The sequence below is a fragment of the Streptomyces sp. NBC_00996 genome, from assembly GCF_045162675.1.
GTDB lineage: Bacteria > Actinomycetota > Actinomycetes > Streptomycetales > Streptomycetaceae > Streptomyces.
In genome coordinates this window covers 8940173-8995761 of the sequence record NZ_CP108723.1, presented here as the reverse complement: position 1 = coordinate 8995761, position 55589 = coordinate 8940173, and the positions used below count along the sequence as shown (strand labels likewise).

Below are 55589 nucleotides of genomic sequence, written 5' to 3'. Positions count from 1 at the left end.
CGCGAGGAACAGCACGCTGGTGACCACGGTGCCGAAGCCCAGGCCACCGTCGCCGGTCGGCTGCGAGAGGTAGTCGCCGATCGAGGCGCCCAGCGGACGGGTGAGGATGTACGCGATCCAGAAGCTCAGTACGGCGTTCAGACCGAGTGCGAAGTGCGCGACGGCGACCGCGGCGATGGCGAGGCCGAACAGGACGGCGGAGACCCAGTAGCCGAGGGCCATGCGCTCGGCGACCAGGTCACCGGCGGCGGTGCCCAGCGCGAAGGTGAACAGCACGGCCAGCCAGTAGTAGGCCTCGCGGGACAGGGCGTCGATGCTGTGGATGGACAGGGTCCGCTCGCGGCGGTACCAGACGAAGAAGACGACGGCGAGGGCGACGGCGAACACGGCGGTGCTGGTCTCCAGCGGTACGCCCAGGTTGTCTGTAAGGTTGTCGCTGATCAGGGTGCCGACGACGCTGATCAGGGCCACGGCGAGCCAGTAGACGCCTGCCTTGTAGGCCTTCGTGTGGAACTGGACGACAAGGACCACCGCCAGCAGCGCGCTCATCAGCAGCGACACACCGGTCAGGCCCATGCCCAGCTTCTCGTTCAGGAGGTCCGCGGCGGTCTCGCCGACCGTCGTGCACAGCACCTTGATGATCCAGAAGTACGCGGTGACTTCGGGAACCTTGTTCCAGCGCAGGTGGCGGCCGGGGGCGGCCTCGGTCCGGCCGTACGCAACGGACGTCTCGGAAGTCTCAGATGTCATGGGACCGGACCCTGCCAGCGGATATCTGAATACATCCTGACTACCCGACCGGCCCTGGCCCCGGCCCTGGCCCTGGCCCTGGCCCTGGCCCCCGATCTTGGCTACCTGACCGGCTCCTCCTGGCAGCCGGCTCCTCCTGGCAGACAGAGACGAGGAGGGTGAACGTCGTTGGGTCGCCCGTTCGCCAGGAACGGCCTGCCCCCGGCGAGCCGGCCAGATCACGAAAAGGGCGGGACCGCTGCCCATGACACCGCCGACCGGGTGCAGCCCAGCAACGCGGCGGCCGCAGCAAAGGTTCCCAGTTCGGCCACGGCACGGAAGACGCGCAGCGCGGTCGGCGACGCATCCGTGAAGTCCATGACATTCACGCATACCAACCGTGCCGAACTTTCGTTGGACTCATGGACGCGGCGTTTCTAGCGTGGCAGGCATGAACGCTTCACGCATCGCGCTCGTCACGGGCGCCAACCAAGGACTCGGCCGAGCCCTCGTCGAGGGACTGGCGGCCCGCATGAACCCGGACGACCTGGTCCTGCTCACCGGCCGCAGCCACCAGCGCGTGACGGACGCCGCCCGCGAGGTCACCCAACTGCCCGGTACTCGCGCCCGCGTCGAGGGCCGGGTCCTGGACGTCACAGACACTGATGCCATCGCTCACCTCGCCGAGGACCTCCGAGCCCGCTACGGAGGGGTTGACGTCGTCATCTCCAACGCGATCGCCCGCCTGCTGCCCGAGGAGTCACAGGCAGAGCGGGCCGACGAGTTCATCGACGTCTCGAACACCGCCGCTCACGCGGTTCTGCGCTCCTTCGGTCCTGCGCTACGCCCGGGCGGCCGACTGCTCGTCGTGGCCAGCAGCCTGGGCACCCTCGGCCACCTCAACCCACGGCTGCACCACTTGTTCGACGGCGCGAGCCTCGACCAGGTCGAGTGCGCCATCGAGTCCTGGCGCAGCGCCATCCACAACAAGACCGCGGAAGAGGCGGGCTGGCCTCGCTGGCTGAATGTGCCCTCGAAGGTCGCTCAGGTCGCCGCCGTCCGCGCGGTCGCCGCCGAACGCCGCGAACACGACCTCGCCACCGGCACTCTGGTCGCGGCCGTGTGCCCCGGCATGGTCGACACCGCCACATCGCGCCCCTGGTTCAGCGACTTCAGCCAGGCGCAGTCGCCGGCCCAGGCCGCCGGAGCCGTGCTCGACCTGATCTCCGCTGAGCACGTCGATCCCGCCTTCTACGGCGAGCTTGTCCGCCTCGGCAAGGCCCTGCCCTGGCACGACGGCACGCCTCCGGTGGAACAGGACCGGATACTCCGGCCCTGAACGCCGTCACGCACGCTTGAGCACACAGTAAAGAGGTCACTCATGAGTGCCGTCACCACCCCGTTCAGTTTCGCCCGCACGGCCGCCGAGGTCGCGGAAGGGATCGACCTCACCGGCCGCCGCGTGACGGTCACGGGCGCCTCCTCCGGCCTCGGGCAGGGACGGCCCGCGCCCTGGCAGACACGGGCGCCGAGGTCCCCCTGGCCGTCCGGGACCTGGCGGCGGGCGGATCACCACGCGCGGGGACACGGCTACCGCCTCGAACTCAGGTGAGCCGTACGGCGGTTCACAGCACCCGGCGGCGCACCAGCACCCCCAGCGCGACCAGCCCCGGAAGCAGCGGCAGCCATACCGTCAGCAGCCGGTAGCCGAGGACCGTTGATGCCGCCGCGCTGCCCGGTGCTCCGGCGAGGGTGAGGGCAAGGGCGAGTGCGGCGTCCAGGGAGCCGAGGCCGCCCGGGGTGGGCAGCAGGACGGCGGCACTGCTCGCGGCGAGGTACGCCAGTGCCACCTGAGCCGGAGGGAGCGGCAGGTCGATGGCCTGCGTGACGGCGATGACCACGGCGGCGTGCATCGTGGCGAAGGCGACCGAGCCGCACCACAACGCGGCCGCCCGCGCGGGGACTTCGTGCACGGCGCGGACCTCCGCCAGCACGGCTCGGAGAGCGCGCCGCAGCGGCCCCGACAGCAGGACCACGGCGGCGGCGACCACCGCGACGGCCACCGCCCATGCCGCCGCGGAGACGTGCGGGAAGCGGAGGGCGCCGGGGCAGGCCGGCGCGAGCGCGGCGATCAGGCAGCCTCTGACCACGGTCCCCGCGGTGGCCTTGACCGCGAGCGCGGTGGCCGACCGGGTGACGGGCAGCCCGCACCGGGTCAGGAAGCGCAGGTTGACGGCGCCCGCCCCCAGACCGGCGGGCAGGACGTGGTTGGCGGCGGAGGCCGCGAACTGCACCGCTACCAGGCGCCGGGCGGGCAGCGACCGGGCCACCGCCCCCTGCTGGGCGAGGGCCGAACACACCCAGGTCGCCGGGGTGGCGACGGTCGCCACGAGCAGCCAGCCGCGGTCGGCGGCGCGGAGCCGGCCGGCTCCGGTCTCGATCACCGGCCAGTGGCTCCGGGCGAGATACCCCGCGCACACCACCACGACGAGGGTGACTCCGGCATGCCAGGAGACGCGTCTGCCGACGGACATCGGCCTCCTGGTGGACGCCGGCCCCTCGACGGTTGTCGACGGGGCACCGGGCGGAACGGTCATACCGCTCCGCCCCCCGCCCCTGGTGCGATATAGACACGCAGGTCACCGACAGGGTGCAGGGCCCAGTCGCGGGCGTACGCGGGCGGCCGTCCTCCCGGGGTGGTGAGCACGCCGACCGGCTCGTGCCGTCCGGACCGCACGATGTCCGTCTCGGTGGTGTTGGCGTTGTGGCCACTGGTCGCGACGGAGGCGCAGCCGGCGTAGTAGGCGATGGGGACCGCCTCGTGCCCGGTCAGCTTGCAGGGCGGCCGTACGCCGAGCCGGTGCAGTTCGGCCGCCGTGGCCTCCCAGGCCCGGTGGGAGGCGGTGGTGCGCTGCACGGTGGCTTGCAGGACCGCGAACTGGACCGCCAGGTGCCCGGCGAGGCCGAGCGCCACCAAGGTCACGGCCACCGGGCGCCAGGCTCGGCTCGGGGCGGTGACCAGGTGGACGAGTGCGTCGGCGACGGGGATCGCGAGGAGCGCGTAGGCGGGGAGCAGAAAGCGCGGGGCGGCGTATCCGATCATGAACAGATACGGGATGCCCGCCGTCGTGGCACAGGCCAGGAGCAGCAGCGTGCGTGCGGTGCGTCGGGCCTTGACGGCGACGACCAGCCCGAGGACGGCGAGCAGCGGCAGCACGAACCACCAGACCATCACCGCCGGGTTCGGCATCGACCCGGTGCACGGGCGGCACAGGGCGCGTCCGCCCAGGCTGCGCAGCTGGTCGCCGACGGCGAAGTGCCAGCCCAGGCCGCCCTGGATGCGGGAGGCGTCCGCGAGCCGTTGGTCCAGGCCGCCGTAACCGGCGTAGGCCTCGACGACCCACTCGCCCGCTCCGGCTACCAGACCCGCGACGAGCGTGACCAGCAGCCGGGGGCGGCGCCATCGCCGGACGGCCACGCCGAGGACGATGAGCGGCAGGGTCACCCAGACCGCGTCTGTGGGCCGCATCCACGCCATCAGCGCGGCGCTCAGGCCCACCCCCCACAGCGCCGCCCGGTCGGAGCGATCCGCCCGGGCGCGCAGGAAGCATCCGACGCAGGCCAAAGCGCCGATCGCGACCCAGTAATTGGGCATGGCCTGCGGACCGTAGAACAGGGTCACCCAGAGCGTCGCGAACAGGGCGCCCGCCGAAGCCAGCACCCGAACCGGGAACAGCCCTCGCCAGACGCGCAGCGCCAGGTACAGACCGAGTCCGGACAGCAGGGCGAGGTAGATGCGCAGCAGCGTCGTGGACGACGACCAGGAGGCGATCGGCGCCACGAGCAGCGGGACTCCGCGGGCGCGCGGTGCGCTGAAGAACGCGGCGGGAACGTGCGGGCTGACCTGGCTGACATACACGGCCTCGTCCCAGCCGAGGCCCATTCCGGGGCGTACAAGGATGAGTTGGGCCAGGGTGAAGGCGGCGGCCACCAGCGCCGGCCACCGCGCGTCGCCGGTGCGTCTCGATGCGCGGGCAGTCGAGGACGGGCCGTGACGCCTGGCGCCGACGAGCGGGACGTTCGAGGTCTTGGCCATCATCCACCCTTCACCCCTACAAGCTGTAAGGTTGCTTCACCCTACAAGACGTAGGGTGAAGAGCGGAGTCTCGGGAAACAATAGAGAGTCGGGAAAACATGGACAAGTTACCGTGCACCGGACATGGTTGCAGTCCAACAGCGGCATCCGGAGTCCGGCCCCCGTGGCCGCGCCCCTACGCGCTGTAAGGTGGCGGGCATGGCTGGCACAGGCGCCCACGGCAGAGCGGAACGGCGCAGCGCCGGCGAGTTGGAGAGCGAAGTCCTCGCCGCCCTGTGGGCCACCGACGACGCCCTGACGCCCGCCGAGATCCACGCCGAGATCGGCGGCGGTCTCGCCTACAACACCGTGCACACCATTCTCAAGCGCCTGTACGACAAGGGCCTGGTACTCCGTGACGTGGACGGCCGGCGCGGCGCGTACCGGCCCGCCAAGAACGCGGCCGAGCTGACCGCCGAGGCCATGCACGAGGCCCTCGACCGCGGTCCCGACCCGATCGCGGCCCTCCAGCAGTTCGTCACCGGGCTGAGCCCGCGGGAGGAAGAGGCCCTGCGCGACCTCCTCGGGGGGAACCCGTCATGAGGATCGACGTCTACGTTCCGCTCGTTCTGTCGCTGCTGCTCCCAGCGGTCGCGCCGCAGGTGGGCAGGCGGGTGTCGCCGGCGCTGGCGGCCCGCGTCCTCACCGTCGCCGCCACGCTGACCGCGGCCGCCTCCACCTGGGCACTGTTCCTGCTCGCCGCCACGCTGATCGACAGGGCACCGTCAGTGGCCGCGGAGGCCAGCGAGGACGGTCGGTCGCTGCCCGAGCCGGTCCCGGAGGCCATTGCCGTCGTGGCGGTCGCCGTGCTCGGCGTGATCGCCTTCCGGCTCTGCCATGCCGTACGAGCGCACTACACGACCCGCCGGGTCCTGCTCCGGCTGTGCGAAGGGCACCCGCCCGACAGTGAACTCATCGTCGCCGCATCCTCGACCCCGCACGCCTTCGCGATCCCCGGTACGCCGGGCCGGATCCTGGTCACGGCCGCCATGCTCGGCGCGCTGGAGCCCGCGGAGCGGCGGGTCCTGCTGGCCCACGAACGCGCTCACCTCGCCCACCGGCACTCTGCGCTGGCAACCGCCGTCGCGCTGGCGGCCGCGGCCAACCCGCTGCTCGTGCCCGTGCGCACCACCGTCACGTTCTTGCTGGAGCGCTGGGCCGACGAGGTGGCCGCGGGCAGCGTCGGCGACCGTCGTACCACCGCGCTCGCCCTGGCACGCGCCGCCCTCGTCTCCCAGCGCGCCCGCACGGGATGCGCCCTGCACTTCTCCGAGCACGCCGTCACCCGCCGGATCGCGGCGCTGCAGACGGCTCCGCCGCCCGACCTGTGGCCCATCGGGGCGGCCGTCCTCGCACTGGGCGCGCTGCCCGCGTTCGGTGCGGTCGACGCGACCGGTGACCTGCTGCGACTGCTGGCCGAGACAGTGCCCGGCTGGTAGGCACGGGCCGCGGTCTTCGCGGGCTCGGTCAACGGGCAATCCGTGTGCGGTAAGGCTTCGGTCGGCAGTTCACCAGCCTCGACAGCCACGCGGCCGGCTACGACCGCCGCTCCTTGAGGTGGGCGTAGCCCATGAGGCCGACGAGGATCGCGAGGAGCACGCCGGAGGAGCCCACGGTCCCGAGGTCGAGGCCGCCCTTGGCGACCGGCTTGGTCAGGAAGTCGCCCGCGGTGGCGCCGAGCGGGCGGGTGAGCACGAAGGCGAACCAGAACAGCAGGACATTCGGCACGACCGGCACGCGCGTCAGCGCGAGGAGTCCCGCGAGCACCCCGCCCACGAGCAGCGCGCCGCCCGCATAGCCGAGTCCGGAGCTGTCGGACAGGAAGTCACCCATGGACGTGCCGAGCGTGTTCGACACGAGGATCGCCGACCAGAAGAGGGCCTCACCCCGGAAGGTCACGATGTCGCGGATGACGAACGTCTGCCCGGTCAGCTTCCAGACCGCGAAGATGGCGATGAGCAGCGAGATCAGGATCGCGGCACCCACGGGGTAGCCGAGCCCGAAGCCCTGCGGACCCCAGCCGAGCGAGGTGGCACCGCCGGAGAGGTATTTGGCGCCGGCGTCCCGGTTCATGAAGTCGGACATGGTGGTGCCGGCCATGCTGGTCGACAGGATCACGGTCCAGTAGAAGAACGGGTTGTACCGCCGCGACCTGAGCTGCACGACCAGAGTGATCGCGAAAATCAGGAACAGCAGGATGGTGGTGAGGAAGTAGCCGAGCTTGAGGGTCTGGGCGAAGAGGTCACCCGCCGTCTCGCCGAGGGTCGTCGCGGCGATTTTCATGACCCAGAAGGCCAGGGTCACCTCGGGCAGCTTCTTCATCCCATACGTGCCGGGATCGGCAACGCGCGGATCGGTGACACTCGGATCCGTCACGAGTTCCGACTTGTCCATTGTTCAGTTCTCCCGTGGGGGGTACGGTGCGCACGCCTGAGAGGCGTGATCATCAACGTGGCAGCCGCTTCCTGAACGCATCCTGAACGCGTGGATCAGCCGTCGGCCAACACCCGACCGGTCTGGTATGCGGGTAATAGTCGACCGGTCGTACACTCGCTTCATGGGACGGACCAGCGACGCCAGGGAGAAGATCCTCAGCGCCGCGCAATCGCTCATCGAGCTGCGCGGCTACTCGGCCTTGGGCGTGGCCGAGATCTGCAAGACGGCCGGTGTACCCAAGGGCAGCTTCTACTACTTCTTCGAGTCCAAGGAATCGCTCGCCCTTGCCGTGCTCGACGAGCACTGGGCCGACCAGAAGCGCACCTGGACACGCATCCTGAGCAGCGACGAGGAACCACTGCGCCGCCTATTCAGGCTGTTCCAGGAGACGGAGGCCGACCAGCACGCAGGCCAGCAGAGCTGCGGCACCGTCTCGGGTTGCCTGTTCGGGAACCTCACCCTGGAGATGAGCAACCAGACCGAGGCGATCCGCACACGGCTGCAGGAGATCTTCGACGCGCAGGTCGAGATGGTCGAGGCGGTCATAGCCGAGGCTCTCGAGCGCGATGAGGTGACCACGCCCGACACCCGGCAGGCCGCACAGGCGGTGGTCGCCCAACTGGAGGGCCAGGTGCTGTTCGCCAAGCTCTACAACAACACCCAGCAGCTCAGCCCCCTGTGGGTGAACTGCCTGGCCCTGCTCGGTGCTCGCGCACCACGCGCGGCCGCGGCCGACGCCTGACCGATCGCCCCCTCCTCAAGGGTCGGCCTCCCCCAGGCAACTGCGCCGCTCCTCCCGTCCTTGCAGCAGGCCCCCGGCCCGGTACAGCCGCGCCGACATGGACTGGGAGGCTGCGCCTACCAGGTGGGAGGAAGCCGGTCCCGTCCCGGTCCCGATGAGCTTTGACTTTTGTCGGGAGAGCAGCCTACATTCAAATAGTCGACCGGTCGCCTAGTAGCCCGCAGGCCGATCGAGAATCCCCCCGCCTCATCTCGAAGAAGGTCATCATGAGCTCTCAGGACCAGAAGGTCGCAGTCATCACCGGCGCTTCGCAGGGCATCGGCGCCGCCCTCGTCGACGCCTATCGCAAGCTCGGCTACGCAGTCGTCGCCACCTCGCGCGGGATCGCCCCCTCCAACGGCGAGGGCATCCTGACCGTCCAGGGAGACATCGCCGACCCCGCCACCGCCGAACGCGTCATCGCCGCCGGCGTCGAGCGGTTCGGCCGTATCGACACCCTGGTCAACAACGCGGGCATCTTCGTCGCCAAGCCCTTCACCGACTACACCCAGGACGACTACGCCACGGTGACCGGTGTGAACCTCGCGGGCTTCTTCCGCATCACCCAGCTGGCCATCGAGCACATGCTCGCCCAGGGGGGCGGCCATATCGTCAACGTCACCACCAGCCTGGTCGACAACGCCGACTCCAACGTCCCCTCCGTGCTCGCGTCGTTGACCAAGGGCGGCCTGCAGTCCGCCACCAAGTCCCTCGCCATCGAGTACGCGAAGCGCGGCATCCGCACCAACGCGGTCTCACCGGGCACCATCAAGACCCCCATGCACTCCGAGGACACGCATGAGGCTCTCGCCGCCCTGCATCCGGTCGGCCGGATGGGTGAGCCGAGCGACATCGTCGACGCGGTGATCTACCTCGAGAACGCCCCGTTCGTCACCGGCGAGATCCTCCACGTCGACGGCGGCATGAGCGCCGGTCACTGACCCGCACGGCCAGCGCTCGTGAGGCGCGGCCACAAGGCCGCGCCTCCGTTCCACCGACAGGAGAACCCTGATGAACAGCACGACAGACAGCGAAGCGATCCTGCGCGGCGTCCTCGACCAGTGGAAGGCCGGCGTCGACCGGCACGAGCCGCAGCAGGTCGCCTCCCGGTTCACCGAGGACGCGATCTTCCAGGGACTGCACCCCTACAGCGTCGGAAGGCCCGGCATCGCCGCCTACTACGACTCCCAGCCCCTCGGGATGACGGCCGAGTACCGGATTCTCGAGACCCGACGCCCCGCCGACGACCTCGCGCTGGGCTACCTGGGCGTCGAGTTCTCGTTCACCGACCGGCCCACCCTCAGCGTCAAGCTCGGCGTACTGGTGAAACGCCTGCCGGAAGGCTGGTACATCAGCCACTACCAGGTCTCCAAGCTCGACTGACTCTCCCCGTTCAGCCGACCTGTGCGGCAAACGCCTCGTACGCCGGCTCGTCGAAGAGGACGAATCTGACCTCCTCGACCGCCGTCCCGGCGGCCCGCACCGTCTCCACCGCGATACGAGCGGCGTCGTCCATCGGCCACCCGTAGATACCGGCGGAGACGGCGGGAAACGCGACCGTACGAGCGCCGAGCTCGTCGGCCACCCTCAGCGATTCCCGGTAGCAGGAGGCCAGCAGCTCCGACCGGTCCTCTCCCTGGGCATATCGGGGGCCGACGGTGTGGATGACCCAGCGCGCGTCCAGCTCGCCCGCGGTGGTGGCGACCGCCTGTCCGGTGGGCAGGCCCTTGCCGTAGTGGCCGGCACGGAGTTTGCGGCACTCGGCGAGGATGGCGGGGCCGCCACGACGGTGGATGGCTCCGTCGACGCCTCCGCCGCCGAGCAGCGAGGAGTTCGCCGCGTTGACGATGGCGTCCGCGGACTGCCGGGTGATGTCGCCCTGGACCAGCGTGATCGTGGTCATGGCTGCCTCAGCCTCCTCCAGACGGCCTTCGCCGCGTTGTGCCCCGACATGCCGTGCACGCCGGGCCCCGGCGGGGTGGCCGCCGAGCAGAGGAAGACGGCCGGATGCGGGGTGCTGTACGGGAACAGGGACAGTTTGGGGCGCAGCAGGAGCTGGAGCCCGGAGGCGGCGCCGCAGGCGATGTCTCCGCCCACGTAGTTGGCGTTGCGGGAGGCGAGCTCGGGCGGGCCGGCGGTCGCGCGCGCCAGTACGCGGTCGCGGAAGCCCGGCGCGAACCGCTCCAGCTGCCGCTCTATGGCGTCCGTGAGGTCCCCGGTCCAGCCGTTCGGAACATGCCCGTACGCCCAGAAGACCTGCTTGCCGTCGGGTGCTCTGGAGGGGTCCACGACGCTGGGCTGCACGGTGATCAGGAAGGGCGCGTCGGGAGCCCGGCCCTCGCGGGAGGCCGCCCGCAGCGCGGTACTGATCTCCGCCCTGCTCGCCCCGATCTGCACGGTCCCGGCGGTGCGCGCCTCCTTGGCCGTCCAGGGCACGGGCCCGTCCAGCGCGTAGTCGATCTTGAAGACGCTCGCCCCGTACCGGTAGCGCTCGTAGTACCGCCCGAAGCCCGCGATCCGGGCCAGGGCGGTGGGCGAGGTGTCGAAGACATACGCGCGCGCGGGGGGCAGGTCGTCCAGGCGCTTGACCTCGTAGTCGGTGTGGACGGTGCCGCCGAGGTCCTTGAGATACGCGGTGAGCGCGTCGGAGATGGACTGGGAGCCGCCGCGCGCGACGGGCCAGCCACGCGCATGCGCGGCCAGCGCGAAGACCAGGCCGACGGCGCTGGTGGCGATGCCGTCGAGCGGGGCGATCACGTGCGCCACGAGCCCGGCGAACAGGGCCTTGGCGCGCTCGTCACGGAAGCGGCGGGTCAGCCATGTCGACGGCGGCAGTCCGGCCAGGCCGAAGCGGGCCAGGGTGACCGGGTCCCGGGGCAGCGCGGTCAGCGGCAGCGACATGAAGTCGTGCACCAGCGTGTCCCACCTCGGCAGGAACGGCGCGACGAGCCTGCGGTACGTGCCGGCGTCACGCGGTCCGAACGAAGCTGCCGTCTCGGCCACCGACCGCGAGAGCACCGCAGCCGTACCGTCGGGGAACGGGTGCGCCATGGGCAGCTCGGCGTGCAGCCACTGCAGCCCGTACCGCTCCAGGGGCATCGCCTTGAACGCGGGCGAATTTATGCCCAGCGGGTGTGCCGCCGAACACGGATCGTGCCGGAATCCGGGCAGTGTCAGCTCTTCGGTGCGCGCTCCCCCGCCCACGGTGTCCCGCGCCTCGAACACGGCCACGGAGAAGCCCCGGCGGGCCAGCTCCACGGCAGCCGTCAGTCCGTTCGGCCCCGCACCCACTACGACCGCATCGAGCATCGACGGCACCTTCGGACTCCTTTGTCAGCCGACGGCCACTGAGGATCAGGATATGCCGGAGGACTGACAGCCTTGGCGGCGCGGGTGGTTGAGGGCGAAGGCCTCGCCGGGGCAGGATCCCTCCCCCGCCTCGGAACGGGCGCGTGATCTCTTGATCAGGCCCGGCCCGCCATTCGATCAGGCGCCGGCCGCCAGCAGTGCCGCCACCCGGCGAGCCGTGGCCTCGTCCCGGGCCGCCGTGAACGGCAGTGTGTTGCCCCCTGTCACGCGGAACGGCTCGCCCGTGAGGGTCAGGTGGGCGCCGCCCGCCTCCTCGACCAGCAGCAGGCCCGCAGCGTGGTCCCAGGCGGCTTCCCAGGAGAAGGCCGTGGCATCCAACTCGCCGCGGGCGATGGCCAGATACTCCAGCCCTGCCGAGCCGCACGGGCGCGGGACGACTCCCTCGACGTACAGCCCGAGGAGCGCGCGCTTCTGCTCGTCCGTGGTGTAGTCGGGGTGGGACGTGGCGATGTCCAGGTCGCGGCCCGGCTCGGGCGAGCCGGAGCGCAGCGGTACACCGTCGAGTACGGCGCCCCGGCCCCGTATCGCCGTGGCGAACTCGCCCCGCGCGGGAGCGTACGTCCAGGAGGCGAGCACGACGCCGTCCAGCGCCAGCGCGACCAGCGTGCAGAAGCCGGAATCGCCGTGCACGAACTGGCGCGTCCCGTCGACGGGGTCGACGATCCAGACCGGCGCCGTGCCGCGTACGGCGTCATATGTCGCCGGGTTGGCGTGCACCGCTTCCTCGCCGACCACGACCGAGCCGGGCAGCAGCTTGGTGAGGGCCTCGGTGAGGTACTGCTCGGCCTTGCGGTCGGCGTCCGTCACCAGGTCGTGCGGGCCGGACTTCTGGTCTATCTCGTGCGCGGCGAGCTGCCTGAAACGGGGCATGATCTCGGCGGCGGCCGCCTCGCGGACTGCTTCTTCGACGTCGGACGTGCGGTGGGCGAGAAACTCGTCGATGGTTTCGATGTCTTCGATCATGGCTCCATGACAACACGCGCCACTGACAATCCCCGCCCGCCCGGTGCACTCCGGGTGGAATCGCCATGAATACCGGGGATCGAAGATCGGCACTGCCGGTTCCTGGGATCAGTGATGCCAGGGGGTCATCAGCGACGCCTGCGAGCCGGAGATCAGCGTCCGACCGCGTACCCCTGCATCCCGCGAGGATTCGCCGCCGCCGACAACACGCCCGTCCGCGGGTCCCGGGCGACCGCGCACAGCCGCCCCTCGGACCAGGCGTCGGCGACCACGACGTCGTGGCCGCGGCGGCGCAGCTCCTCGACGACCCCCGCGTCCATGCGGGACTCGACGGTGAGGCTGCCGGGGCGCATACCGCGGGGGTAGAAGGAACCGGGGAAGCTGTCGTTGTGCCAGTTCGGGGCGTCGATCGCGCCCTGGAGGTCGAGGCCGCCGCGCACCTCGGAGCGCAGTGCCACGGACAGGAAGAAGTGCGTCTGCCACTGGTCCTGCTGGTCGCCGCCCGGGGTGCCGAACGCCATGACCGGCACGCCGTCGCGCAGCGCCAGCGAGGGGGTCAGCGTGGTGCGCGGGCGGCGGCCCGGCGTCAGAGAGTTGGGCAGTCCCTCCTCCGGCCAGGCCATCTGGAGTCGGGTGCCGAGCGGGAAGCCCAGCTCGGGCACGACCGGGTTGGACTGCAGCCAGCCGCCGCTCGGGGTGGCGGCGACCATGTTGCCCCAGCGGTCGACGACGTCGAGGTGGCAGGTGTCACCCCGGGTGCCGCCGTCCGGCGCCACGTCGGGTTCCGGAGTCGTCCGGGCCACGGTCGGTTCACCGGCGCCCGGTACCGCCAGTGCGTCGAAGCCCGGCTCCCCGGCGGCCACCACGCGCGCGTGCCCGCTCAGCCGCGGAGTGCGCCCTCCGGGGCTGCCGGGGCACAGCTCGTACGACGCCTTGTCGCCGACGAGCGCACGGCGGGCGGCGTTGTACGGCTCCGACAGCAGCTCGTCGAGCGGCACCTCGGAGGCGTCCCCGTACCAGGCTTCCCGATCGGCCATGGCGAGCTTGCAGCCCTCGACGAGGAGGTGGACGTAGTCGGCGGAGTCGTAACGCGGCAGCTCGGGCGGGAGCAGCGCCAGTTGCTGCAGGAGGACCAGGCCCTGGCTCCAGGGGCCCGCCTTGCACAGGGTCCAGCCCCGCCAGTCGTACGTCGCCGGGGCCTCGTAGGTGGCGGACCAGGCCGCCAGGTCGGCGGCCGTCAGGGTGCCGGTGTGGCGCTCGCCGCTGGTGTCCATGGTGGGCCGCCCGGACTGCCGCACCAGGGCCTCGGCGATGAAGCCCGAGCGCCAGACCCTCCGGGCGGCCTCGATCTGCGCCACGCGGTCCGTCTCTTCGCAGACCTCGGCGAGAAGCCGTCGCCAGGTCGCGGCGAGGGCGGGATTGCGGAAGAGCTCGCCGGGGCGCGGTGCCTCGCCGCCCGGCAGATACACCTCCGCCGACGAGGTCCACTCCGTCTCGAACAGCTCGCGCACCGTCTCGACCGTCTCGCCGAGGCGCTCCACGGGCGCGTGTCCGTCCTCGGCGTACCCGATGGCGTACCTGAGGACGTCGGCGAGCGACTTTGTTCCGTGGTCGCGCAGCAGGAGCATCCAGGCGTCGAACGCACCCGGCACGGCCGCTGCGAGCGGCCCTGTGCCGGGTACGAGATCCAAACCGAGTCCCCTGTAGTGGTCGATCGTCGCTCCCGCGGGCGCGACCCCCTGTCCGCACAGGACCCGCACCTCGCCGCCCGCCGGGGCGAGGATGATCGGGACCTCGCCCGCGGGTCCGTTGAGGTGGGGCTCGACGACGTGCAGAACGAATCCCGCGGCGACGGCGGCGTCATACGCGTTGCCGCCGTCCTCCAGGACTGCCATCGCCGACTGGGAGGCGAGCCAGTGCGTGGAGGACACCATGCCGAAGGTGCCCTGGAGCGTCGGTCGGGTCGTGAACATGCCTGCCACCTCGCTGTGCGGAGCGATCAGCCTCGGGCCCGACTATGGCACTTGCCCTCACGGGAGGGCAGAGCGGCAGCCCCGCACCACACGGACCCGGCCCGGAAGGACCGGAATGATCGGAATCATTCACCAGGGATGGGCGTTGCTCCTCGTGGAACGGAACGGAGGCGGATCGGTGCACGGTGAGTACAAGATCCCCGGCGGCAAGCTCGTCGTGGTGGATCTGGAGGTGGAGCGCGGAGTGCTGTGCCACGCGCGCGTGGCGGGCGATTTCTTCCTCGAACCGGACGAGGCGCTGGACGCCGTCAACCACGCGCTGAACGGCGCCCCGGCCGACACCGACGCGACGGGCCTGGCCGCCCGCATCGACGCCGCCCTGCCCGAGGCCACGGTCATGTACGGGCTGACCTCGGAGGGCATCGGGATCGCGGTGCGCCGGGCGCTCGCGCACGCCACCGACTGGACGGACTACGACTGGCAGCTGATCCACGAAGGCCCGCAGTCCCCGGCGTTGCACATGGCCCTGGACGAGGTGCTGACCGCCGAGGTCGCCGCGGGCCGGCGCCCGCCGACGCTGCGCGTGTGGGAGTGGGCCGCCCCGTCCGTGATCATCGGCAGCTTCCAGTCGCTGCGCAACGAGGTCGACCCGGAGGGCGCCGCGCACCACGGCATCGAGGTCGTGCGCCGGATCTCCGGCGGCGGCGCGATGTTCGTGGAGCCGGGCAACACCATCACATACTCGCTCTCCGTGCCCGAGGCGCTCGTCCAGGGACTGTCCTTCCAGGACAGCTACGCGTATCTCGACGACTGGGTGCTGGGCGCCCTCGGTGACATGGGGATCAAGGCCTGGTACCAGCCGCTGAACGACATCGCCACGGACCAGGGCAAGATCGCGGGCGCCGCCCAGAAGCGTGTGGTGCAGCACGGCGCCGGCCCCGGCGCCGTGCTGCACCACGTGACCATGTCGTACGACATCGACGCCGACAAGATGCTCGAAGTGCTGCGCATCGGCCGGGAGAAGCTCTCCGACAAGGGCACGAAGAGCGCGAAGAAGCGGGTGGATCCGCTGCGTCGGCAGACGGGGCTCGCACGTGAGGCGGTCATCGAGCGGATGATCGACTCCTTCCGCGGGCGGTACGGGCTGACGGACGGCAAGGTGACACCGGAAGAGCTGGGCCGGGCGGAGGAGTTGGCGCGGTCGAAGTTCGGCGCTCCGGAGTGGACGGCGCGGGTGCCGTAACTCGCAGCCGACGGGTGTGCCCTGAGGGGCTCATGACGGAAGTGTCCAGGCCGTCGTCCCGAGCGTGTTCTCCGGACCGATGTCGAGGGGCTCCTGAGGACGTATGTTCACAGTGCCGCGCCCCTTGTCCGGGGCGACGCGCAGGTACGTGCCGTCCTCGGCTGCCATCCGCCAGTACAGGACCGCGTGCGCGGCCTCGCCCGGGGCAAGCTTGAACGGTTCGGGTCGGGGGCTGTCCGGCGCCATGGACACCTGGTCCGTCCCCTCGACGGTGTGTACGCCGGTGAGCGGGGCGCCCGTCTCGTCGAGGACACGGACAGAGGGATAGCCGTTCACGATGCGGCTCGTCTTGCCGCAGTTGGTCAGGGTGAGCGTCATGCCGCGCAGTCCCATGGCCGCGTCGACGCGTCCGGCGTCGACGCGCACACCGGACGACGGGCAGCCGCGCGCCTGTTGGACGGGAACGGTCGGTGACGGCTCGGGGGTAGCGGAGGCGGACGCGGGCGGCGGGGCGGCCCGGGTCTGCGTCGGGGTGGGCTTGCGTTCGGGGTTGCCTTCGCGGTCCAGTTCGGCGGAGAGTCCGCAACCGCTCGTGGCCAGCGCCAACAGGCAGGCGAGAGCAGCGGGGCGGGTCCACTTGAGCCGTATCGCGATCATGTGCCGATGATGGCACGGGTCCCGGAGGAAGCCGTCACTTTGTGTGCCCGCGGGCCGTCACCAGACCCGACTCGTAGGCGAACACCACCAGTTGGGCCCGGTCGCGGGCGCCCAGCTTCGTCATCGCCCTGCTGATGTGGGTCTTGGCCGTGAAGGGGCTGATGACCATGTGCACGGCGATCTCCTCATTGGTGAGGCCACGCGCGGCGAGTGCCGTGACCTCGCGTTCGCGGCGCGTGAGGTGCTCCAGGCCCCGCGCGGTGGCCCGGTCCGGCGGCCGCGCGACGAACTCGCCGATCAGGGTGCGCGTCACGGACGGAGACAGCAGCGCCTCGCCTTGGGCGACGACCTCGATGGCCTGCAGCAGGTCGGCGGGCTCGGTGTCCTTGAGCAGAAAGCCGCTGGCACCGGCGCGCAGCGCCTCGAAGACGTACTCGTCCAGGCCGTAGTTGGTGAGGATGACGACGCGCACGCCGGACAGTTCGGGGTCGGCGGCGATACGGCGGGTCGCCTCGATGCCCGTCATCACGGGCATCTGTACGTCCACGAGGGCGACGTCGGGCACCTCGGCCCGCACGAGGGCCAGCCCCTGTTCACCGTCGGCGGCCTCGCCCACCACCTCGATGCCTTCCTCGGCGTCGAGCAGGGCGCGGAAACCGGCCCGCATGAGGGCCTGGTCGTCGACGAGCGCGACCCTGATCACGACACGTCCTCCGGTATGCCCAACGGCAGTTCGGCCCTTACCGAGAAGCCGCCCTCCGCGCGCGGTCCCGCCTGCAGAGTGCCACCGAGGGCCGTGACCCGTTCGCGCATACCGGTGAGACCGATGCCGGGTCTGAGCCGCCGGGCCGGCCTGGCGACACCGTCGTCGTCCACCCGGATCGTCAACTCGCAGGGTGCGTAGGAGAGTTCGACGGTGACCTTGGCGGGACCCGCGTGCCGGGCGGCGTTCGTCAGGGCCTCCTGGACGATGCGGTACGCGGCACGGTCCACGGTCGCCGTGAGCGCGCGTTCCTCGCCGGTCACTCTCAGATCCACGGCGAGGCCGGCGGCGCGGGCACGTTCCACGAGCAGCGCGGGGGTGCCGGTCGGCTCGTCGGTGCGCAGCACGTCCAGTGTGGCGCGCAGTTCGCGCATCGCCTCGCCACCCGCCTCCTGGATGGCGAGCAGCGCGGGCGGCACCTCCTCCCCACGCTTGCGGGCGAGGTGGACGGCGACGCCCGCCTGGAGCTTGACGATCGAGATGCTGTGCGTGAGCGAGTCGTGCAACTCCCTTGCGATCCGGAGCCGTTCCTCGCCCGCACGCCTCAGTGCCGCTTCCTCGCGCGTGCGTTCCGCCTCCAGCGCGCGCTGTTCCGTCTGGCGCAGGTACGCCTGCCAGTTGCGGTCGGCGAGGCCTGTCACCAGGGCGCACAGGAACCAGCCTGCGAGCAGCGTGGTCCGCTCCACGATCTCTTGCGTCGCGGGTCCGGTAGCCGCGAATCCGGCCAGGAACACGGCACTTGCGAGCGCCGCCACGGCTCGGTGGCCCGCTCGCGCCGCCGTGTGCACGGCGGCCAGCACGGGGAGGGCGGACAGCGAGCCGGGGTGGGCGTGGACGACGTATGCCGTCGTGGTGGCCGTGGTGATCGCGAGTACGACGCGGGGCGCTCCGCGGTAGGCCGCGAGGGTGAGGGAACCGAGGGTGATCAGGGCGTAGTCGACGAGGGTCGTGCCGTCATGGAAGGCGGCTGCGGTCACGACAAGGCCACCGATCACCACCGCGAGGGTCGCGTCGGTCAGGCGCCTGCGGGTGGCCTGGTCCAGCTGCATGTTCGGCACCATATGCGGCTGGGCCGACAGCCGCGTCAGACCTGTGGATGGCTGCCGGGGTACTCCCGGCGCAGTAGGTCGGGCTGCGCGCGGGCCCAGTGAGGGTAGCCGGTATTGCCTTCGGGTTTACGACGTGTCGGGTGCCTCTCCTGGGTCAGGGTTGCCATGGCACCCAGCGGTGCCGGCGGTGCCCCACCTCCCCCAAGCTCTCGGCTCTGCTCGAGCAAAGGGGTACCCCCATCGACCTGCGGAACGACCGCCCACAGCGGTGAGCGATCACGGTCGGCGGCCAACCGCCGCGGCCGGCGCTCAGCCACCAACCACCCACCTCCCACCGCCGCCGCCTCGATCGCCGGCCGACAGCCTGCAACCCGCACCCCACTGCCCTCAACAACCACCGACAGCCTCCCGGAGGCACCTCATGCCCAACCCCTTCCGCCACACCACCCCTCCCCCACCCAAATCCGCCACCGGCGTCACCGCAGCCGTCTACGCCCAACTCGCCGAAGACTTCGGGATCGAGCGGGCGGTCACCTTCGTCGTGCTCTCCTCCGCGCCCGAAATCATGGCCGCCGCCTGGGCGTTGATGCGCGAGTCCCTCATCGCGGGCGACGGGGACAGGACCGGCAAGGAGCTCGCGGCGCTGGGGGCGTCCCAAGCCAATCGGTGTCCGTTCTGTGTGGACGCGCACACGATGTTGCTGCACGCCACCGGGGACCACTCCCTCGCCGAAGCCATGGTGCGCGGTGAGACCCCCGCCGACGAGCGGCACGCGCGCGTGCTGGCGTGGGGCAGGGCGAGCCGGATTCCTGGGGCGGTCGAGTTGACGCCGTACCCCTTCCCCGGTGCCCACGCTCCCGCCTACATCGGCACCGTCCTCTCCTTCCACTTCATCAACCGGATCGCGTCGGCCCTGCTGACCGAGAACCTGCTGCCGGGCAACGTCCAGCGGTTCCGGGCCGTCCGGAGTCTCGGGGGACGGTCCCTCGCCAGGACGGTGCGCCGACGTCCCCCCACCGGGGCGGGCTTGGCACTCCTCGACGACCCGGGTCCCGGGCCGGACTGGGCACACGGAACCACCGTCGGCCCGGCCTACGCCGCACTGCGCGACGCCGCCAGGGCCGGGGCGGAACTCCTGGACGAGGACGACCGGAACCTCGTACGGGAAGCACTCCAGGCGTGGGACGGCACGCATCCGCCGCTCGCTTGGGACGAGCTCCCGGACCGTTCCCGCCCCGGCGCGCGTCTCGCGCTGCTGGCCGCCCTCGCCCCGTACCGCATCACGGGCGAAGATGTGACGGCCTGGCGTAAACCCATCCATACCGACCACCGCCTTGTGCACCTCGTGGCGTACGGCGCGTTCGCCGCCGTCGACCGCATCGAGAGCGCGCTTCCCGTCCGCACCGCGAAGGAGACCTCATGACCCGCATCGCCAACTCCGTTCAGGCACAGGCCTGGAACGGCCCCGTCGGCACCCACTGGGCCGCCCACCGCGAGCGCTACGACACGATGCTGTCGGGCGTGAACGACGCGCTGTTCGCGGGCGCGGCCATCGCGGCGGGCGATCGCGTCCTCGATGTCGGCTGCGGCGCCGGGGCGACCACCCGGATCGCCGCCCGGCTGGCCGCGAGCGGACATGCCGTGGGGGTCGACATCTCGGAGCCCCTGCTCGACAGGGCACGGGCGATCAGTGCCACCGAGGGCGTCGCGAACGTCGCGTACGAGCTTGCCGACGCGCAGATCCACCCCTTCCCGCCCGTCGGCTACGACGTGGTCATCAGCCGCGGCGGCGTGATGTTCTTCGCGGACCACGCGGCCGCCTTCCGGAATCTGGCAGGGGCGTTGCGGCCGGGAGGGCGGCTCGCGTTCGTGTGTCCGCGGCCCGCCGGGCCGGATGTCGAGGAGTCGCGGGCCCTCAGCCTGTTCGGCGAACTGCTGGAGGGGCCGGACGCCGACACCGTCGCCGCGCAGGTCGCGATGGCGTCGCTGTCCGACCCGGCGCGGATCCGCGAGGTCCTGCGCGGGTACGACGACGTGACCGTGACCCCCGTCGAGACGGAGACCGTGTGGGGGCGCGACGCCTCGGACGCCGTCGACTTCATCCTCTCCCGCACACCGGGGCGTACGGTCGCCGCAGACACGCGTGCGGCTCTGGAGGGCACCCTGCGCCCGTACGAGACGGATCGCGGCGTCCGCCTCCGGGCAGCGGTATGGCTGGTGACGGCGAGGGCGACCACTCGGGATGCCGCGCGGCGACCCACGCCCCGTCAACAGTGAGCCACTGTCACCACACAGGCACGGAGCGAGTTTGCACTTCCGCCCCACACGGACTCATGTGACACTGGCGTCCCGTCCGCAGTGCGGACTCCCTCCGCACCGTCCCCCACGAGAAGTGCGCCTTGCGTTCTCTTCCTCTGCCGCTCGCTCTCACCGCGCGCCTGCTGCCGGTCGCCGTGCTCGCCTCGGCCGGCTGGGCTCTGACGTCCGGTCCGCTCGCCGCGACCCCCACCGCCGAGCACAAACCGACGCCGAAGACGACCGATACGGCATCCGCACCCTCGACGTCCGCGGCCACCAAGACGTACACCGCATCGCCCGCGCCTTGCGAAGGCGTCACGGAGACGACGGTCAAGTCCCTTGTCCCTGGTGCCAAGACGGCCGGGCAGGAGATCGCCTCGACCGACAAGTCGGTGCGCCGCACCTGCTCCTGGAACGCGTTGAAGGGGTTCGACTACCGCTGGCTCGACGTCTCGTACGAGATCAAGGAGACGGACGAAGCAGCACAGAAGTCCTACGAGGGGCGCATGGCGGACAAGAACGGCGGCGGGGCGGTCCCCGGGCTCGGCGACACCGCCTACTCCGTCGTGAACCTCACCACCGAGGACAAGCAGCAGACGCGCGAGGGAGTGGTGCTGGCCCGCGTGTCCAACGCGCTGGTCGTCATCACGTACAACGGCAGTGACTTCGAGACGAAGAAGGCGCCGAGTACGGACGAGATCAACAAGGGCGCCATCAAAGCCGCCAAGGACGCGGTGGCAGTACTGGAGAAGAGCGGGCAATAGCCCGGAGGAACCGGAACAGGACCTGAAGACCGGGACAGGCCTCGAAGAACCGGCACAAGCCCGGCAGAACGCGGTAGAGCCGACCCGGAAAATGCGGTCGGCTCTACCCAGGGACACCTAAGTCGGGCACGTCAGACAGTGGCCTTCTCCTTGCCTCGCAGCAGCATCAGCACCACGTACAGAACCATCGACGTACCGAGTCCGACCGCCCACCCGTAGTCGGCCAGCGACTCCAGCGCCGGGATGGGCCGGCCGTCGATCAGCGGATGGAAGTCGGCGCCGCCGATGGCCAGGACGCCGCCGGTGACGAAGGCGACGACGGCCCGCCAGTTCCAGCCTCCGTCGTACCAGTAGCGGCCGCCCGTGCGGTACAGGTCGGCGAGGTCGAGCTTGGTGCGGCGCAGGATCCAGTAGTCGGCGATGAGGATGCCCGCGACCGTGCCGAGCAGACCGCCGACCAGACCGAGCCAGGTGAAGATGTAGCCCTGCGGGTCGGAATACAGCTTCCAGGGGAAGATCAGCACGCCGAGGACGCAGGTGGCGAGGGCACCGGTGCGGAAATTGATCTTCCGCGGCGCGATGTTGGAGAAGTCGAAGGCCGGCGAGACCAGGTTGGCCGCGATGTTCACGGACAGGGTCGCGACGAGCACGGTGACCAGGGCGAACAGGATGCCGGCGACGTTGTCCGTCTTGGCCGCCAGCTGGACCGGGTCCCAGACCGCCTTGCCGTACACGGCCTGCGAACCCGAGGTGACCATGACCGACAGGAAGGCGAAGAGCGTCATCGTGGTCGGCAGACCGAGCGCCTGACCCCAGGTCTGCGCCTTCTGGCTCTTGCCGTACCGAGTGAAGTCCGGGATGTTCAGCGACAGCGTGGACCAGAAGCCGATCATGCCCATGAGCGAGGGCCAGAACAGCTTCCAGAAGTCGCCGCCCCAGCCCAGCTTGGAGGGCTGGTCGAGCAGCGGGCCGAAGCCGCCCGCCTTGCTGCTCATCCACCACAGCATCACGCCGGCGCCGATGAGCACGAAGGGCGCCGCCCAGTTCTCGAAGCGGCGGATCGTCTCCATGCCCCGGTAGATGATGGCGACCTGGAGCACCCAGAAGATCGCGAACGACAGCCACATGGTCCAGGCGTAGCCCCCGACCTCGGCGGCGTTCTTCCAGCCGTCGCCGAAGAGCTTCCCGGCGAGGAAGTAGATCGCCTCGCCGCCGATCCAGGTCTGGATGCCGAACCAGCCGCAGGCCACCAACGCCCGTACGACGGCCGGCAGGTTCGCGCCACGGACGCCGAAGGAGGCGCGCGCGAAGACCGGGAAGGGTATGCCGTACTTGGGCCCGGCGTGCCCGGTGAGCAGCATCGGGACGAGCACGATCAGGTTGGCCAGTGCGATGGTGAGGACGGCCTGCTTCCAGTCCATGCCGACGGCTATCAGACCGGAGGCCAGCGTCCAGGAAGCGGTGTTGTGGGCCATGCCGACCCACAGCGCCGAGAAGTTGTACGTGGTCCAGGTGCGCTTCTCGACCGGGACCGGCAGCAGGTCCTCATTGGCGTAGGGGCCGGTCGGCGCCGGGGCGTCGGGCGCGATTTCCACCCGGCCGTCGGGGAGCGTGACTTGAGCGGCGGGCGGGCTGTCCGGAGGGACGGTCTCGGTCATGGGCAGGCCAATCAGACGAGGAGTGGGACGGGAAAGGCCGTGCGGGTGACGCCGTGGGGGGGTGTGTGGGTGCGGCCGATCCCCTTCCCGGGACGGCGGGAAGGGGACGATTCGGGGAGGGAGCGGTTGCCGCGGTAGGGCTGTCGTACGCGGTCAGCCGTTGATCGCCGGGATGACCTTCGCCCCGTACGCGTCGATGGTGGCCTCCTGCGCGTCGTGCATGTCGTAGACCGCGAACTGATCGACGCCGAGCTCGCGCAGTGCGTTGAGCTTCTCGATGTGCTTCTCGGCCGGGCCGATGAGGCAGAACCGGTCGACGATCTCGTCGGGCACGAAGGCGGTGTCGGGGTTGTCGGCGCGCCCGTGGTGGGAGTAGTCGTAGCCCTCGCGGGCCTTGATGTAGTCGGTGAGTTCGTCGGGTACGGCGGCCGAGTGCTCGCCGTACTTGGCGACGAGGTCGGCGACGTGGTTGCCGACCATGCCGCCGAACCAGCGGCACTGCTCGCGCGCGTGGGCGAGCGCCTCCGACGAGTCGTCCGCGGTGATGTACGCGGGCGCGGCGACGCAGATCTTGACGTCGGAGGGGTCACGCCCGGCCTCGGCGGCAGCGTTCTTCACTGCCTTGACCATGTACTCGGTCAGGTACAGATCCGCGAGCTGCAGGATGAAGCCGTCGGCCTCCTCACCGGTCATTTTCAACGCCTTCGGACCGTACGCGGCCATCCAGACCGGGAGTTCGGCGCCGGGCCCGACCCAGGGGAACTTGACGACGGTGCCGCCGAGGTCGGCCTCGTCGCCCCGACCCAGCGCCCGGATCACCTTCATCGCCTCGCTGATCCGGGCGAGGGTGTTGGGCTTGCGGCCGGCGACGCGCATCGCCGAGTCGCCGCGGCCGATGCCGCACACCGTGCGGTTGCCGTACATGTCGTTGAGCGTCGCGAAGGTGGAGGCGGTGACCTCCCAGGTGCGGGTGCCCGGGTTGGTGACCATCGGCCCCACCGTCAACTTCTCGGTGTTCGCAAGGATCTGACTGTAGATCACAAAGGGTTCCTGCCACAGCACGGCGGAGTCGAAGGTCCAGCCGTAGGTGAAGCCGTTGCCCTCGGCCCGCTTCATCAGGTCGATGACGCGGGAGGCGGGGGGGTCGGTCTGCAGCACGAGTCCGAAGTCCATGGCGCCACTCCTAGTCGCTCAGAGAAGGTACTGACAGGTGGAGCGGGGGGTGTAGACGCCGTGGCCCGCGCGTCCGGTGAACTCCCGCTCGGTGATGACCGGTTCGCCGCGCGACAGCACGGACTCGACACGGCCGGTGACGCGCTTGCCCTCGTACGCCGAGTAGTCGACGTTCATGTGGTGCGTCTCGACCGACATGACCTGCTCGGCGTGCGGGTCGTAGATGACGACGTCGGCGTCGGCGCCCGGCGCGATGGTGCCCTTCTTCGGGTACAGACCGAACATCCGGGCCGGGGTGGCGCAGGCGATCTCGATCCAGCGGCGGCGCGAGATGTGCCCGTCGACGACGGCCTGATGGAGCAGGTCCATGCGGTTCTCGACGCCGGGAAGGCCGTTGGGGATCTTCGAGAAGTCACCGCGGCCGAGTTCCTTCTGGCCGACGAAGCAGAACGGGCAGTGGTCGGTGGAGACGACCTGGAGGTCGTTGGTACGCAGGCCGCGCCACAGGGCGGCCTGGTGCTCCCTGGGCCGAAGGGGCGTACTGCACACGTACTTCGATCCCTCGAAGTCCGGTTCCGCGAGATTGTCGGTGGACAGGAACAGGTACTGCGGGCAGGTCTCGCCGAAGACGTTCAGGCCCTCGTCGCGCGCCCGTGCCAGCTCGGCGACCGCCTCCTGCGCCGAGACGTGCACGACGTACAGCGGGGCGCCCGCGACCTGGGCGAGCTTGATGGCGCGGTGGGTGGCCTCGGCTTCGAGCAGCGCCTTGCGGACCTCCCCGTGATAGCGGGGATCGGTCTCTCCACGGGCGAGCGCCTGCTCGACCAGCACGTCGATCGCGATGCCGTTCTCGGCGTGCATCATGATCAGACCGCCGTTCTCGGCGGAGCGCTGCATCGCGCGCAGGATCTGGCCGTCGTCGCTGTAGAAGACGCCGGGGTAGGCCATGAACTGCTTGAAGGAGGTGACGCCCTCCTCGACCAGCAGGTCCATCTCCTTGAGCGTCTCCTGGTTCACGTCGGAGACGATCATGTGGAAGGCGTAGTCGATGGCGCACTTGCCGTCGGCCTTGGCGTTCCAGGCGTCGAGGCCCTCGCGCAGCGAGTGGCCGACGCTCTGCACCGCGAAGTCGATGATGGTGGTGGTGCCGCCCCAGGCCGCGGCCCGGGTGCCCGTCTCGAAGGTGTCGGAGGCGAAGGTGCCGCCGAACGGCAGTTCCATATGGGTGTGGGCGTCGACGCCGCCCGGGATGACGTACTTGCCGGTGGCGTCGATGACCCGCTCGGCCGTCCACGACTCGGCCGCCGGGGTGCCGGTCGCGGCGAGAGCCACGATCCGGCCGTCCTCGATCAGGACGTCGGCGTGGATCTCGTCGGACGCGGTGATGACGAGGCCACCACGGATGACGGTACGGCTCATGCTCCCTCTCCTTCCGGTCGTGCGTGCACTGAGGGAATCCCGCTCCTGTTGAAAACTGAGGTCAACGCTGTTTCTTTACAAGGAAGACGGTGTCGCGGGCCCGGTCCCCGTGACCGGGCCCGCGGACGGCGCGGGACGACGGTCAGGGAGCGGTCAGCGGCTCGTACGCGTCGGGACGGCGGTCCCGGTAGAACTGCCAGCGGTCGCGCACCTCGCGCAGCTTGGCCATGTCGAGGTCGCGGACGACGAGCTCGGTCTCCTTGTCGCCGGCCACCTCCCCGACGAACTGGGCCTCCGGGTCGACGAAGTACGACGTCCCGTAGAAGTCGTTGGAGCCGAGTTCCTCCACGCCCACCCGGTTGATAGCGCCCACGAAGTACTCGTTGGCGACGGCCGCCGCCGGCTGCTCCAGCTGCCAGAGGTAGGCGGACAGCCCGCGTGAGGTGGCCGACGGGTTGAACACGATCTCGGCACCCGCGAGACCCAGCGCACGCCAGCCCTCCGGGAAGTGGCGGTCGTAGCAGATGTAGACGCCGATCTTCCCGGCAGCGGTGTCGAAGACCGGCCAGTCGGCGTTGCCCGGACGGAAGTAGAACTTCTCCCAGAAGCCCTCCACCTGCGGGATGTGGTGCTTGCGGTACTTGCCGAGGTACGAGCCGTCCGCGTCGATCACGGCAGCCGTGTTGTAGAGGACGCCGGGCTGCTCCTCCTCGTACATCGGCAGGATCAGGACGATGCCCAACTCCCTGGCGAGCGTCTGGAATCGCTGGACGATCGGGCCTTCGGGGATCTGCTCGGCATACTCGTAGAACGCCTTGTCCTGGACCTGGCAGAAGTAGGGCCCGTAGAACAGCTCCTGGAAGCACAGGACCTGGGCGCCCTGCGCGGCCGCGTCGCGGGCCGCCTGCTCGTGGACCTGGATCATCGATTCCTTGTCGCCGGTCCATGCGGTCTGGAAGACGGCGGCGCGGATCACTCTGCTCATCGGGACCTCCGGTCGCTCGGTGTGCTGGGGCGGGCGCCGGAAGTGGCCCGGCAGACGGCACTTCCGGTGCCCGCCCCAGGAGCCTAGAAAGGCCGGAGGGTGGCTTTGAGTTGCACGGTGTCACGTCTGCGGACGCGTGGCGTTCCACGGTGTCACCCCTGCGTCGACCCATGTTTCACCACCGCTTTCCCGCGTCGTCCCACGTTTCATCTCTGTTGCGCGTCGTGCGCGAGCAGCGCGATGTGCACGGATGCCGCCTGCTCGAAGTCGTCGAGGTCGACGCCGAGACGGCCCTCTATGACCTCCAGACGCCGGTACAGGGCGGGCCTGCTGACATGGTGGAGTTGCGCGGTGCGCGACTTGTTGCGGCCTGTGGCGAGATATGTCCGCAGTACGGGCAGCAGCTCCGCCTCGGCGTCGGCACCGCACAGCAGGCCGTCCAACTCCCGCTCGGCGAAGGACTGGACGTGCGGATCGTCCCGCAACAGCCGTACCAGACCGCGCAGATGCACGTCCCGCAGGCGTACGAGCATCGGCTGGTCCTGGTCGGCGGGTGCGTCGGCGGCAGCCTCGGCGACGTGCAGGGCCTCGCGCAGGCCGCCGGGGACGTCCTCCCAGGCGGTACGGGGTGAGGCCGCGGCCACGGTCGTACGGGCGCCGGTCTCATGGCGCAGCCGCACCGCGAAGTGCGTGGCCAGCGCCTCGGCGTCCTGGTCGCGGGCGAGGCTGAGCAGCACGGCGGTGGCCCCTTCGGCCAGCTCGGCGACGAGTCCGGGCAGCCCCAACACACGTAGGACACGGTTTAGTTGGGTCGGGTCGCCGTCGCGCACCACCAGCGGCACGAATGCCCGCCGGTTGACGGGCAGCCCGGCCGCGCGCGCCCTCGGCAGCAGCTGCCGGGCCGGTACGACACCGCTCACCAGGTCGGTCAGCAGGCTCTGCGCGGACTCCTCCTCCCAGGTGTGCACGGAGCCGCCGAGCATCCGATGCAGGACCAGGGACTCGGCGGCCCGGTCGGCGAGCAGCCGCCCGGTCGCGCCGTCGCCGCGGTATCCGCACAGCACGATGCGGCCCCAGCGCTCGCCGCGCCCGCCCAGCTCGGCGCGGATCCAGCCGTCGCCCTCGCTGCCGCCCGCCTGCCGGGCGATGCGCTCCCAGTCGCGCAGCACGTCGTCGACGGCGGACCGCTCCCCCGCCGTGGCGAGGACCCGGTGGGCGAGGTTGGTGACGACGACGGGACACGCGGCGTGCCCGGCGATCTCGTCGAGCATGCGCTGCAGCGGGGCGCCTGCGGTGATGAGTCCGGTGAGCGCGGTCCGTACGGCCTCGGACAGACTCACGGCCGCGAACTTGCTTCTGACCAGCCGGGATTGGACCTCCTCCGTCAACTCGGCGAAGGGGAAGGGCCGGTGGAGCACCACCATGGGCAGCCCGCAGCGCTCGGCCGCCCGGCGCATCACGTCCGGCGGCGCCGGAAAGGCGCGGCCGAGTCCGAGGACGACGGCCGCGGCCTCCGCGCGGTGCAGCGAGCGGATGTACTCGGCCTGCGCGTCGGGATCGCCGGCGAGCAACACCCCGGTGGTGAGCACCATTTCGCCGCCGCTGAGCATCACGCCCACATCGGCGGCCTCGGCGACGTGCACCCAGCGCACGGGCCGGTCGAGATGGCCCGCACCGGCCACCACCTCGGGCTCTCCGGCGAGCACTCGGTCCAGGGTGAGGACCTGGCGTACCGACAGGGCGGGTTCCAGGGCGGTGGTCATGGCGACGTTCCCTTGCTCAGGTTCTCTTACCGGGTACACCTCAGCGCGTGCTCGAGAATCGCCGCGCCCTCCTCGGCCTCCGCCACGGTGAGGGACAGCGGCGGTGCGATGCGCAGCACGCTGGTGTTGTGACCGCCGCCCTTGCCGATCAACAGGCCTGCTTCGCGGGCCGCTTCCTGCACGGCCGTGGCACCCTCCGGGTTCGCCTCGTCGGTGCCGGGCCTGACCAGTTCGACGCCGATCATCAAGCCGCGCCCGCGCACCTCCCGTACGCCGTCCAGCTGCGCGGTGATCGCCCGCAGCCGCTCGATGAGCAGACCGCCGACGCGCCGGGCGTTGCCCTGCAGGTCGTGCTCGAGGAGGTAGGTGAGGTTCGCGAGCCCCGCCGCCATCGTGACCGGCGAGCCGCCGAAGGTGGAGATGGAGTTGGAGTCGAGACAGTTCATGATCTCGGCGCGGGCCACGACGCCGCCGATGGACATGCCGTTGCCGATTCCCTTGGCGAAGGTCAGCATGTCCGGCGGGCCCGCGGCAGCGTGCGCCTGCCAGCCCCAGAAGTGCTCGCCGGTGCGGCCCCAGCCGGTCTGCACCTCGTCGGCGATCCAGAGGATGCCGCGCTCGTCCAGGACCTCGCGGAAGGCCGCGTACAGGCCGTCGGGCGGCGTGGTGAAGCCGCCGACGCCCTGGATGGGTTCGGCGATCAGGGCCGCGGGCGGACGGATGTGGCCGAGCAGGTCCTTCAGGTCGTCCACGCAGGCCGCGATGAAGTCGGCGTCGCCGAGATCGGCGTACGGGCCGCGGGTGCGGACGCCACCGTGGACGTACAGCGTCTGGAGCGGCGAGAGGGAGGTCGGCGACCAGCCCTTGTTGCCGGTGATGCCGACCGCGCTGAACGAGCGGCCGTGGTAGCTGTTGCGCATCGCCAGGATCTGGTTGCTCTGCCGGTAGGCGGTGGCGAGCAGCAGGGCCGTGTCGTTGGCCTCGGTGCCGGAGGTGGTGAAGAAGACGCGGGCGTCCGGGATGCCGGAGAGCTGGGCGATCCGCTCGGCGAGGTCGACCATCGGCCGGTTGAGGTAGAGCGTCGAGGAGTGGATGATCCGCCCGGCCTGCTCGCTGACGGCCTTTGTCACCTCGGGCAGCGCGTGCGCGGTCATCGTCGTGAGGATGCCGCCGAAGAAGTCGAGGTACCTGTTGCCCTTGGCGTCCCAGACGTGCCGGCCCTCGCCATGGGTGATCTCGATCGGGTCCTCGTAGTACAGGGCGAGCCAGTCGGGCAGGACGGCCTTGTGGCGTGCGTACAGGTCGGTCACGGCTGCACCAGCCCTTCGTAGGCGTCGGGTCGGCGGTCGCGGTAGAACGCCCACTGCTGCCGGACTTCCTCGATCAGATCGAAGTCGAGGTCGCGGACGACGAGTTCCTCGGCCTTGTCGCTCGCCGTCTCCCCCACGAACTGCCCGCGCGGGTCGACGAAGTACGACGTCCCGTAGAAGTCGTTGTCTCCGTACTCCTCCTCGCCCACCCGGTTGATCGCCGCGATGAAGTACTCGTTGGCGACGGCCGCGGCGGGCTGCTCCAGCTGCCAGAGATAGGCGGACAGGCCGCGGGAGGTGGCGGACGGGTTGTAGACGAGCTGGGCGCCGTTCAGGCCGAGCTGTCGCCAGCCCTCCGGGAAGTGGCGGTCATAGCAGATGTACACGCCGATCCTGCCGACGGCGGTGTCGAAGACGGGCCAGCCCAGGTTCCCCGGTTTGAAGTAGTACTTCTCCCAGAAGCCCTTCACCTGGGGGATGTGATGCTTGCGGTACTTGCCGAGGTATGTGCCGTCGGCGTCGATCACGGCCGCGGTGTTGAAGTAGAAGCCGGACTGCTCCACCTCGAAGACGGGCACGACGATGACCATGCCGGTCTCGCGGGCGAGTTCTCGCATCCGGGTGACGGTGGGCCCGTCGGGCACGGCCTCCGCCCAGCGGTAGTGCTCGGGCTCCTGGACCTGGCAGAAATAGGGAGCGTTGAAGACTTCCTGGAATCCGATGACCTTGGCGCCCTGCCGGGCCGCCTCGCGGGCGTGTTCCTCGTGCTTGGCGACCATGGATGCGGTGTCGCCTGTCCAGGTGGCCTGGACCAGAGCGGCACGTACGACGTTGGCCATGAGCTGCTCCTTCGACGGGACGTCAGAGAGCCTCTACGCACGTAGACAAAGGCTGTAGAGGCTCGAAAGTAAGCCCCCCGAAGAGCCTTGCCAAGACCATCGTCGTTAACCCGCTGAGTCGATCACGTTTCGCACTCCTGTGGGTGAGTGACGGATCCGGTCACGCGGTGAAGCCGGCGACCCGCAGAGCGTGGACGAGGTCCCAGTGGCGTTCGTCCGAGACGCCCTGGGCGGCCTCCAGGAGGAGCGGCACGAGCCGCTGCGGATCCGCTTCCGCGCTGCGGGCCGCTTCCTCCGGGGTGCGCACGCGGACGTACGCGTCGAGCAGTGCGTCGATCTCGCGCTGTCGGCCCTCCTCGGCGAGGCTCAGCACGGCGGCCCCGATCTCCGGCGCGGGCCGGGCGACGCCCTGGCGCAGCATCTGCTGCCCGTCGGCCGTCCGGCCCGCCGCTACGAGCGCGTCCGCGGCGGCGACCAGCCGGTCCGCGGGGAGCGAGGCCGCCTCCCACAGCAGGGTGGCCCAGTCGGCGTCCAGGCCCGCGCGCTGCAGCTCCGCGGCGAGCAGCGGGAAGCGGGCGGCGGGCCAGTACGCGGCCTCGACGAGGACGGCGTGCGCCTCGCCGCTCCTGCCCTCGCTCCGCAGCCGTATCAGCATCCCGACGGTCTCGGCGGTGGCCCGCCGCGCACCGTCGTCCACCGGCTCCGTGCGCGGCCGCGCGGGCTCCTCGGCCGCTCCCGCGAAACGGGCGCCGCGGGGGGTACGGCCGCCCTGCGCGGCCGGGGCCGGGCTGGGCGGCGCCGCCTCGGGTACGACCATGGGGGCCGCCTCCGGCTCCATCATTCCGGCGAAGCGGGCGCTGCCTCGGGGGCGGCGCTTGGAGCGCTGCTTGGGGGTGGCGGGGGTCGGCTCCGGGGCCCGGGCCGGGGGCCGTTCGTGGTCACCCTGAGGGTCGGGGGCGTACCCGTCGCGACCTGCGGCCGCCGGACGGTCCGGCCACGCCGGGTCGGCGAAGGGGGAGCGCGCGGCGGGCTGCTCCGGCACGGCCGGGTCCGCGAACGGGGAGTGCGGGCCGGTCTGCTCGGGAATGGTCGAGCGATGGCGGGGTGACGACGGCCCCGGGGCGGCGCCTTCTCCGGCGCCCCGCCGAGCGCTCGGACGACCCGCCGTGTCCCCCTCGTCCTCGGGCTCCCGTACCCGGAACACATCCCCGGCGGGCCCGGCCGTGAAGTCCAGTGCGCCCTGCCCGTGGGTGTGCTGGAGGCGGCGGTCGAGGTTCTCCATGCGGTGGTGGAGCTCGGTGCAACGGGCTGTGGCGCGTTCGTGGTCGTCGTGGGCCCAGGCGAGGTCGAGCCGGATCGACTCGGCCTCCTCCTGGGAGCGGGCCGAGTGGAGCAGCCGGCCCAGCTCGGCCTGGCGCTCGGCCGCGTAGCGCTGTTCGCGGAGCATCACGTCGAGGCGGTCGCCGAGTGCGTCGCGGCCTCCGGGCCGGGCGTCGTACGCGGCGAGCGAGGCGCCGTGCAGGGCGCGGGCCCGCTCGGCTTCCTGGGCGGCGGCCCGGTCGCCGTAGTCCGCGGCGAGGTCCTGGAGGAGCGCCTCCACGACGTCCCACGGCGGCACTTCCCAGCCGTCCAGGCAGGCCCGCATGCCGTCGGGGTCGCGCTGCCAGAACACTCCGCACCAGCCGCCGCCCCGATCGAGCCGTTCCATCAGCCCGTTCAAATACCTTGCGAACTCCCGCACTTGACCCGGGAGTTGTTCTACAGCCATCACACGACTCCCCGCCCGACTGGAGTGCTCCGGTCCGGTAGAAAACACCAGCCGTGTTACAGAACGGCTACAGGGAGTTTTCGGACCGGACGCAGAGCCCTCCGGGATGGATGACACCGGTGTGCGGCCCTCCAGGGACGCAGCTGTCAGGAGACCCTACTCGCCTCCCCCGCCCGGTGGCGGACGACCAGAGGGCGTCTCATGCCACGCGAGCCAACGCGCACCGCACCACGAGGTCGTCCATCGACAGCCCGAGCACCCGCGCCAGCGCCGCCACCGTGAAGAAGGCCGGGGTGGGCGCCCGCCCGGTCTCGATCTTGCGCAGCGTCTCGGCGGAGATCCCGGCGACCGCCGCGATCTCCGCCATGCTGCGGTCACCGCGGGCGTCGCGCAGCAACCGGCCGAGCCGCTCGCCGCGTTCGCGCTCTTCGGGGGTCAGAGGGGTGCGTACCATGCCACCATTCTAATACCGGTATAGTAATTGGCATGGTGGAACTGAAGACGGACACATCGATCGACGAGATGTACGCGGCGGGCCAGGTCGTGGGCAGGGCGCTCACAGCCGTGCGGGAAGCGGCCGACGTGGGCGTCTCACTCCTGGAGCTGGACGAGGTGGCGCACCAGGTCCTGCGGGACGCGGGAGCGAGCTCCCCCTTCCTCGGCTACCGCCCCTCGTTCTCGCCCACCCCCTTCCCCGCGGTCATCTGCGCCTCCGTGAACAACGCGATCGTGCATGGCGTCCCGGACGGCTACCGGCTGCGCGACGGCGACCTGGTCTCCATCGACTTCGGCGCCGAACTGGGCGGCTGGGTGGGCGACTCGGCGATCAGCTTCATCGTCGGAAGGCCGCGCGCCGCCGACGTGCGCCTGATCGAGACCGCGGAGCGGGCCCTCGCGGCCGGCATCGAGGCCGCCGTCGTCGGCAACCGCATCGGCGACATCGCGCACGCCATCGGCACGGTGTGCCGCGCGGCGGGGTACGGCATCCCGGACGGCTTCGGCGGCCACGGCGTGGGCCGCCACATGCACGAGGACCCGTCCGTCCCGAACGAGGGCCGCCCCGGCCGCGGCCTCCCCCTGCGCCACGGCATGGTCCTCGCCATCGAGCCCATGCTCATCGGCGGCGGCACCAACGGCTACCACGCGGCCCCCGACGGCTGGACCCTTCGCACGAACGACGGCTCCCGCGCGGCCCACACGGAGCATACAGTGGCGATCACCGAGGCGGGGCCACGCATCCTGACGGCGCGCTGACTCCCGACACTCTCGCTATCTCGGCGCGCCCGACCAGCCCTTCACGTTGGAGTACGACTCGAAGTCGTAGCGGGTCCGCCGGTCCCACTGCTCGCCGATATCCGCTCGTAGGCCTCGTCCGGCACGTAGAGCAGGCTCTCGGTCGACACGGGTCCGGCCGCATACGCGATGAAGCGACAGGGGTCGATCAGCACCCGGTCGTACTCGGCGCGGCCCGTGGCGACGACGGCGGCACGTGTATGGAGGTACTGGTCCCCGGACAGCTCCCGGCCCTTCGGCTGGAGCCCGAACTGCCAACGGTCCAGCCGGTACAGGGCCCACGCCAACTGCTCGGCGAAGCCGATGACCGCGTGCAGCGGACCTGCGACGAGCATCCCGATCAGGCCTGCGGCCGGCCCGGCCCCATCAGGGTCGGGTGCCGCAGGCCGACACTCCTCGAGCAACCGCCAGAAGCCACTCTCGTCCATGCCCGCAAGGATGGCGTACGGCACTGACAATCGTGCGGGCAGCGCTCTGAACTGCCAGAACGCTGCCCGCACGGCGACTTGTGGTTACGACGCGGGCCGCACCACCATCGCGGAGCCGCCTCCGCGTCGCACCTTCTCCGCGGCCGCGAGCCACTTGCCGTTCGGGAGACGTTGGATGCCGGTCGCCGCGCCGATTTCCGGGTTTTGGCGGAAGGCGTGGCCGATGGACTCCAGCTGGGCCTTCAGAGGGCTGTTCCACAGGGCCGGTTCGAGTTCGGTCGTGGTCTGGTTGCGCTGGCTGGCGCGCGGGGCGGCGATCGCGTCCACCAGGGGCAGCCCCCGGTCCAGGAACTCCGTCAGCGTCTGCAGCACGGTCGTGACGATGGTCCCGCCGCCCGGCGAGCCGAGCGCCACCACGGGCCGGTCGGCGCGGTCGAGCACGATCGTCGGCGAGATGGACGAGCGCGGCCGCTTCCCGGGGCCGGGCAGGTTCGGGTCGTGGACGTCCGCACTCGCGGGCGTGAAGGAGAAGTCCGTCAGCTCGTTGTTGAGGATGAAGCCGCGGCCCGGGACCGTGATGCCGCTGCCACCGGTCTGCTCGATGGTCAGCGTGTACGCGACGACGTTGCCCCACTTGTCGGCTACCGTCAGGTGCGTGGTGTTCTCGCCCTCGTACGTCGTCGGGGCGGCCGTTCCGGCCGTGGAGCAGGCCGTCGGGTCGCTCGGGTCACCCGGCGCCAGCGGGCTCGTCAGCACCGCGTCGTCCTTGAGCAGGCATTCCCGCGAGTCCGCGTACTTCTGCGACAGAAGCCCCTTCGTCGGTACGTCCTCGAAGGCCGGGTCGCCCACCCAACGGCCCCGGTCCGCGAACGCGATCCGGCTCGCCTCGATGGAGCGGTGCAGGTACTGCGCCTCGCTCGCCTTCGCAAGGTCGCGCTTCTCAAGGATGTTGAGCGCCTCGCCCACCGTGGTGCCGCCCGAGGAGGAGGGCGCGATCGAGTAGACCTTCAGACCTCGGTACGTGGTCCGGGTCGGCGCCTGCTGCTTCGCCTCATACTCGGCCAGGTCCTCCAGGGACAGCTTGCCCGGGCGGGCGTTGTAGCCCGAACCCCGATCCACCGGCGGCTTGTTCACGGTGTCGACGATCTCCTGGCCGAGGTCGCCGTCGTAGATCGCGTCGACACCCTCCTTGCCCAGCTGCTGGTAAGTACGGGCCAGATCGGGATTCTTGAACGTCGAGCCGACGACCGGAAGCGCGCCGCCCGGCAGGAAGAGTTCGGCGGTGTCCGGGAAGTTCTTGAAGCGGGCCTGATTGGACTCGGTCTGCGAGCGGAAGGTCGCATCGACCGTGAATCCGTCGCGAGCGATGCGCTCGGCGGGCTTCAGCACGCTGCCCAGCCGCCTGCTGCCCCACTCGTCGAGAGCCGTCTGCCAGGTGGCGGGCGTGCCCGGTGTGCCCACGCTCAGCCCGCTGGTGACGGCGTCCGCAAAGCCGAGCGGCTTGCCGTTCTCCAGGAACAACCCGGAGTCGGCCGTCAACGGGGCCGTCTCGCGGCCGTCGATCGTGTGCACCGTGCGGGACTTGGCGTCGTAGTAGACGAAGTAGCCGCCTCCGCCGATGCCGGACGAGTAGGGCTCGGTGACGCCGAGGGCCGCCGCTGTGGCGACCGCCGCGTCCACGGCGTTCCCGCCCTTCTTCAGGACCTCGATCCCGGCCGCGGAGGCGTCCGCGTCGACGCTCGCCACGGCGCCGCCGTAGCCGACGGCGACCGGAACCTTCTCAACCGAAGCGTCGGTGGAAGACGGTGGCGCCGCCGCGCCGACCGACACCACCGCGGCCGAAACCGCCAAGACCGCCAGATTCCGCGCAAGAGGGCGACGCATCCGTACCTCCAGTCAACAGCCGTCCGCGCAGCGTAACTTCACCGCCATGCCCGCGTCAGGACCCCCTCGAACACCGTTCCGCATTGCCGCTAGCATGCGCGCCCATGACTGACGACGTGCGCAACATCGTCCTCGGCGTACTGGCGGCCGGCATCAGTGCCGCGCTCGGCTGGCTCGCCCGTACGTATTTGTGGAGGCGCAAGCTCCGCCGCAAGCAGGCGTTCTTCGGGCTGCCGGACAACTCCGAGTCGCTGCTCGTCGTCAACCGCGACGCCGGCAGCGCCGACCTCGCCGTGCACCGCTACGACGTGTTCGCGCTCCTTGAACTCTCCGCACTCATCAAGGACTGCGGCGCGCACGCCGAGGTGATCACCCAGGACGCGGCCCGGCAGGGCTTCGGAGAGCGGACGGAGTTCTGCGTCGGCGGCCCGGGGTCGAACAGGCGCATGGCTGCCCATATGCACGCGATGCTGCCCGGCGTGCGCGTGAACACCGACGCGGAACCGGGCCCGGAGCGACTGGCGTTCCAGATCGGCAGCGAGCAGTACCGCATGGAGCCCGGCCTGACCGAGTACGTGCTGCTGGCACGGCTCACCGCCGGGCAACCCGGCCTGACTCGGCCAGTCTTCCTCTTCTGCGGCCAGCGCGCGATCACCAACCAGGCGGCGACCCGCTATCTCGCCCGCAACCACGAACGCCTCGCGCGCAAGCACGGCGACAAGTCGTTCGTCCTGCTCCTGAAGGTCGTGAACTCCCAGGCGTACGGCCCCGACGTCGTCGAACTCGTCGCGGACGTCACCCGGGCCGCCCAGACCCCGCTCCCCACGCCCGCGAACCCGCGCAATTCACACCGGGCGACCTCCTGAAGTCCTCTGCGCATGCCATCCGGGGAGCAGCGGACAGCCCACTGGAACGAACGGTTCGACTTGCGCACGGAATGAGTACTTCAGAGCGTCACGGCACACCGTTCAACGTCTCTTCACTCACGAAATCAACACCTCAACAATCGTTACCCGCACGTAACTTACCGACGGGTTACTTCCGGTAAGCGACCGAGGTTACCGTCGGGTCACTTTGCGCTGACACGAGTGAGGAGTGACCCGTGGGACACGGTCGCAACGCCCTGCGTACGTCCGCCGTCGGTGCCGTCTCCGCGACGCTGATCGCCACCGCCGGCCTCGGTATGGCCCCCGCCGCCCAAGCCTCCACCGGCGCGACGGGGCTTCGCTTCGTCGACATCTCCGGAGACGGCGGCACGGTCCTCAAGGCCAACGTCGTCACCCCCCCGGGCGCCGACGGCACCCGCGACTACCCGCTCATCGTGCTGCCCACGAGCTGGGGCCTGCCGCAGGCCGAGTACCTCGTACAGGCCCAGAAGCTCGCGAACTCCGGCTACGTAGTCGTCAGTTACAACGTCCGAGGCTTCTGGCAGTCCGGCGGCGAGATAGAAGTGGCAGGCCCGCCGGACGTGGCCGACGCATCCAAGGTGATCGACTGGGCGCTGGCGAACACCCCCTCCGACGCACAGAAGGTCGGCATGGCCGGGATGTCGTACGGTGCCGGCATCAGCCTGCTCGCCACCGCGCACGACAAGCGGATCAAGGCGGTTGCCGCCCTCAGCGGCTGGGCCGACCTCATCGACTCGATCTACTCCGGCCGCACCCAGCACGCCCAGGCGGCCGCCCTGCTGGACGGTGCCGGAACGATCACCGGCCACCCCAGCCCCGAACTCCAGCAGATCTTCAAGGACTTCTTCTCCTCCGACCTCTCCAAGGAACAGGAGATCATCGCCTGGGGGAAGAAGCGTTCCCCTGAGACCTACATCGACCAGCTCAATGCAAACGGGGCGGCGGTCATGCTGGCCAACGGCTGGGGCGACACGATCTTCCCGCCGAACCAGTACGTGAAGTTCTACGAGGAGTTGACCGGTCCGAAGAGGCTGGAGTACCGGCCCGGCGACCACGCCACGGCCGAGGTGACCGGACTCTTCGGACTCCCCAACGACGTGTGGACGGACACCGGCCGCTGGTTCGACCACTACCTCAAGGGCGAGGACAACGGCATCAATCGCGAGCAGCCGGTCCGGCTCAAGTCCCGTACCGCGGGCGGCTACGAGGGCTACCCGGACTGGAAGTCCGTCGGCCCGACCACGAAGAAGATCGCCCTGTCCGGCACCCAGACCATCCACACGAACGTCGACTCGGGCGCGGACGGCGGGGTCATCTTCCTCTCCAGCATCCTCGACCAGCTCGCCCAGCTGCCCCCGATGGCGTCGATCCCGCTGCTGCCGCGCTACTGGGCGGCCGTGTGGCAGTCGGAGAAATACCAGAGCGCACAACAGGTGCGCGGCACCGTCAAGCTGCACACCACGGTCACCGGCACCAAGGAGAGCGGCACCCTCGTCGCCTACCTCTACGACGTGGGCCCGCTCGGCCTCGGCAAGCTGGTCAGCAACGCGCCGTACACCTTCCACGGGCAGACGCCCGGAAAGCCGTTCGGCCTCGACCTGGAGCTGTACTCCACGGCCTACGACGTCCCGGCAGGGCATCGACTCGCTCTGGTCGTCGACACGGTCGACCCGCTCTATATCGAGCACAACCCGTCCGGCGCGCAGCTGACCTTCTCCTCGCCGGAACACGACCCCTCATATGTGTCGGTGCCCCTGCGCGAGCAGTGATCTCCGGCTGCCGCCGTCCGGGTCTGGCCCTGTGAGCTGCTGCTTTCCCCCTACAGTCGCGGGGCTGTGGGGGGACCCCCACCCGGCAGCAGCGTCCCTGGTTCGGCCGGTGCCACCTCCACGGCCTCGGTCTTGGGACTGCGCCGCTCCCACCGGGACACCCACTGGGCGAACCAGGAGAGCAGCATGCACATCCCGATGTAGATCGGTGAGATCACCATCACCACGGGGATGAACGGCAAATCGTAGTCGAGGTTGGACGCGATGAGCTTCCCGGCGTGGAGGAACTCCTCATAGGTGATCAGATAGCCGAGCGAGGTGTCCTTCAGGGCCACCACGAGCTGGCTGATGATGGCGGGCAGCATGGCCCGTGCGGCCTGGGGCACGAGGACGTACGACATGACCTGGGTCTTGCGCATGCCGAGCGCGAACGCGGCCTCCCGCTGGCCGCGTTCGACGGAGTTGACGCCCGAGCGGAAGACCTCGGCTAGCACCGAGCCGTTGTAGAACGTCAGCCCCGCGACCAGCGCGGGCAGCGGCTGCACCTTCAGCGCCACGAAGATGAAGAAGATCATCACCAGCACGGGCATGGCCCGGAAGAACTCGACGACCAGCGTGGAGATCCAGCGCACCGGACGATGCTCGGAGAGCCGCCCCGTCGCGAGCACGGTGCCCAGCGCCAGCGAGAGTACCGCGGCGATCGCGAAGGCCTTGAGCGTGTTGCCCAGGCCGCGCAGCAGCAGCTCCTGGATGCCCTTGTACTCGAAGGGCATCCACTTCGTGTAGGTGAACTGCTCGGTGTCGAACAGGAGATACAGGATCCAGCCGATCAGGACGAGGATCAGAGCGGTGGACACGATCCCGTACATCCGGTGCCGCCGACGGGTCTTGGGACCCGGGACGTCGTAAAGGGCTGTGGACTCGACGGTGTTGGTGGTCATCGGGGTACTCCCCAGCGCTTTTCGAGGGCGTTGAAGACGGCGCTGATGGTGAGGGTGATGATCAGGTATCCGACGGCGATCCAGAAGAAGGTCCAGACGATGTTGTAACCGAGTTCGCTGAGTGTCTTGTAGGTGCCGAGCAGCTCGTTGACGCTGAACGCCCCCGCGATCGCCGAGTTCTTGGCGAGCGCGATGAGTGTGGAACCGACCGGTGGGATCACCGAACGGAAGGCCTGCGGCAGGACGACCAGGGACAGCGTCTGGTTGAAGTTCATACCGAGACTGCGGGCGGCTTCGCCCTGCCCCTTGGGCACGGTGTTGATTCCGGAGCGCAGCGCCTCGCAGATGAAGGCCGAGGTGTAGCAGCCGAGCGCCAGGACCGCGAACACCTTGAAGGGCAGCACGAGCCCGAAGCGCGGCAGGCCGAGCAGCACCGCGAAGAACAGCAGGGTGAGCGGGGTGTTGCGCAGCACGGTCACCCACACCGTGCCGAAGGCCCGCAGGGAGCCGACCGGGGCGACCCGGAACGAGGCCATCACGAAGCCGAGTGCGAGGGCCAAGGCCGAGGCATAGACGGTGAGTTCGACCGTGCCGAGGAATCCTTCGACGAAGATGGAGAAGTTGTCTGTCAGTACGTTCATGCGGCCGCTCGTCCCTTCAGCTCGCCGGGTAGCGGTCGATCGGGGGCGGGGTGGGCGCCGGCACGCCGGACAGGCCGAGCGTCGCCTCGTACGCCTTCTTCCAGTCGCCGTTCTTCTCGCGGGCCTCCAATGCGTCGTCGAGCGCGAACCGCAGCGCGTTGTCGCTGCGCGGTACACCGATGCCGTACGGCTCCTCGGAGAACGGCTTGCCGACGACCTTGAGTTCGTCGGGCACCTTGGCCGCGTAACCGATCAGAATCGCGTCGTCGGTGGTGACGGCGTCGACCTGGTAGGTGAGCAGGTTGTCGACGCAGACCGAGTACGTGTCGTACGCGACCAGCGTCGCTTGCGGATAGTCGGTCTTGATGCGCTGGTACGGGGTCGAACCGGCCGCCGAGCAGACGCGTTTGCCGGCGAGGTCCTGGGGCCCGTGGATGTCGTTCTCGTCCTTGCGCACCAGCAGGGACTGACCCGCCATGTAATAGGGGCCCGCAAAGCCGACCAGTCTCTTGCGCAGGTCGTTGATGGTGTACGTGCCGACGTAGTAGTCGATCTGGCCGTTCTGCAGGGCGGTTTCGCGGTTGGCGGAGGCGATCGTCTTGAAGCGGATCGTCTTCGGGTCGAAACCGAGGGAGGCCGACATCATCTTGGCGATCTCGATGTCGAAGCCGGAGTAGGTGCCGGTCGCCGGGTCCCTCTCACCCAGGTACGGCTGGTCCTCCTTGGCGCCGACGGTGAGGTAGCCGCGCTTCTTGGCCCGCTTCCAGGTGGGCGACTGCGGGAGCTGAAATCCATGGTCCACTTGGTAGTTGGGCAGTTCTTCGGCGGCGGGACCCTTGACGGGCGGGCTGCCCTCCTTGCCGCAGGCGGCGACGGCGGCCGTGGCGATCAACGCCGTGAACGCCGCGACGGCACGGCACATACCTTTCGTACGGATCACGCGGTGCGCTCCCCCGCTCAGTGCCTGAGAATCTTGGAGAGAAAGTCCTTGGCCCGTTCGCTGCGCGGGTTGGTGAAGAACTCCTCGGGGGTGCGGTCCTCGACGATGCGACCGTCCGACATGAACACCACACGGTTGGCGGCGGAGCGCGCGAAGCCCATTTCGTGGGTGACCACGACCATGGTCATACCGTCGCGCGCGAGTTGCTGCATGACCTCCAGGACCTCGTTGATCATCTCGGGGTCGAGCGCCGAGGTCGGCTCGTCGAAGAGCAGCGCCTTGGGGTTCATGGCGAGGGCGCGGGCGATGGCCACGCGCTGCTGCTGTCCGCCGGAGAGCTGCGCCGGGTATTTCGGGGCCTGCGAGACGAGGCCCACGCGGTCGAGCAATTCGAGGGAGCGCTTGTCGGCCTGCTCCTTCTTGCGGCCGCGGACCTTGATCTGGGCCAGCGAGACGTTCTGCAGGACCGTCTTGTGCGCGAAGAGGTTGAAGGACTGGAAGACCATGCCGACCTCGGCGCGGAGCTTGGCCAGGGCCTTGCCCTCGGCGGGGAGCGGCTGACCGTCGAGCTTGATCGCCCCCGACTCGATGGTCTCCAGACGATTGATCGTTCTGCACAGTGTCGACTTGCCCGACCCCGACGGGCCGATGATCACGACCACCTCCCCCTTGCCCACGGTGAGGTTGATGTCCTGGAGGACATGCAGCTCCCCGAAGTACTTGTTCACGTCGTGCAGCTCGATCAAAGGATCGACAGCCATGCCCAGCCCTACCCACTCTCAGCTGTGTCGCCGTCGCCGCAAACTATCCAGGCAAGATCGGACTTGGTCCGCGACACGCACTTTTCGGGCATTAGCCGTATTTACGACGATGGGGTCGCTGTCGAACTCATGAACTACCCCTCGGCGACCTCCGCGTAGAGCTGCGAGAGTTCGGGGACACCGCTGGACGCCCACGCGTGACCGCCCGCGACCACATCGATCTCGCGGCCGGAGGTCAGCCGCACCACGGGCTGGCCGTTGGGCCAGATCTCCCAGGCCGCGCCGGGAACCGTACGCACCATCACCGTGCCGAGGTAGAGGCCGGCGTCATTGCCGAGCCAGGGCAGGCTCTCCTCGTCGTCGCGCCAGCGCGGGAGCAGTTGATCCAGGGCCTCCAACGAGGCCACGGAATCGTCGAGTTCGACTCCCGCCCGGTGCGCCTGGGAGCGCAGCAGCTCGCACTCCGAGAGCAGTTCGGCGATGCCCTCGGGATCGCTCTCACCGTCGGAGAACACCGCGACGCCGAAGGCGAGGCCGCGCTTCTTGCGCCAGTTGCCCAGGAAAGGGATGTTCATACACCCAGCGTGTCACCCACTCCGCCGGTCGCACCACAGGCGCGCGGAGTTGCCTGGTCACCGCAGGCCTGGTCGGCACGGGCCGGACCGCCGGAGCGCTCCCCTCCCGCACCGCCCGCCACCGTCGCCCGTACGGGCCGCCGCCCCGGCCCGTACGGCACACCTTGCCAACGGTATTCATCCTCCGTAGAGTTCATCACAGCATGAGTTCAACATTCGTTGACTTACATGTTCCGCCATCCCATGACCAGGAGAGGCAGGGCCCGTGCAGAAGATTCCCTTCCAGGTGAACGAGGGCGGGATCGTCGCTCTGCTGCCGAACGGCCATGTCGAGTTCCTCGCCGCATCCGCACGGGAGTTGATCGAGCGTCACAACTCCGGGCGGGCGGTGACCGCCGCCGAGTTGATGCACCACGCGCTCGCCGACCCGCTGGTGGCGCTGGACCGGTTCCATCTGCCCGCCCCGGCCATCGCCTTCGTGGAGACCACGAACCTCTGCAACCTGCGCTGTCGGCACTGCTACGCGGACTCCGCACTCAAACGGCCAGACGAGATCTCCACGCCCCGCATCAAGCAACTTCTGGACGACTTCGCGGAGATGGGCGTGCTCCAGGTGTTTCTGACGGGTGGTGAGATCTTCTCGCACCGGGACGCGGTCGAGATCATCCAGCACGCCCGCAGCAAGCCTTTCAGCACACAGATCTTCACCAACGGGCTGCTGGTCACCGAGGAGAAGCTGGCCCGGATCCCGGCAGGGCAGTCGTTCTTCATCAGCTTCGACACCGCCGATCCCGAGCGCACCGTCCGCGGGCGGATGGACTTCCCCAAGCTCCAGCACGCGTTCGAGATGATGCGCAAGCACGGGCATGTGTTCCGCACCGCCATCTCCGTCCATCGCAACAACATCCAGGACGCCGAGGAGATCTTCGAGTGGTGCGCCGAGCGGGGGTATCCGCGCCCCCAGTGGCTGGAGACGCACCCGGTGGGCCGGGCCCTGCTCCACCCGGACATGCTCCTGCGCCCCGAGGACGTCGACGAGGTGTTCGAGGTCTACCAGCGGTGCATGGACCGGTACTCCACCGAGCCGGACCAGGAGCCTGTCGAGGCGCCCGCCGGTCCCGCCCGGCGCGCCGCCGACGAGATCCGCGGGGTCGACACCATCCAGTTCTGCCAGCGCCTGGAGCGAGCGGTGGGCCAGGAGAAGTGCGGCCGCTCGGTCGTCTACGTCAACAGCCGCGGCGACGTGTACCCGTGCAGCAACTGCATGTCGGGGCAGCTCTACAAGGCCGGCAACACCACCGAGAAGTCGTTCGCGGAGATCTGGGAGCACGGCTTCGACGAGTTCCGTGACATCCGCTTCAGCGACCACTCGGTGTGCGGCTCGTGCCCGGTGGCCGCGGAGGACATCTGGTGCCAGTTCCGCTGCCCGCCGCTGGCCAAGAACATCACCGGTGACCCCAAGGGCTGCGGCGCCACCGAGTACCTCCAGGAGTTCACGCTGCGCTCCGGCCGCTACTGGCGCGCCCGCAAACAGCGCAACGTGCGCCTGACCCTGACTCCCCGTCAGTCGAGTCCGGCCGACCCGTCAGCCCCCAACCGACTCCCGCTCCCGACGAAGTGAGCGGGTCCCTGTCCCACGGCGGCGCGACCGCTGCCGCCTCCACCGAAGGGAAGGCAACCATGCCCGAAGAGAAGAAGGTCATCCGCATTCACCTGGAGCCGGGGCAGGAGGGCGTGACCCTGAGCGCCGTCGGAGCCGCCTCGGCCACCGCGCCCGCCGAGACGCTGGTGGAAGCCACCAACATCACGGAGGCCACGGTCATCGAGGTCGAGATCTGACCGAACGCCTTTGCCGGCAGGTGACGAAGCGGTGTACCACTTCCCGGCCCGTTGAGGGGCGGGCCGGGAAGGCCCGCCGACGGCAAAGGCTCGCTCGACATCCGTTCTTCCCGATTCAGGAGACGAGGTCGCGATGAGCAAGACGGCTGCTTCGGCCGGCATCACAGCACTGCGCCCCGGTACGGACACCGCGCCGCGCCCCGGTACGGGACTCGCGCGGCTGCTCAGGGAGAACCCCGCGCTGCGGATCGGCCAGGACGAGTACAACATCAACGTGACGGCCAACTACGGGGACCAGCTGTCCATTTCGGACACCGCCGACGCGATGCGGAACCATCCGGGAGCCGGCCGGCCCGCCCATCTCTACTTCCATGTGCCGCTGTGCGCGTACATCTGTCACTTCTGCAACTACGTCAAGCGCAAGGTCGCGGACGGCCCCGAGGGCGAGGCCGCGCCTCGGATCTGGACGGATCTGCTGCTGGACGAGTCCGGCCGGCGGCTCGCCCACGCCCCCTGGCTGGCGCACGCCCCGATCGAGTCCGTCTATCTGGGCGGCGGCACGGCCTCGCTGCTCGGCACGGAGCAATTACGGCGGCTGCTCGACCACATACGCGCCCACTACACCCTCGCCGACGACTGCGAGATATCGCTCGAGGGCAACCCGGACAACTTCCAACGGGATGAACTCGCCGAGGCCTGCGCCATCGGCTTCAACCGCTTCAGCGTCGGTGTGCAGTCCCTGCAGAGCGAGGTCAACGCGTTCGCGGGACGCGGCCACGACGCAGCCATGTCGCTGCGGGCCATCGACAAACTGCGGGCCACCGGGAAACCGTTCAACGTCGACATGATGTTCGGGTTGCCGCACCAGACGACCGGCAAGATCGCCGACGACATCCGGCACCTGATCGACCTCGACGTCCCCACCATCACCATCTACCGGCTGCGCAACGCCGACCGGGCCAAGATGGGCATCGGCAACCGGGCGCTGTGGAACGTCGAGAGCGTCAAGACCCGACTGCGCGAGGAGCACCTTTTCCCCTCGCTCGGCGAGACCTACGCGATGCGCGAGGCCGTCGTGGAACTGCTGCTCGACGGCGGCTACCACCCGAGCCCGTGCGGCTGGTGGAACCGGCCCGGCGTCTACCCCGAGGGAAACATCCCCCGGGTCTCCCGGAACAAGTGGCAGCGGCACGATTCGATGATCGCGTACGGCCCCGGCGCGTACGGCTGGCTGACCGGCGACGGGGACACCGTGGTGCAGACCCACAACATCGCCGACATCTCCGGGTACGCGCGCCGCCTCAAGGAAGGCCCGGGGCTGCCGCTCGCCTCCGGACGGCGACTCACGGGCCATCAGGCGATCGGGATGGTGCTCGGCTTCGCGTTCAAGGCGAACCAGCCCATCGACGCGGGCCGCTTCCGGCGGCGGTTCGGCATCGAGCTCTTCCGTGACGAGCCGTTCGCGGGGGTCTTCGCCGACCTCATGGACCGGGGTCTCGTCCAGCCGGTGCCCGGCACCCCGGAGAGCGTCGCCCCCACCCTGGACGGCGAGGCGCTCCACGAGGAGATCATCAGCGTCTACTTCCACCAGCGCATCGGCGGCTTCGCCGAGGCCGTCTGCCACCGGTGATCCGATGAACGTGCATCAGCGCACCCAATGGCGCAAGGACCCGGACGGCGCGCGGTACCGCATGCGCCGGTCCTTCCCGGCAGAACCGGCCAACGCCACCGTGCTGCTCGCCGCGCCCGGCACGGTCTCCATCCTGGACGGGCAGGGTCGCGACGACCGCCTCCTCGACGAACTGACCGGGCGGCTCGTGGCCGGGGGCGCACAAGTGCTCACGTGCGACATGCCCGGCTACGATCCGAACGCGCCGTCCACGGCGGACGATCAAGGCGAGCGGGCCGCACGACTCTCCCAGCTCATGGACGCACACGCGCACTTGCTCGTCCCACCCCTCGTCCTGCTGGGGTTCTCGCTGGGCGGGCAGGCTCTGCTGCGCCTGCTGCGCTCCGGTGAGCCCCGACAGGCGGACCGGGTGGTGCTGGTCGGCACAGTGGTCGAGGAGGACGTCTTCATCAACTCCCTCGTCTCCTCGATCGATCTCGTCTACGGCAGCCTCGACCTCGTCGGATACGTGACCGACTCGGACGACGAGAATCTGCCGCCCGCCGTGTTCGCGCCGGACATGTACGGCCAGTGGTCGGCGAGCCGGCTGGTCGGCCGGCGCTCCTTCGAGGTCCGCGTCCATCTGCTCGAAGGGCTCGGACACACCCTCCACCCGTGCGGCCCGGGTCCCTCCAGGGACCCGCTCCCGGCGCTCACCTCCCTGATGAGCACCGCTCAATGACAGTTCGTCAGTAAGCCAGAAGAGGAAGAAGGCGGCGCAGGACATGCTCTCCAGCCAGCGATTCGACAAGATCGCCGAAAACTTCGCGACCAGTGAGGTGCACCGGTCGAGCCCCACGATGGAGGCGCTGCACGAGACGCTCGGTCCGCAGACGGGCCGCGAGATCTGCGATGTCGCCTGCGGCGCAGGCCACCTGGCGCTGTCGTTCGCCGACGAACTCCCGGCCCGTCTGGTCGCCGTGGATCCCGCGCCCAACATGCTGGCGTCCGTCCACAAGCTCGCCGCCGAACGTGGCGCCACCGTGGAGACGGCGCAGGCGTACGCCGAGGAACTTCCCTTCTCCGACGCCTCCTTCGACCTCGTGGTGTCCCGTCTGGCCCCGCACCACTTCCGTGACATGCCGACGGCGGTGGGCGAGATGGCCCGGCTGCTGCGCCCCGGCGGACGGCTCGCCGTCATCGACCTGGAGGGGCACGAGGACCCCGACATCGACGCGCTGAACCACGAGTTGGAGATGCTGCACGATCCGACGCACCAGCGCAGCTACACCCTCACGGAGTGGATCGGCTTCCTTCAGGGCGCCGGGCTCAACGTCCCGGTGGCCAGGGGCTCGCAGTCCGAGAGCCGTACCGGGGTGCCCGTCAAGCGCTGGTGCGAGATCGCCTCGTCCGGCGCCGAGGCGGAGCGGGCGATCCGGGCACGGCTCGCCGAGGCCCCCGCGCCGTACCGGGACGCGCTCGGGATCCGTCAGGACGGCGGCGAGTTCTTCATCCCCGTGCGCACCTGCATGGTGATCGGCGTCAAACCGCTCGGCGGGGTGCGCTGACATGCCGGTGATCAGGCTCTTCTCGCCCGCCCCCAGCCCCGGAGCGGCCGCGCTCGGGGAGCTGGCCGATTCCGTGACCGCGCTGCTCGGGATTCCACGCGGCCACTGCTGGCTCTGGTGGCAGCGACTCGCACCCGACAGCTTCCACCGGCCCGAATGGCGCGCGGGCGAGGCGGCCCCGGCTCCGGTCGGCTTCGTCGTGTGCAAGGAGAGCTACAGCAAGTCCCAGGTGCGACAGCTGCTGCGGCTGCTCCAGGACCGTCTCGGCGATCTTCTCGACGTACCCCGCGAGGAGGTCTATCTGACGGTGCAGCGCGCCGTCGCAGGTGAGTTGCTCGTACGGGATCAGCTGTGGTCTCTGGACGGAGATGCCGCAGGGACGGCCCTGGCCGGCGCAGACAGAGGGACTGACATGACCGGTGACGCGATCACGGACCTGGTGCCGATCGCCCATGTGCACAACGAGCGGCGTGAACTCATCGACGACAACTGGGGCGAGGTGGCCTCCGTCATCCGGCTGGACGCCGAGCGGTTCACCACGAACGCGCTGCTCTCCCTCGACTCCTTCTCCCACCTCGAAGTCGTCTTCCACTTCCACCGGGTGCCCCTGGACAAGGTGCAGGAAGGCGCCCGCCATCCGCGCAACAACCCGGAATGGCCGCTCGCCGGCATCTTCGCCCAGCGCGGCAAGAACCGGCCCAACCGCATCGGGGTCTCCCGCTGCCGGCTGGTCAAGACGGACGGCCTCGATCTGCATGTCGTCGGGCTGGACGCCGTCGACGGCACCCCCGTGCTCGACATCAAGCCGTATCTACGGCAGTTCGGACCGCGCGAGGAGGTCGTCCAGCCGGAGTGGGTGGACGACCTGATGCGCACCTACTACTGAACTCCTACCGAGTGAGGGCGACATGACACAGGCAGCGGAACGGGCGCGGCGCGGGCCGCTGTCCGGTGCGGCGGCCGCTCTGCTCGTCGCGGTGTTCATCGACGCCCTCGGCAGCGGGCTGTACATGTCCGTGTCGGTCGTCTTCTTCACCCGGTATCTGCATCTCAGCGGCGGCGAAGTGGGCGTCGGGCTCTCCGTCGCGGGTGCGGTGTCCTTCCTGTCCCTGGTGCCGATCGGTGTCCTGGCGGACCGGGTCGGCCCGCGGCGCATGCTGATCGGCGCCCATCTGGTCCGGGCCGCGCTGCTCACCTGCTACCCGTTCGTGTCGGGCTTCGCGCCGTTCCTCCTCGTGGTGTCCTTGCTCGCGGTGGCCGACCGCGCGGCCTCCCCATTGGTCCAGGGGCTGTTCGGTACGGCGGTCGGCAAGGAGCAGCGGGTCCGAGCCATGGGGCGCGCGCGGTCGCTGCAGAACCTCGGGCTCGCGCTGGGCGGCCTCGTGGCCGGTGCGGCGCTGGTCCCGGACAGCGACGGCGTGTACGTGGGCATCGTGTACGCCAACTCGCTCTCGTTCGTGCTGGCCACGGCTCTGGTGGCGCGACTGCGGACGGCCGCGGACACCGCGCAGGGCGGCGGGCGGCCGCTGCCGTGGAAGCAGCGGATCAGTGTCTTCCGGGACCGGCGGTTCGCCCTGCTCACCGGGCTGAACTCGGTGGTGAGCCTGCATGTCACCGTCCTGACGGCCGGTGTCCCGCTGTGGGTGCTGGCCCATGACCGGATGCCACGGGCGGCCATCGCCTGGACCCTGGTGCTGAACACGGTCGTCGTGGTGATCTGCCAGGTCCGGGCCACCCGCGGTATCGAGACCGCCGAGGACGGTGGGCGCGCGCTGCGGCGCAGTGGTCTGCTGCTCGCCGTGTGCTGCTGCGGGCTCGCGGTCACCGGGGCGGTGCCCACGGGCGCCGCCGTGGCGTTGCTGCTGGGCGCCGTCGCGTTCCAGGCGTTCGCCGAGATGTATCAGCAGGCCGGGGCCTGGGCGATCTCGTACGACCTGGCGCCGGAGGACCGGCGGCAGGTGTATCTGGCCTTCTTCGGCCTGGGGAACGCGGCGCGCAACACGTACGGGCCGCTGGTCATCGCCTTCCTCGTGGTGCAACGGGGCGCGGTGGGCTGGCTGTTGCTCGGGGCGCTGGTGCTGGGTGCCGGCGCGTGGGCGGCCCGGTTCGGTCGGTCGCTCGCCACACCCGCTCCCCTGTCGTCGTCACCCGTGCCCCACGTCCAAGGAGGAATCCGTGGCCATCGCTCCTGAACAGTCCGTGATCGTCGTCGGGGCCGGGCCCACCGGTCTCGCCCTCGCCTGTGAACTGGCCGCCGGGGGTGTGTCCTGCACGGTCCTCGAACGCCGTCTCGTGCCGTCCACGCAGTCCCGGGCCATGGGCCTGTACAGCAGGACCATGGAGGTGCTCGATCTGCGCGGTCACGCCGACGGGCTGGTGGCCCTGGGCCGGCCGGTCAGCCGGATGGTGCCCGCCCGCGGGGCCCGCGTCGACTTCGCCGAACTCGACACCCGGTTCCCCTATCTCAATGTCATCCCGCAGAGCCGCACCGAGGAGGTGCTGCAGCAGCGGGCCCTCGACCTCGGGGTCACCATCGAGCGCGACGCCGAGGTGTACGGGCTCGCACAGGACGGCTCGGGCGTCACGCTCCAGGTGCGGTCGGGCAGCGGGGAGTGGGAGGAGAGCGCCGATTTCGTCGTCGGTTGCGACGGCGCCCACAGCGTCGTACGGGAACTCGCCGGGATCGCGTTCCGCGGTCGTACGTACGGGATCGCGCCGATCCTCGCCGATGTGCGGCTGCGCAAGCCGCCGCCGGACGATGTGCTGATCCTGTCCGGCGGGGGCGGCGTCATGGTGTCGGTGCCGTACGGCGACGGGCTGTACCGGATCGCGGTGGCGCGCCGGGACCGGCCGTGGACACGGGAGCCCGTGACGCTGGAGGAACTGGGCGAGGTGCTCACGCGGGCGCTGGGGTTCGATCCCGGGCCGCACGATCCCGAGTGGCTGGCCCGGTTCAAGATCCATCAGCGGATCGCCGACCAGTACCGGCTCGGGCGGGTGCTGCTGGCCGGGGACGCGGCGCATCTGCACTCGCCGCTCGGCGGACAGGGGCTCAACCTCGGCATCCAGGACGCCGTGAACCTCGGGTGGAAGCTCGCCGCTCAGGTGCAGGGGTGGGCGCCGGTCGGGTTGCTCGACTCGTACGAGGCGGAGCGGCGCCCGCAGGCGGAGCGGATTCTGCGGGCCACGGACCGGGCCACGCGGGTGGCCACGACCGCGTCGCAGGCGGTGACCGCGTTGCGTCGTACCGCGATGGCGAAGGCGCTCTCGTATCGGCGGATCCGCAAGGTCGCCGGGGAGTCGATCTCGGGGCTGCGGAACGGGTACGCGGCGGGACGTGGGGCGCGGGTGCCCGGTGGTGGCCTGCGCGGTCTTTCGGTGCGGGCGGGGCAGCGGGTGCCGGATCTGACGGTGCCTCGGGTCGGGGCGGCGCCGGTGCGGCTGTACTCGCTCATGCGGGACGGGCGGTTCGTGCTGCTCGACCTCGGGGAGGACGGCGCCTGCGCGGCGGTCACCGAGGCCTGGGGGTCGCGGGTGAGTCCGGTGCGGGTGTGTGCCGCGATGCCCGAACTGCCGGGGGTGGGCGCGTTGTTGGTGCGGCCCGATGGTTACGCGGCCTGGGTCCATGGCGACCAGGACCCGGGCGGGCGGGCGGAGCGGATGCGGCTGGCGCTGCATCAGTGGTGCGGGGTGGAGGGGCCGGCTCCGCAGCTGGCCCCCGAGGTGGCGGGCGGTGTGGTGAGCGTGGCGTCGGAGCCGGCCGCCTCGCAGGAACCCGCCTCTGTCGAACAGGCCTGATGCTCCTGCCGGTCGGTGGTGGGTCGGGGCCGTGCCGGTAACTCCACCCGTCGCCGGTGGATCAGACGTCGGGTTCGTGGGAGGCGTTTCCGGATCCGGACGTGAGCGACGGGCACGCGATGTACCGGCACGGCCCCCTCCCGTGCGTTCGCGGGTGCGGGTGGTGGGGCGTGACTGACTAGGAGGACGTTGTGGAGCAGCGCGTGACGTCTCGGTCGTTGCGTACGCGTGAGGCGATTCTGTATGCCGCTCGGGTGCACTTTGCCGCGGACGGGTATCAGCGGGCGACCATACGGGCCATTGCCTCGACGGCGGCCATAGATCCCTCGATGGTCATGCGGTATTTCGGGAACAAGGAGCGGCTGTTCGAGGCCGCGCTCGATGTCGATCTGAGGCTGCCCGATCTGACGGGGACGCCGGTGGAGCGGCTGCCGCATGCTCTCATCTCGCATTTCCTCGCGCCGTGGGAGCAGGATGCGGCCGAGGGGTCGCTGCGGCTGCTGCTGCGGTCGGCCGCGACCAACGAGCGGGCCGCGGAGCGGCTGCGCGGCGTGCTGCACGAGCAGCTGACGAGCAGTCTGAAGGGAGTGCTGGGCGCCGAACGCGCGGCTGCGGGGAGTGGGCTGGTCGCCGCCCAGTTGTTGGGAGTGGCGTTCGCCCGGTATCTGCTGCGGCTGCAGCCGATCGCCGAGTTGTCCGTGCAGGGCCTGGCCGATCTTGTCGCCCCTTCGATGAGGGCTGCGCTGGCCGATCTTTGACTGACATAGGGAGGGGCCCGTCGCCGCTCTGCGGCGACGGGCCCCTCCCTATGTCAGTTACGCCAGCTCAAGGGGGATCGGTAGCGGGTGGTGGGCAGGGGGCGTTCCCAGAGGGGTACTACGGTCGCCGGTTTCGATTCCTCGATGGCCGTTGCGGCTCGGGCCAGGAGGACCGCGGTCAGGGCCGCCAGTTCCTCGGCGGGGATCTCGCCGCCCTTGACGACGCGGACCAACGGCGGTGCTGCTTCGGTGGCTGTGGGCATGGTGATCCTTCAGGTCTATTGAGGCGGGTTGCCGTGTTTGCGGGCCGCCAGGTCGGCGTGCTTCGTTCGCAGCATCCGCAGGGATTCGATGAGGACTCGGCGGGTGTCCGCCGGATCGATGACGTCGTCGAGCAGGCCGCGTTCGGCGGCGTAGTACGGGTGCATCAGCTCGGCCTGGTACTCCTTGACGAGCTGGCGGCGGGTGGCCTCGGGGTCGTCGGCCGACTGGATGCGGCGACGGAAGATCACGTTGGCGGCGCCCTCGGCGCCCATGACCGCGATCTCGTTGGAGGGCCAGGCGTACGAGAGGTCGGCGCCCACGGAGCGGGAGTCCATGACGATGTACGCGCCGCCGTAGGCCTTGCGCAGGATCAGGGAGATCCGGGGGACGGTCGCGTTGCAGTAGGCGTAGAGGAGTTTCGCGCCGCGGCGGATGATGCCGTTGTGCTCCTGGTCGACGCCGGGCAGGAAGCCGGGCACGTCGACCAGGGTGACCAACGGGATGTTGAACGCGTCGCACATCTGCACGAAGCGGGCCGCCTTCTCGCTGGCGTCGATGTCGAGGACGCCGGCCAGGACCAGGGGCTGGTTGGCCACGATGCCGACCACCTGGCCGCCGAGCCGGGCCAGCGCGACGATCACGTTGGCCGCCCAGCGTTCGTGGATCTCCAGGTATTCGTTGTCGTCGACGATTTCCTCGATGACCCGTCGCATGTCGTACGGGCGGTGACCGCCGGCCGGGACGAGGTCGAGGAGCGGGTCGCAGGGGCGGTCCGGGGGGTCCTCGGGGAGCTCGGCGGGGGCGGTCTCGCGGTTGTTCTGCGGGAGGAGCGAGAGGAGGTAGCGGACCTCTTCGAGGCAGGTTTCCTCGTCGTCGTAGGCGAAGTGCGCCACGCCCGACACCTCGGCGTGTACGTCCGCGCCGCCCAGGCCGCCCAGGGTCACTTTCTCCCCGGTGACCGTCTGGACCACGTCGGGGCCGGTGATGAACATCTGCGAGGTCTCGCGGACCATGAACACGAAGTCCGTCAGGGCGGGGCTGTAGGCCGCGCCGCCCGCGCACGGGCCCAGCATCACGCTGATCTGCGGGATCACTCCGGAGGCGCGGGCGTTGCGGCGGAAGATCCCACCGTAGCCGGAGAGCGCGGTGACGCCCTCCTGGATCCGGGCGCCCGCACCGTCGTTGAGCGAGACGAGCGGGGCACCGGCGGCGATCGCGCGGTCCATGATGCGGTGGATCTTCTCCGCGTGCGCCTCGCCGAGGGCGCCCCCGAAGATGCGGAAGTCATGCGCGTAGACGAAGACGGTACGGCCGTGGACCGTGCCCCAGCCGGTGATCACGCCGTCCGTGTGCGGCCTGCGGTCTTCGAGGCCGAAACCCGTGGCGCGGTGGCGGCGCAGGGGCTCCACCTCGTTGAAGGAGCCTTCGTCGAGGAGGAGTTCGATGCGTTCGCGGGCCGTGAGTTTGCCCTTGGCGTGCTGGGATGCCGTCGCCTTCTCGCCCGGTCCCTGGCGGACCTGCGCGCGGAGCCCGTGCAGTTGGGCGACCCGTGCCCTGATGTCGGGGGCGGCCGCGTCCTCGGCGGTCACGGCGCCAGCGGGCCGACGCGGTCGCCGGCCGTGAGGAGGTGCGGGACCGCGGGGTGCGCGCCGAGTGCGCCGACGCCCTCGTGGGCGTCCATCGACCAGTTCAGCAGCGCGATACCGAGGCTCATCCCGCCGCCGAACGCGGCGAGTACGACCAGGTCGCCGGGTGCGGCCGCGCGCCTGCGGCTCATCTCGGCGAGGGTGATCGGGACCGAGGCGGCGCCTGTGTTGGCGTAGCGCTCCAGGGTGAGGTGGAGGGCGGCGCGGTGCAGGCCGAGGTCGGGCCAGAGTTCGGCGAGCATGATGCCGTTGGCCTGGTGCGGGACGAAGTGCTGTACGGCGTCTGCCGTGACGGCGGCCCGGCGCAGCAGCCGGTCGATCTCGTACGGGAGGCTACGCGTGACGAAGTCGCGTACGCCACGGCCGTCCATGCGGAAGTAGTGGTCGCCGTCGGCCAATGTCTGCGGCGAGGCCGGGCGGCGGCTGCCTCCCGCGGTGACCTCGATCAGGCGATGGGCGTCACCCCTGGAGACCAGGGAGATCTCGCGCAGGCCGAGGCCCGGGGCGACCGGGCCGAGGACCGTCGCCCCGGCGCCGTCCCCGAAGAGGGCGGCCGTACGGCGGTCGCTGTAGTCGAGGATGCGGGAGTAGATGTCGGCGCCGATGACGAGGCCGTGCCGGGGTTCGCCGGGGGCCGCGCCGCTCAGCAGCTTCTGCACCGTCTTGAGGGCATACACGAAGCCGCTGCACACCGCGTTGACGTCGAAGGCCGCAGCGTGGCGGGCTCCGATGCGGTGCTGGACGAGGGCGGCCGTGGCCGGTTGCGGATGGTCGGGGGTGGACGTGGCGACGACCACGTAAGCGAGTTGATCAGCTGTCAGACCGGCGCTGTGCAGGGCACGCTGGGCCGCCGAGACGGCGAGGTCCGAGGTGGCTTCGTGCGGGGCGGCGCGGCGCCGCTCACGGATTCCGGTCTTGCGGACGATCCACTCGTCGGTCACGCCGGCGCCGTGCCCGATCTCCGCGTTGCTGATGATGGCCTCGGGCAGGTAGGAGCCCACTCCGATGATGCCGATGGACTGCACGATTCCTCCTCGGGCAGCGGCGAGCCACGACTTAACTCACCAGGCGTTGAAATCATCGCAGAGCGGCTTGACAAATTCAACACCGAAAGAGTTCACTGAAGTATGAATTAATCGAGCGGCAGTGCGGCGCCGCACCCGTCGCACACCGGTCAACATGCCTCACACCAACGGGAGTTGCAGTCATGACCGTCACCAGCGCAGGGGCCGCGGCCGAGACCCGGGCCGAGGCGACCCAGGCCCTGATCTCCGCGGGCCGCACCCTCTTCACCCAACTCGGCTACCGGCGGACCGACTTCGCGGACCTGGCTTCGACGGCCGGCCTGACGGAGGAGTTCGCCCGCGAGTTGCTGCCCGACAAGGCCGCGGTCTTCGGCGCCCTGACAGAACGGACCGTCAAGGTGGCCGGGATCCTGCGCCCCGTGGTGACCGAGGGTGTCGACGAGGACCTTCCCGTACGCCTCGCCCGGACCTATCTGGCACTGTGGGAGCCCAACGAGGAGGACTCCCCGATGGTCGAGCTGTACCGGGTCGCACTGTCCGACAAGGAGGCCTCCCAGGTGCTGCGCGAACGCATCTCCAAGACCCTGAACGGCCAGGTCGACCGCGAGCTGCCGAGCGGCGACGCCGAGTTGCGGACCGCGCTCTTCGGCGCGCAGCTGGGCGGCGTAGCCTTCGTACGGCACCTCATACAGGTGGGCGCCGTCGCTTCGGCGGACCTGGAGACGGTGATCGCGACGATCGCGCCCGGACTGCGGCAGACTCTGCTCGGGAGCGACGCCACGCCGTAACCGCGTCTCGCGGCGAAGGAGACCCGACGGGGTGTCGAATTCCATGCCAACGGTCGGATACCACCTCCGAGTTGCTGCG

At 70.1% G+C, this 55589-nt stretch carries 53 protein-coding genes and 2 pseudogenes (1 of these 55 cut by a window edge); 24 read left to right on the top strand and 31 right to left on the bottom strand.

The annotated features are described in order from the left end of the window. On the bottom strand, nt 1-750 hold the 5' portion of the coding sequence (locus tag OG390_RS41675) for a hypothetical protein (RefSeq protein ID WP_406175232.1). The gene continues 84 nt to the left of window position 1, outside the view; the window shows 750 of its 834 coding nt (coding positions 1-750); the start codon lies at nt 748-750; its stop codon lies off the left edge, out of view. A 245-nt stretch (nt 751-995) separates the two neighbouring features. Continuing rightward, nucleotides 996-1109 (bottom strand): annotated as a pseudogene (locus OG390_RS41670) (LysR family transcriptional regulator); the annotation flags it as partial. Nucleotides 1110-1180: 71 nt separating this feature from the next. Between OG390_RS41670 and OG390_RS41665 the strand changes: the two are divergent. Both OG390_RS41665 and OG390_RS41660 read left to right on the top strand, forming a co-directional pair. Next, nucleotides 1181-2068, top strand: a complete 888-nt coding sequence (locus OG390_RS41665) for an SDR family NAD(P)-dependent oxidoreductase (protein WP_406175230.1) — start codon at nt 1181-1183, stop codon at nt 2066-2068. Between the two features lie 42 nt (nt 2069-2110). Continuing rightward, nucleotides 2111-2295 (top strand): annotated as a pseudogene (locus OG390_RS41660) (oxidoreductase); the annotation flags it as partial. Nucleotides 2296-2354: 59 nt separating this feature from the next. Here OG390_RS41660 and OG390_RS41655 read toward each other — a convergent pair. After that, entirely contained in the window at nt 2355-3263 is a 909-nt protein-coding gene (locus tag OG390_RS41655; protein WP_406175228.1) for a YbhN family protein, read from the bottom strand. Between the two features lie 59 nt (nt 3264-3322). Continuing rightward, complete coding sequence (locus OG390_RS41650; RefSeq protein WP_406178184.1) at nt 3323-4825, bottom strand: hypothetical protein; 1503 nt, start codon at nt 4823-4825, stop codon at nt 3323-3325. Between the two features lie 198 nt (nt 4826-5023). On the opposite strand from OG390_RS41650, the gene OG390_RS41645 reads away from it, so the two are divergent. Both OG390_RS41645 and OG390_RS41640 read left to right on the top strand, forming a co-directional pair. Beyond that, complete coding sequence (locus tag OG390_RS41645; RefSeq protein ID WP_399079114.1) at nt 5024-5407, top strand: BlaI/MecI/CopY family transcriptional regulator; 384 nt, start codon at nt 5024-5026, stop codon at nt 5405-5407. Beyond that, the gene (locus OG390_RS41640; protein ID WP_406175225.1) at nt 5404-6303 is read left to right on the top strand and encodes a M48 family metalloprotease; all 900 of its coding nucleotides are present in this window, start codon (nt 5404-5406) and stop codon (nt 6301-6303) included. The genes OG390_RS41645 and OG390_RS41640 overlap by 4 nt, the downstream gene beginning before the upstream one ends. Nucleotides 6304-6400: 97 nt before the next feature. Here OG390_RS41640 and OG390_RS41635 read toward each other — a convergent pair whose 3' ends face one another. Beyond that, nucleotides 6401-7258, bottom strand: a complete 858-nt coding sequence (locus OG390_RS41635; RefSeq protein ID WP_406175223.1) for a hypothetical protein — start codon at nt 7256-7258, stop codon at nt 6401-6403. A 163-nt stretch (nt 7259-7421) separates the two neighbouring features. Between OG390_RS41635 and OG390_RS41630 the strand changes: the two genes are divergently transcribed. The 3 genes from OG390_RS41630 to OG390_RS41620 all read left to right on the top strand — a co-directional run bounded on the left by OG390_RS41630 (nt 7422) and on the right by OG390_RS41620 (nt 9464). After that, nucleotides 7422-8042: a TetR/AcrR family transcriptional regulator gene (locus OG390_RS41630; RefSeq protein ID WP_406175221.1), complete on the top strand. Its 621-nt coding sequence runs from the start codon at nt 7422-7424 to the stop codon at nt 8040-8042. A gap of 266 nt (nt 8043-8308) precedes the next feature. Then, nucleotides 8309-9022, top strand: coding sequence for an SDR family NAD(P)-dependent oxidoreductase (locus OG390_RS41625; protein WP_406175220.1), 714 nt, complete (start codon nt 8309-8311; stop codon nt 9020-9022). 70 nt (nt 9023-9092) lie between these two features. Next, the gene (locus OG390_RS41620) at nt 9093-9464 is read left to right on the top strand and encodes a YybH family protein (RefSeq protein ID WP_406175218.1); all 372 of its coding nucleotides are present in this window, start codon (nt 9093-9095) and stop codon (nt 9462-9464) included. Nucleotides 9465-9474: 10 nt separating this feature from the next. Here OG390_RS41620 and OG390_RS41615 read toward each other — a convergent pair whose 3' ends face one another. The 4 genes from OG390_RS41615 to OG390_RS41600 form a co-directional block, all read right to left on the bottom strand. After that, nucleotides 9475-9984, bottom strand: coding sequence for an O-acetyl-ADP-ribose deacetylase (locus OG390_RS41615; RefSeq protein ID WP_406175216.1), 510 nt, complete (start codon nt 9982-9984; stop codon nt 9475-9477). After that, nucleotides 9981-11390 carry a phytoene desaturase family protein gene (locus tag OG390_RS41610; RefSeq protein WP_406178182.1) on the bottom strand — a complete coding sequence of 470 codons (1410 nt, stop codon included), beginning with the start codon at nt 11388-11390 and terminating at the stop codon, nt 9981-9983. The genes OG390_RS41615 and OG390_RS41610 overlap by 4 nt, the downstream gene beginning before the upstream one ends. 177 nt (nt 11391-11567) lie before the next feature. Next, nucleotides 11568-12413, bottom strand: coding sequence for an inositol monophosphatase family protein (locus OG390_RS41605; protein WP_399079131.1), 846 nt, complete (start codon nt 12411-12413; stop codon nt 11568-11570). A gap of 152 nt (nt 12414-12565) precedes the next feature. After that, complete coding sequence (locus OG390_RS41600) at nt 12566-14386, bottom strand: gamma-glutamyltransferase family protein (protein ID WP_406175215.1); 1821 nt, start codon at nt 14384-14386, stop codon at nt 12566-12568. A 178-nt stretch (nt 14387-14564) separates the two neighbouring features. Here OG390_RS41600 and OG390_RS41595 point away from each other — a divergent pair, with 178 nt between their 5' ends. Further along, nucleotides 14565-15629, top strand: a complete 1065-nt coding sequence (locus OG390_RS41595) for a biotin/lipoate A/B protein ligase family protein (protein WP_406178180.1) — start codon at nt 14565-14567, stop codon at nt 15627-15629. Nucleotides 15630-15659: 30 nt separating this feature from the next. On the opposite strand, the gene OG390_RS41590 is transcribed toward OG390_RS41595, so the two are convergent. The 3 genes from OG390_RS41590 to OG390_RS41580 are packed head-to-tail and all read right to left on the bottom strand — an operon-like array spanning nt 15660 to nt 18098. After that, nucleotides 15660-16286 carry a DUF4232 domain-containing protein gene (locus OG390_RS41590; RefSeq protein WP_406175213.1) on the bottom strand — a complete coding sequence of 209 codons (627 nt, stop codon included), beginning with the start codon at nt 16284-16286 and terminating at the stop codon, nt 15660-15662. Between the two features lie 34 nt (nt 16287-16320). Next, nucleotides 16321-16989 (bottom strand): response regulator, encoded by a 669-nt coding sequence (locus tag OG390_RS41585; protein WP_406175211.1) that lies wholly within the window; start codon nt 16987-16989, stop codon nt 16321-16323. Then, entirely contained in the window at nt 16986-18098 is a 1113-nt protein-coding gene (locus tag OG390_RS41580; protein ID WP_406175210.1) for a sensor histidine kinase, read from the bottom strand. The genes OG390_RS41585 and OG390_RS41580 overlap by 4 nt, the downstream gene beginning before the upstream one ends. Before the next feature lie 421 nt (nt 18099-18519). Between OG390_RS41580 and OG390_RS41575 the strand changes: the two genes are divergently transcribed. The 3 genes from OG390_RS41575 (at nt 18520) to OG390_RS41565 (ending at nt 21160) form a co-directional block, all read left to right on the top strand. Next, entirely contained in the window at nt 18520-19521 is a 1002-nt protein-coding gene (locus OG390_RS41575; protein ID WP_406175208.1) for a carboxymuconolactone decarboxylase family protein, read from the top strand. Beyond that, the gene (locus OG390_RS41570; protein ID WP_406175207.1) at nt 19518-20375 is read left to right on the top strand and encodes a class I SAM-dependent methyltransferase; all 858 of its coding nucleotides are present in this window, start codon (nt 19518-19520) and stop codon (nt 20373-20375) included. Before OG390_RS41575 ends, OG390_RS41570 begins: the two co-directional genes overlap by 4 nt. A gap of 122 nt (nt 20376-20497) precedes the next feature. Continuing rightward, entirely contained in the window at nt 20498-21160 is a 663-nt protein-coding gene (locus OG390_RS41565; protein WP_406175205.1) for a hypothetical protein, read from the top strand. Between the two features lie 131 nt (nt 21161-21291). Here OG390_RS41565 and OG390_RS41560 read toward each other — a convergent pair whose 3' ends face one another. The 9 genes from OG390_RS41560 to OG390_RS41520 all read right to left on the bottom strand — a co-directional run bounded on the left by OG390_RS41560 (nt 21292) and on the right by OG390_RS41520 (nt 32529). Continuing rightward, nucleotides 21292-22818 carry an NCS1 family nucleobase:cation symporter-1 gene (locus tag OG390_RS41560; RefSeq protein WP_406175203.1) on the bottom strand — a complete coding sequence of 509 codons (1527 nt, stop codon included), beginning with the start codon at nt 22816-22818 and terminating at the stop codon, nt 21292-21294. A 153-nt stretch (nt 22819-22971) separates the two neighbouring features. Next, nucleotides 22972-23991 (bottom strand): TIGR03842 family LLM class F420-dependent oxidoreductase, encoded by a 1020-nt coding sequence (locus OG390_RS41555; RefSeq protein WP_406175199.1) that lies wholly within the window; start codon nt 23989-23991, stop codon nt 22972-22974. 18 nt (nt 23992-24009) lie between these two features. Next, a complete protein-coding gene (hydA, locus tag OG390_RS41550) occupies nt 24010-25410 on the bottom strand; it encodes a dihydropyrimidinase (RefSeq protein ID WP_406175198.1) in 1401 nt (466 codons plus the stop codon). 142 nt (nt 25411-25552) lie between these two features. Beyond that, a complete protein-coding gene (locus tag OG390_RS41545) occupies nt 25553-26395 on the bottom strand; it encodes a nitrilase-related carbon-nitrogen hydrolase (RefSeq protein WP_406175196.1) in 843 nt (280 codons plus the stop codon). Between the two features lie 206 nt (nt 26396-26601). After that, entirely contained in the window at nt 26602-28158 is a 1557-nt protein-coding gene (locus OG390_RS41540) for a PucR family transcriptional regulator (protein ID WP_406175194.1), read from the bottom strand. Between the two features lie 26 nt (nt 28159-28184). Beyond that, nucleotides 28185-29468, bottom strand: a complete 1284-nt coding sequence (locus OG390_RS41535; protein ID WP_406175192.1) for an aspartate aminotransferase family protein — start codon at nt 29466-29468, stop codon at nt 28185-28187. Then, nucleotides 29465-30307, bottom strand: coding sequence for a nitrilase-related carbon-nitrogen hydrolase (locus tag OG390_RS41530; RefSeq protein WP_406175190.1), 843 nt, complete (start codon nt 30305-30307; stop codon nt 29465-29467). Before OG390_RS41530 ends, OG390_RS41535 begins: the two co-directional genes overlap by 4 nt. A 160-nt stretch (nt 30308-30467) precedes the next feature. Beyond that, a complete protein-coding gene (locus OG390_RS41525; protein WP_406175188.1) occupies nt 30468-32075 on the bottom strand; it encodes a hypothetical protein in 1608 nt (535 codons plus the stop codon). Between the two features lie 199 nt (nt 32076-32274). Then, on the bottom strand, nt 32275-32529 hold the full coding sequence (locus tag OG390_RS41520; protein WP_406175187.1) for a helix-turn-helix domain-containing protein: 255 nt from the start codon (nt 32527-32529) through the stop codon (nt 32275-32277). A gap of 32 nt (nt 32530-32561) precedes the next feature. Between OG390_RS41520 and map the strand changes: the two genes are divergently transcribed. Next, a complete protein-coding gene (map, locus tag OG390_RS41515; RefSeq protein ID WP_406175185.1) occupies nt 32562-33329 on the top strand; it encodes a type I methionyl aminopeptidase in 768 nt (255 codons plus the stop codon). 41 nt (nt 33330-33370) lie between these two features. On the opposite strand, the gene OG390_RS41510 is transcribed toward map, so the two are convergent. Next, nucleotides 33371-33796, bottom strand: a complete 426-nt coding sequence (locus tag OG390_RS41510; RefSeq protein ID WP_406175183.1) for a DUF4240 domain-containing protein — start codon at nt 33794-33796, stop codon at nt 33371-33373. An 84-nt stretch (nt 33797-33880) separates the two neighbouring features. Further along, nucleotides 33881-35680, bottom strand: coding sequence for a gamma-glutamyltransferase (ggt, locus tag OG390_RS41505; RefSeq protein WP_406175182.1), 1800 nt, complete (start codon nt 35678-35680; stop codon nt 33881-33883). Between the two features lie 104 nt (nt 35681-35784). Between ggt and OG390_RS41500 the strand changes: the two genes are divergently transcribed. Both OG390_RS41500 and OG390_RS41495 read left to right on the top strand, forming a co-directional pair. Then, nucleotides 35785-36546 (top strand): hypothetical protein, encoded by a 762-nt coding sequence (locus OG390_RS41500; RefSeq protein ID WP_399079174.1) that lies wholly within the window; start codon nt 35785-35787, stop codon nt 36544-36546. Nucleotides 36547-36782: 236 nt separating this feature from the next. Continuing rightward, nucleotides 36783-38357 (top strand): alpha/beta fold hydrolase, encoded by a 1575-nt coding sequence (locus OG390_RS41495; RefSeq protein ID WP_406175179.1) that lies wholly within the window; start codon nt 36783-36785, stop codon nt 38355-38357. Between the two features lie 50 nt (nt 38358-38407). Here the strand turns inward: OG390_RS41495 and OG390_RS41490 are convergent, their stop codons facing one another. From OG390_RS41490 to OG390_RS41470, 5 genes are all read right to left on the bottom strand, one after another. Next, nucleotides 38408-39298 (bottom strand): amino acid ABC transporter permease, encoded by an 891-nt coding sequence (locus OG390_RS41490; protein WP_406175178.1) that lies wholly within the window; start codon nt 39296-39298, stop codon nt 38408-38410. Next, nucleotides 39295-39939 carry an amino acid ABC transporter permease gene (locus OG390_RS41485; RefSeq protein ID WP_406175176.1) on the bottom strand — a complete coding sequence of 215 codons (645 nt, stop codon included), beginning with the start codon at nt 39937-39939 and terminating at the stop codon, nt 39295-39297. Before OG390_RS41485 ends, OG390_RS41490 begins: the two co-directional genes overlap by 4 nt. A 16-nt stretch (nt 39940-39955) precedes the next feature. Beyond that, on the bottom strand, nt 39956-40861 hold the full coding sequence (locus OG390_RS41480) for a glutamate ABC transporter substrate-binding protein (protein WP_406178179.1): 906 nt from the start codon (nt 40859-40861) through the stop codon (nt 39956-39958). Nucleotides 40862-40896: 35 nt separating this feature from the next. Then, complete coding sequence (locus tag OG390_RS41475) at nt 40897-41640, bottom strand: amino acid ABC transporter ATP-binding protein (protein WP_406175174.1); 744 nt, start codon at nt 41638-41640, stop codon at nt 40897-40899. A 134-nt stretch (nt 41641-41774) separates the two neighbouring features. Then, nucleotides 41775-42215, bottom strand: coding sequence for a DUF6278 family protein (locus OG390_RS41470; RefSeq protein ID WP_406175173.1), 441 nt, complete (start codon nt 42213-42215; stop codon nt 41775-41777). Nucleotides 42216-42480: 265 nt separating this feature from the next. On the opposite strand from OG390_RS41470, the gene OG390_RS41465 reads away from it, so the two are divergent. From OG390_RS41465 to OG390_RS41425, 9 genes are all read left to right on the top strand, one after another. Next, nucleotides 42481-43836, top strand: a complete 1356-nt coding sequence (locus tag OG390_RS41465) for a radical SAM/SPASM domain-containing protein (RefSeq protein WP_406175171.1) — start codon at nt 42481-42483, stop codon at nt 43834-43836. Between the two features lie 59 nt (nt 43837-43895). Beyond that, the gene (locus OG390_RS41460; protein ID WP_189192006.1) at nt 43896-44054 is read left to right on the top strand and encodes a hypothetical protein; all 159 of its coding nucleotides are present in this window, start codon (nt 43896-43898) and stop codon (nt 44052-44054) included. Between the two features lie 133 nt (nt 44055-44187). Continuing rightward, nucleotides 44188-45684: a coproporphyrinogen-III oxidase family protein gene (locus OG390_RS41455; RefSeq protein WP_406175168.1), complete on the top strand. Its 1497-nt coding sequence runs from the start codon at nt 44188-44190 to the stop codon at nt 45682-45684. A 4-nt stretch (nt 45685-45688) separates the two neighbouring features. After that, nucleotides 45689-46405, top strand: coding sequence for a hypothetical protein (locus OG390_RS41450; RefSeq protein WP_406175166.1), 717 nt, complete (start codon nt 45689-45691; stop codon nt 46403-46405). Between the two features lie 43 nt (nt 46406-46448). After that, entirely contained in the window at nt 46449-47231 is a 783-nt protein-coding gene (locus OG390_RS41445; protein WP_406175165.1) for a class I SAM-dependent methyltransferase, read from the top strand. Nucleotide 47232: 1 nt separating this feature from the next. Continuing rightward, complete coding sequence (locus tag OG390_RS41440) at nt 47233-48117, top strand: SAM-dependent methyltransferase (protein ID WP_406175163.1); 885 nt, start codon at nt 47233-47235, stop codon at nt 48115-48117. 22 nt (nt 48118-48139) lie between these two features. After that, complete coding sequence (locus tag OG390_RS41435) at nt 48140-49423, top strand: MFS transporter (RefSeq protein ID WP_406175162.1); 1284 nt, start codon at nt 48140-48142, stop codon at nt 49421-49423. Beyond that, nucleotides 49407-51029 carry an FAD-dependent oxidoreductase gene (locus OG390_RS41430; protein WP_406175160.1) on the top strand — a complete coding sequence of 541 codons (1623 nt, stop codon included), beginning with the start codon at nt 49407-49409 and terminating at the stop codon, nt 51027-51029. Before OG390_RS41435 ends, OG390_RS41430 begins: the two co-directional genes overlap by 17 nt. 203 nt (nt 51030-51232) lie before the next feature. Next, entirely contained in the window at nt 51233-51787 is a 555-nt protein-coding gene (locus OG390_RS41425; protein ID WP_406175159.1) for a TetR family transcriptional regulator, read from the top strand. A 53-nt stretch (nt 51788-51840) separates the two neighbouring features. On the opposite strand, the gene OG390_RS41420 is transcribed toward OG390_RS41425, so the two are convergent. From OG390_RS41420 to OG390_RS41410, 3 genes are read right to left on the bottom strand one after another with little or no spacing between them, the layout of a single operon-like run. Continuing rightward, the gene (locus tag OG390_RS41420) at nt 51841-52050 is read right to left on the bottom strand and encodes an acyl-CoA carboxylase epsilon subunit (protein WP_406175157.1); all 210 of its coding nucleotides are present in this window, start codon (nt 52048-52050) and stop codon (nt 51841-51843) included. Nucleotides 52051-52065: 15 nt separating this feature from the next. After that, nucleotides 52066-53640 (bottom strand): acyl-CoA carboxylase subunit beta, encoded by a 1575-nt coding sequence (locus tag OG390_RS41415; protein WP_406175155.1) that lies wholly within the window; start codon nt 53638-53640, stop codon nt 52066-52068. Continuing rightward, nucleotides 53637-54722: a 3-oxoacyl-ACP synthase III family protein gene (locus OG390_RS41410; RefSeq protein WP_406175153.1), complete on the bottom strand. Its 1086-nt coding sequence runs from the start codon at nt 54720-54722 to the stop codon at nt 53637-53639. Before OG390_RS41410 ends, OG390_RS41415 begins: the two co-directional genes overlap by 4 nt. A gap of 182 nt (nt 54723-54904) precedes the next feature. On the opposite strand from OG390_RS41410, the gene OG390_RS41405 reads away from it, so the two are divergent. Beyond that, complete coding sequence (locus OG390_RS41405) at nt 54905-55510, top strand: hypothetical protein (RefSeq protein ID WP_406175152.1); 606 nt, start codon at nt 54905-54907, stop codon at nt 55508-55510. Nucleotides 55511-55589 lie beyond the last annotated feature (79 nt).

Excerpts from the sequence above, each read along its gene's own strand:
- OG390_RS41665 (WP_406175230.1), top strand. The coding sequence starts at position 1,181 with ATGAACGCTTCACGCATCGCGCTCGTCACGGGCGCCAACCAAGGACTC.
- OG390_RS41655 (WP_406175228.1), bottom strand. The coding sequence starts at position 3,263 with ATGTCCGTCGGCAGACGCGTCTCCTGGCATGCCGGAGTCACCCTCGTC.
- OG390_RS41650 (WP_406178184.1), bottom strand. The coding sequence starts at position 4,825 with ATGGCCAAGACCTCGAACGTCCCGCTCGTCGGCGCCAGGCGTCACGGC.
- OG390_RS41645 (WP_399079114.1), top strand. The coding sequence starts at position 5,024 with ATGGCTGGCACAGGCGCCCACGGCAGAGCGGAACGGCGCAGCGCCGGC.
- OG390_RS41640 (WP_406175225.1), top strand. The coding sequence starts at position 5,404 with ATGAGGATCGACGTCTACGTTCCGCTCGTTCTGTCGCTGCTGCTCCCA.
- OG390_RS41635 (WP_406175223.1), bottom strand. The coding sequence starts at position 7,258 with ATGGACAAGTCGGAACTCGTGACGGATCCGAGTGTCACCGATCCGCGC.
- OG390_RS41630 (WP_406175221.1), top strand. The coding sequence starts at position 7,422 with ATGGGACGGACCAGCGACGCCAGGGAGAAGATCCTCAGCGCCGCGCAA.
- OG390_RS41625 (WP_406175220.1), top strand. The coding sequence starts at position 8,309 with ATGAGCTCTCAGGACCAGAAGGTCGCAGTCATCACCGGCGCTTCGCAG.
- OG390_RS41620 (WP_406175218.1), top strand. The coding sequence starts at position 9,093 with ATGAACAGCACGACAGACAGCGAAGCGATCCTGCGCGGCGTCCTCGAC.
- OG390_RS41615 (WP_406175216.1), bottom strand. The coding sequence starts at position 9,984 with ATGACCACGATCACGCTGGTCCAGGGCGACATCACCCGGCAGTCCGCG.
- OG390_RS41610 (WP_406178182.1), bottom strand. The coding sequence starts at position 11,390 with ATGCTCGATGCGGTCGTAGTGGGTGCGGGGCCGAACGGACTGACGGCT.
- OG390_RS41605 (WP_399079131.1), bottom strand. The coding sequence starts at position 12,413 with ATGATCGAAGACATCGAAACCATCGACGAGTTTCTCGCCCACCGCACG.
- OG390_RS41600 (WP_406175215.1), bottom strand. The coding sequence starts at position 14,386 with ATGTTCACGACCCGACCGACGCTCCAGGGCACCTTCGGCATGGTGTCC.
- OG390_RS41590 (WP_406175213.1), bottom strand. The coding sequence starts at position 16,286 with ATGATCGCGATACGGCTCAAGTGGACCCGCCCCGCTGCTCTCGCCTGC.
- OG390_RS41580 (WP_406175210.1), bottom strand. The coding sequence starts at position 18,098 with ATGCAGCTGGACCAGGCCACCCGCAGGCGCCTGACCGACGCGACCCTC.
- OG390_RS41575 (WP_406175208.1), top strand. The coding sequence starts at position 18,520 with ATGCCCAACCCCTTCCGCCACACCACCCCTCCCCCACCCAAATCCGCC.
- OG390_RS41570 (WP_406175207.1), top strand. The coding sequence starts at position 19,518 with ATGACCCGCATCGCCAACTCCGTTCAGGCACAGGCCTGGAACGGCCCC.
- OG390_RS41560 (WP_406175203.1), bottom strand. The coding sequence starts at position 22,818 with ATGACCGAGACCGTCCCTCCGGACAGCCCGCCCGCCGCTCAAGTCACG.
- OG390_RS41555 (WP_406175199.1), bottom strand. The coding sequence starts at position 23,991 with ATGGACTTCGGACTCGTGCTGCAGACCGACCCCCCCGCCTCCCGCGTC.
- hydA (WP_406175198.1), bottom strand. The coding sequence starts at position 25,410 with ATGAGCCGTACCGTCATCCGTGGTGGCCTCGTCATCACCGCGTCCGAC.
- OG390_RS41545 (WP_406175196.1), bottom strand. The coding sequence starts at position 26,395 with ATGAGCAGAGTGATCCGCGCCGCCGTCTTCCAGACCGCATGGACCGGC.
- OG390_RS41540 (WP_406175194.1), bottom strand. The coding sequence starts at position 28,158 with ATGACCACCGCCCTGGAACCCGCCCTGTCGGTACGCCAGGTCCTCACC.
- OG390_RS41530 (WP_406175190.1), bottom strand. The coding sequence starts at position 30,307 with ATGGCCAACGTCGTACGTGCCGCTCTGGTCCAGGCCACCTGGACAGGC.
- OG390_RS41525 (WP_406175188.1), bottom strand. The coding sequence starts at position 32,075 with ATGGCTGTAGAACAACTCCCGGGTCAAGTGCGGGAGTTCGCAAGGTAT.
- OG390_RS41520 (WP_406175187.1), bottom strand. The coding sequence starts at position 32,529 with ATGGTACGCACCCCTCTGACCCCCGAAGAGCGCGAACGCGGCGAGCGG.
- map (WP_406175185.1), top strand. The coding sequence starts at position 32,562 with ATGGTGGAACTGAAGACGGACACATCGATCGACGAGATGTACGCGGCG.
- OG390_RS41510 (WP_406175183.1), bottom strand. The coding sequence starts at position 33,796 with ATGGACGAGAGTGGCTTCTGGCGGTTGCTCGAGGAGTGTCGGCCTGCG.
- ggt (WP_406175182.1), bottom strand. The coding sequence starts at position 35,680 with ATGCGTCGCCCTCTTGCGCGGAATCTGGCGGTCTTGGCGGTTTCGGCC.
- OG390_RS41500 (WP_399079174.1), top strand. The coding sequence starts at position 35,785 with ATGACTGACGACGTGCGCAACATCGTCCTCGGCGTACTGGCGGCCGGC.
- OG390_RS41490 (WP_406175178.1), bottom strand. The coding sequence starts at position 39,298 with ATGACCACCAACACCGTCGAGTCCACAGCCCTTTACGACGTCCCGGGT.
- OG390_RS41485 (WP_406175176.1), bottom strand. The coding sequence starts at position 39,939 with ATGAACGTACTGACAGACAACTTCTCCATCTTCGTCGAAGGATTCCTC.
- OG390_RS41480 (WP_406178179.1), bottom strand. The coding sequence starts at position 40,861 with ATGTGCCGTGCCGTCGCGGCGTTCACGGCGTTGATCGCCACGGCCGCC.
- OG390_RS41475 (WP_406175174.1), bottom strand. The coding sequence starts at position 41,640 with ATGGCTGTCGATCCTTTGATCGAGCTGCACGACGTGAACAAGTACTTC.
- OG390_RS41470 (WP_406175173.1), bottom strand. The coding sequence starts at position 42,215 with ATGAACATCCCTTTCCTGGGCAACTGGCGCAAGAAGCGCGGCCTCGCC.
- OG390_RS41460 (WP_189192006.1), top strand. The coding sequence starts at position 43,896 with ATGCCCGAAGAGAAGAAGGTCATCCGCATTCACCTGGAGCCGGGGCAG.
- OG390_RS41455 (WP_406175168.1), top strand. The coding sequence starts at position 44,188 with ATGAGCAAGACGGCTGCTTCGGCCGGCATCACAGCACTGCGCCCCGGT.
- OG390_RS41450 (WP_406175166.1), top strand. The coding sequence starts at position 45,689 with ATGAACGTGCATCAGCGCACCCAATGGCGCAAGGACCCGGACGGCGCG.
- OG390_RS41445 (WP_406175165.1), top strand. The coding sequence starts at position 46,449 with ATGCTCTCCAGCCAGCGATTCGACAAGATCGCCGAAAACTTCGCGACC.
- OG390_RS41440 (WP_406175163.1), top strand. The coding sequence starts at position 47,233 with ATGCCGGTGATCAGGCTCTTCTCGCCCGCCCCCAGCCCCGGAGCGGCC.
- OG390_RS41435 (WP_406175162.1), top strand. The coding sequence starts at position 48,140 with ATGACACAGGCAGCGGAACGGGCGCGGCGCGGGCCGCTGTCCGGTGCG.
- OG390_RS41420 (WP_406175157.1), bottom strand. The coding sequence starts at position 52,050 with ATGCCCACAGCCACCGAAGCAGCACCGCCGTTGGTCCGCGTCGTCAAG.
- OG390_RS41405 (WP_406175152.1), top strand. The coding sequence starts at position 54,905 with ATGACCGTCACCAGCGCAGGGGCCGCGGCCGAGACCCGGGCCGAGGCG.